49 protein-coding genes, 1 tRNA gene and 1 pseudogene (1 of these 51 only partly in view) are annotated in these 57,671 nt (G+C 68.0%); 22 read left to right on the top strand and 29 right to left on the bottom strand.

Features of this window, described 5'->3' with window-relative positions; all coding sequences use genetic code 11:
• Positions 1-152, top strand: the end of a protein-coding gene (locus OG718_RS28435) for a helix-turn-helix domain-containing protein (RefSeq protein ID WP_143641370.1). 400 nt of this gene lie to the left of the window's left edge; the window shows 152 of its 552 coding nt (coding positions 401-552); the start codon falls outside the window, past its left edge; the stop codon is at positions 150-152.
• A 130-nt stretch (positions 153-282) separates the two neighbouring features.
• Positions 283-2,046 (top strand): serine/threonine-protein kinase, encoded by a 1,764-nt coding sequence (locus OG718_RS28430; protein WP_328845521.1) that lies wholly within the window; start codon positions 283-285, stop codon positions 2,044-2,046.
• A 41-nt stretch (positions 2,047-2,087) separates the two neighbouring features.
• On the opposite strand, the gene OG718_RS28425 is transcribed toward OG718_RS28430, so the two are convergent.
• Both OG718_RS28425 and OG718_RS28420 read right to left on the bottom strand, forming a co-directional pair.
• Positions 2,088-3,545, bottom strand: a complete 1,458-nt coding sequence (locus OG718_RS28425) for a hypothetical protein (RefSeq protein WP_328845520.1) — start codon at positions 3,543-3,545, stop codon at positions 2,088-2,090.
• A 220-nt stretch (positions 3,546-3,765) separates the two neighbouring features.
• Positions 3,766-3,894 (bottom strand): DLW-39 family protein, encoded by a 129-nt coding sequence (locus OG718_RS28420; RefSeq protein ID WP_003999697.1) that lies wholly within the window; start codon positions 3,892-3,894, stop codon positions 3,766-3,768.
• A gap of 326 nt (positions 3,895-4,220) precedes the next feature.
• On the opposite strand from OG718_RS28420, the gene OG718_RS28415 reads away from it, so the two are divergent.
• Positions 4,221-4,562, top strand: a complete 342-nt coding sequence (locus OG718_RS28415) for a DUF6344 domain-containing protein (RefSeq protein WP_143641367.1) — start codon at positions 4,221-4,223, stop codon at positions 4,560-4,562.
• Positions 4,563-4,778: 216 nt separating this feature from the next.
• Here the strand turns inward: OG718_RS28415 and OG718_RS28410 are convergent.
• The 9 genes from OG718_RS28410 to dnaA all read right to left on the bottom strand — a co-directional run bounded on the left by OG718_RS28410 (position 4,779) and on the right by dnaA (position 17,773).
• Positions 4,779-4,852, bottom strand: a tRNA-Ile gene (locus OG718_RS28410).
• 212 nt (positions 4,853-5,064) lie between these two features.
• Positions 5,065-5,862: a DUF3566 domain-containing protein gene (locus OG718_RS28405; RefSeq protein WP_328845519.1), complete on the bottom strand. Its 798-nt coding sequence runs from the start codon at positions 5,860-5,862 to the stop codon at positions 5,065-5,067.
• Between the two features lie 18 nt (positions 5,863-5,880).
• Positions 5,881-8,481 (bottom strand): DNA gyrase subunit A, encoded by a 2,601-nt coding sequence (gene gyrA / locus OG718_RS28400; RefSeq protein ID WP_143641365.1) that lies wholly within the window; start codon positions 8,479-8,481, stop codon positions 5,881-5,883.
• A gap of 42 nt (positions 8,482-8,523) precedes the next feature.
• On the bottom strand, positions 8,524-10,584 hold the full coding sequence (gene gyrB, locus OG718_RS28395; protein ID WP_186001350.1) for a DNA topoisomerase (ATP-hydrolyzing) subunit B: 2,061 nt from the start codon (positions 10,582-10,584) through the stop codon (positions 8,524-8,526).
• A gap of 310 nt (positions 10,585-10,894) precedes the next feature.
• Positions 10,895-11,440: a DUF721 domain-containing protein gene (locus OG718_RS28390; protein WP_143641363.1), complete on the bottom strand. Its 546-nt coding sequence runs from the start codon at positions 11,438-11,440 to the stop codon at positions 10,895-10,897.
• Entirely contained in the window at positions 11,437-12,561 is a 1,125-nt protein-coding gene (gene recF, locus OG718_RS28385) for a DNA replication/repair protein RecF (RefSeq protein WP_143641362.1), read from the bottom strand. The genes OG718_RS28390 and recF overlap by 4 nt, the downstream gene beginning before the upstream one ends.
• A gap of 104 nt (positions 12,562-12,665) precedes the next feature.
• Positions 12,666-13,547: a phosphogluconate dehydrogenase (NAD(+)-dependent, decarboxylating) gene (gene gnd, locus OG718_RS28380; protein WP_143641361.1), complete on the bottom strand. Its 882-nt coding sequence runs from the start codon at positions 13,545-13,547 to the stop codon at positions 12,666-12,668.
• 128 nt (positions 13,548-13,675) lie between these two features.
• Positions 13,676-14,806: a DNA polymerase III subunit beta gene (dnaN, locus tag OG718_RS28375; RefSeq protein ID WP_055611472.1), complete on the bottom strand. Its 1,131-nt coding sequence runs from the start codon at positions 14,804-14,806 to the stop codon at positions 13,676-13,678.
• Between the two features lie 1,074 nt (positions 14,807-15,880).
• Entirely contained in the window at positions 15,881-17,773 is a 1,893-nt protein-coding gene (gene dnaA / locus OG718_RS28370; RefSeq protein WP_328845518.1) for a chromosomal replication initiator protein DnaA, read from the bottom strand.
• Positions 17,774-18,170: 397 nt separating this feature from the next.
• Between dnaA and rpmH the strand changes: the two genes are divergently transcribed.
• From rpmH to OG718_RS28325, 9 genes are all read left to right on the top strand, one after another.
• Positions 18,171-18,308 carry a 50S ribosomal protein L34 gene (gene rpmH, locus OG718_RS28365; RefSeq protein ID WP_006381191.1) on the top strand — a complete coding sequence of 46 codons (138 nt, stop codon included), beginning with the start codon at positions 18,171-18,173 and terminating at the stop codon, positions 18,306-18,308.
• Between the two features lie 18 nt (positions 18,309-18,326).
• Entirely contained in the window at positions 18,327-18,698 is a 372-nt protein-coding gene (gene rnpA, locus OG718_RS28360) for a ribonuclease P protein component (RefSeq protein WP_143641359.1), read from the top strand.
• Positions 18,695-19,060 carry a membrane protein insertion efficiency factor YidD gene (gene yidD / locus OG718_RS28355; RefSeq protein ID WP_055611475.1) on the top strand — a complete coding sequence of 122 codons (366 nt, stop codon included), beginning with the start codon at positions 18,695-18,697 and terminating at the stop codon, positions 19,058-19,060. Before rnpA ends, yidD begins: the two co-directional genes overlap by 4 nt.
• Positions 19,061-19,063: 3 nt before the next feature.
• Complete coding sequence (gene yidC / locus OG718_RS28350; protein WP_328845517.1) at positions 19,064-20,356, top strand: membrane protein insertase YidC; 1,293 nt, start codon at positions 19,064-19,066, stop codon at positions 20,354-20,356.
• Positions 20,357-20,371: 15 nt separating this feature from the next.
• The gene (locus OG718_RS28345) at positions 20,372-20,884 is read left to right on the top strand and encodes a Jag family protein (protein ID WP_055611477.1); all 513 of its coding nucleotides are present in this window, start codon (positions 20,372-20,374) and stop codon (positions 20,882-20,884) included.
• A gap of 138 nt (positions 20,885-21,022) precedes the next feature.
• Positions 21,023-21,739 (top strand): 16S rRNA (guanine(527)-N(7))-methyltransferase RsmG, encoded by a 717-nt coding sequence (gene rsmG, locus OG718_RS28340; protein ID WP_328845516.1) that lies wholly within the window; start codon positions 21,023-21,025, stop codon positions 21,737-21,739.
• Between the two features lie 373 nt (positions 21,740-22,112).
• A complete protein-coding gene (locus OG718_RS28335; protein ID WP_143641541.1) occupies positions 22,113-23,186 on the top strand; it encodes a ParA family protein in 1,074 nt (357 codons plus the stop codon).
• On the top strand, positions 23,183-24,286 hold the full coding sequence (locus OG718_RS28330) for a ParB/RepB/Spo0J family partition protein (protein ID WP_143641356.1): 1,104 nt from the start codon (positions 23,183-23,185) through the stop codon (positions 24,284-24,286). Before OG718_RS28335 ends, OG718_RS28330 begins: the two co-directional genes overlap by 4 nt.
• Positions 24,287-24,612: 326 nt before the next feature.
• Positions 24,613-25,230, top strand: a complete 618-nt coding sequence (locus tag OG718_RS28325) for a GNAT family N-acetyltransferase (protein WP_328845515.1) — start codon at positions 24,613-24,615, stop codon at positions 25,228-25,230.
• A gap of 124 nt (positions 25,231-25,354) precedes the next feature.
• On the opposite strand, the gene trxA is transcribed toward OG718_RS28325, so the two are convergent.
• The 7 genes and pseudogenes from trxA to OG718_RS28290 form a co-directional block, all read right to left on the bottom strand.
• Positions 25,355-25,687 (bottom strand): thioredoxin, encoded by a 333-nt coding sequence (gene trxA, locus OG718_RS28320; protein ID WP_143641354.1) that lies wholly within the window; start codon positions 25,685-25,687, stop codon positions 25,355-25,357.
• Between the two features lie 43 nt (positions 25,688-25,730).
• On the bottom strand, positions 25,731-26,702 hold the full coding sequence (gene trxB, locus OG718_RS28315) for a thioredoxin-disulfide reductase (protein ID WP_306938954.1): 972 nt from the start codon (positions 26,700-26,702) through the stop codon (positions 25,731-25,733).
• A 194-nt stretch (positions 26,703-26,896) separates the two neighbouring features.
• On the bottom strand, positions 26,897-27,835 hold the full coding sequence (locus OG718_RS28310; RefSeq protein ID WP_328845514.1) for an anti-sigma factor family protein: 939 nt from the start codon (positions 27,833-27,835) through the stop codon (positions 26,897-26,899).
• Positions 27,832-28,545, bottom strand: coding sequence for an RNA polymerase sigma factor SigM (sigM, locus tag OG718_RS28305; protein ID WP_328845513.1), 714 nt, complete (start codon positions 28,543-28,545; stop codon positions 27,832-27,834). Before sigM ends, OG718_RS28310 begins: the two co-directional genes overlap by 4 nt.
• A gap of 26 nt (positions 28,546-28,571) precedes the next feature.
• Positions 28,572-30,299: a protein kinase family protein gene (locus OG718_RS28300; protein WP_328845512.1), complete on the bottom strand. Its 1,728-nt coding sequence runs from the start codon at positions 30,297-30,299 to the stop codon at positions 28,572-28,574.
• 117 nt (positions 30,300-30,416) lie between these two features.
• Entirely contained in the window at positions 30,417-32,645 is a 2,229-nt protein-coding gene (murJ, locus tag OG718_RS28295) for a murein biosynthesis integral membrane protein MurJ (RefSeq protein ID WP_143641347.1), read from the bottom strand.
• A 46-nt stretch (positions 32,646-32,691) separates the two neighbouring features.
• Positions 32,692-35,051 (bottom strand): annotated as a pseudogene (locus OG718_RS28290) (DUF6049 family protein).
• Between the two features lie 234 nt (positions 35,052-35,285).
• Between OG718_RS28290 and OG718_RS28285 the strand changes: the two are divergent.
• On the top strand, positions 35,286-36,752 hold the full coding sequence (locus OG718_RS28285) for a CCA tRNA nucleotidyltransferase (RefSeq protein WP_328845511.1): 1,467 nt from the start codon (positions 35,286-35,288) through the stop codon (positions 36,750-36,752).
• A gap of 112 nt (positions 36,753-36,864) precedes the next feature.
• Here the strand turns inward: OG718_RS28285 and OG718_RS28280 are convergent, their stop codons facing one another.
• The 4 genes from OG718_RS28280 to OG718_RS28265 form a co-directional block, all read right to left on the bottom strand.
• Positions 36,865-37,362: an LppU/SCO3897 family protein gene (locus OG718_RS28280; protein ID WP_143641344.1), complete on the bottom strand. Its 498-nt coding sequence runs from the start codon at positions 37,360-37,362 to the stop codon at positions 36,865-36,867.
• A gap of 116 nt (positions 37,363-37,478) precedes the next feature.
• Positions 37,479-38,744 carry an MFS transporter gene (locus tag OG718_RS28275; protein WP_328845510.1) on the bottom strand — a complete coding sequence of 422 codons (1,266 nt, stop codon included), beginning with the start codon at positions 38,742-38,744 and terminating at the stop codon, positions 37,479-37,481.
• A gap of 78 nt (positions 38,745-38,822) precedes the next feature.
• Complete coding sequence (locus tag OG718_RS28270; RefSeq protein ID WP_328845509.1) at positions 38,823-39,905, bottom strand: inositol-3-phosphate synthase; 1,083 nt, start codon at positions 39,903-39,905, stop codon at positions 38,823-38,825.
• 44 nt (positions 39,906-39,949) lie between these two features.
• Entirely contained in the window at positions 39,950-40,633 is a 684-nt protein-coding gene (locus OG718_RS28265; RefSeq protein WP_143641341.1) for a PadR family transcriptional regulator, read from the bottom strand.
• A gap of 374 nt (positions 40,634-41,007) precedes the next feature.
• On the opposite strand from OG718_RS28265, the gene OG718_RS28260 reads away from it, so the two are divergent.
• On the top strand, positions 41,008-43,713 hold the full coding sequence (locus OG718_RS28260; RefSeq protein WP_328845508.1) for a transglycosylase domain-containing protein: 2,706 nt from the start codon (positions 41,008-41,010) through the stop codon (positions 43,711-43,713).
• A 119-nt stretch (positions 43,714-43,832) separates the two neighbouring features.
• Complete coding sequence (locus OG718_RS28255) at positions 43,833-45,347, top strand: glycosyltransferase family 87 protein (RefSeq protein WP_328847844.1); 1,515 nt, start codon at positions 43,833-43,835, stop codon at positions 45,345-45,347.
• Between the two features lie 91 nt (positions 45,348-45,438).
• Here OG718_RS28255 and OG718_RS28250 read toward each other — a convergent pair whose 3' ends face one another.
• The 3 genes from OG718_RS28250 to OG718_RS28240 all read right to left on the bottom strand — a co-directional run bounded on the left by OG718_RS28250 (position 45,439) and on the right by OG718_RS28240 (position 48,189).
• On the bottom strand, positions 45,439-46,470 hold the full coding sequence (locus tag OG718_RS28250) for an alanine racemase (RefSeq protein ID WP_143641339.1): 1,032 nt from the start codon (positions 46,468-46,470) through the stop codon (positions 45,439-45,441).
• A 65-nt stretch (positions 46,471-46,535) separates the two neighbouring features.
• A complete protein-coding gene (gene femX / locus OG718_RS28245) occupies positions 46,536-47,657 on the bottom strand; it encodes a peptidoglycan bridge formation glycyltransferase FemX (protein ID WP_143641338.1) in 1,122 nt (373 codons plus the stop codon).
• A gap of 211 nt (positions 47,658-47,868) precedes the next feature.
• Positions 47,869-48,189 (bottom strand): hypothetical protein, encoded by a 321-nt coding sequence (locus tag OG718_RS28240; RefSeq protein WP_055610617.1) that lies wholly within the window; start codon positions 48,187-48,189, stop codon positions 47,869-47,871.
• A 276-nt stretch (positions 48,190-48,465) separates the two neighbouring features.
• Between OG718_RS28240 and rpsF the strand changes: the two genes are divergently transcribed.
• The 4 genes from rpsF (at position 48,466) to rplI (ending at position 50,210) form a co-directional block, all read left to right on the top strand.
• Positions 48,466-48,756, top strand: a complete 291-nt coding sequence (rpsF, locus tag OG718_RS28235; protein WP_055610618.1) for a 30S ribosomal protein S6 — start codon at positions 48,466-48,468, stop codon at positions 48,754-48,756.
• An 80-nt stretch (positions 48,757-48,836) separates the two neighbouring features.
• Positions 48,837-49,451 carry a single-stranded DNA-binding protein gene (locus tag OG718_RS28230; RefSeq protein ID WP_143641337.1) on the top strand — a complete coding sequence of 205 codons (615 nt, stop codon included), beginning with the start codon at positions 48,837-48,839 and terminating at the stop codon, positions 49,449-49,451.
• A 57-nt stretch (positions 49,452-49,508) separates the two neighbouring features.
• Positions 49,509-49,745, top strand: a complete 237-nt coding sequence (rpsR, locus tag OG718_RS28225) for a 30S ribosomal protein S18 (RefSeq protein WP_003949403.1) — start codon at positions 49,509-49,511, stop codon at positions 49,743-49,745.
• Between the two features lie 18 nt (positions 49,746-49,763).
• Positions 49,764-50,210 carry a 50S ribosomal protein L9 gene (rplI, locus tag OG718_RS28220; RefSeq protein WP_055610620.1) on the top strand — a complete coding sequence of 149 codons (447 nt, stop codon included), beginning with the start codon at positions 49,764-49,766 and terminating at the stop codon, positions 50,208-50,210.
• A 221-nt stretch (positions 50,211-50,431) separates the two neighbouring features.
• Here rplI and OG718_RS28215 read toward each other — a convergent pair whose 3' ends face one another.
• Positions 50,432-51,769, bottom strand: a complete 1,338-nt coding sequence (locus OG718_RS28215) for an MATE family efflux transporter (RefSeq protein ID WP_143641336.1) — start codon at positions 51,767-51,769, stop codon at positions 50,432-50,434.
• A 459-nt stretch (positions 51,770-52,228) separates the two neighbouring features.
• Here OG718_RS28215 and dnaB point away from each other — a divergent pair, with 459 nt between their 5' ends.
• Positions 52,229-53,704, top strand: a complete 1,476-nt coding sequence (gene dnaB / locus OG718_RS28210; RefSeq protein WP_143641335.1) for a replicative DNA helicase — start codon at positions 52,229-52,231, stop codon at positions 53,702-53,704.
• 32 nt (positions 53,705-53,736) lie between these two features.
• On the opposite strand, the gene OG718_RS28205 is transcribed toward dnaB, so the two are convergent.
• Positions 53,737-54,321: a helix-turn-helix domain-containing protein gene (locus OG718_RS28205; RefSeq protein ID WP_328845507.1), complete on the bottom strand. Its 585-nt coding sequence runs from the start codon at positions 54,319-54,321 to the stop codon at positions 53,737-53,739.
• Positions 54,322-54,452: 131 nt separating this feature from the next.
• Between OG718_RS28205 and OG718_RS28200 the strand changes: the two genes are divergently transcribed.
• On the top strand, positions 54,453-55,055 hold the full coding sequence (locus tag OG718_RS28200; protein ID WP_306938942.1) for a class I SAM-dependent methyltransferase: 603 nt from the start codon (positions 54,453-54,455) through the stop codon (positions 55,053-55,055).
• Between the two features lie 74 nt (positions 55,056-55,129).
• Positions 55,130-56,515 carry a serine hydrolase domain-containing protein gene (locus tag OG718_RS28195; RefSeq protein ID WP_328845506.1) on the top strand — a complete coding sequence of 462 codons (1,386 nt, stop codon included), beginning with the start codon at positions 55,130-55,132 and terminating at the stop codon, positions 56,513-56,515.
• Between the two features lie 131 nt (positions 56,516-56,646).
• Here OG718_RS28195 and OG718_RS28190 read toward each other — a convergent pair whose 3' ends face one another.
• Both OG718_RS28190 and OG718_RS28185 read right to left on the bottom strand, forming a co-directional pair.
• The gene (locus tag OG718_RS28190) at positions 56,647-57,099 is read right to left on the bottom strand and encodes a GNAT family N-acetyltransferase (protein WP_143643331.1); all 453 of its coding nucleotides are present in this window, start codon (positions 57,097-57,099) and stop codon (positions 56,647-56,649) included.
• Between the two features lie 64 nt (positions 57,100-57,163).
• Positions 57,164-57,628: a MarR family winged helix-turn-helix transcriptional regulator gene (locus tag OG718_RS28185; protein WP_143643332.1), complete on the bottom strand. Its 465-nt coding sequence runs from the start codon at positions 57,626-57,628 to the stop codon at positions 57,164-57,166.
• Positions 57,629-57,671 lie beyond the last annotated feature (43 nt).

The raw sequence follows: 57,671 nt of genomic DNA, 5'->3' as shown, positions 1-57,671 counted from the left end.
CACTGCTGCGTTCGGTTGCTGCCGCGGGGGACATCATCGAGGCGGCCGACACTCTCGCCCCGACCCACCCGGAACTGGCAGAGTTCCTCCGGGTGTACGGAGCCGGCCGCACCTCGGACGCGGTCGCCCATTACCAGTCCCACCAGAACTGAGCACGCCGCCCGGCCGCCGAACAACCGGTAGCCGCATACCTGTTGGGCCTTCCGGTCACCGGAAACCAGGCAGCCGGGCACCTCGGAAAGGCAGCCGTACCGACCGCCGAAGGGGGAGCGACGCACGACCATGGGTGAGGTCTTCGCCGGCCGGTACGAACTGGTCGACCCGATCGGACGCGGGGGAGTCGGCGCCGTCTGGCGCGCTTGGGACCACCGGCGGCGCCGGTATGTGGCCGCCAAGGTGCTCCAGCAGAGCGACGCGCACTCGCTGCTGCGCTTCGTGCGGGAGCAGGCACTTCGGATCGACCACCCCCATGTGCTCGCGCCCGCCAGCTGGGCCGCCGACGACGACAAGGTCCTGTTCACCATGGACCTCGTCGGCGGCGGTTCGCTGGTTCACCTGATCGGGGACTACGGTCCGCTGCCGCCGGCGTTCGTCTGCACCCTGCTCGACCAGCTGCTGGCTGGGCTCGCCGCGGTGCACGCGGAGGGGGTCGTGCACCGTGACATCAAGCCGGCCAACATCCTCCTTGAGGCGACCGGAACAGCCCGTCCGCGGCTGCGGCTGTCCGACTTCGGCATCTCGATGCGGCTGGGCGAGCCCCGGCTGACGGAGACCAACTACGTGGTGGGGACGCCCGGTTACTTCGCACCCGAGCAGCTGCTCGGCGCTGAGCCCGACTTCCCCGCCGACCTCTTCGCGGTGGGCCTGGTCGCCCTCTATCTCCTGGAGGGCGCCAAGCCCGATGCCAAGGCGCTGGTCGACCACTTCACGGCCCACGGCACACCGGGCGCCCCGAAGGGGATTCCCGAGCCGCTGTGGCAGATCGTGGCCTCTCTGCTCCAACCTGACCCACAGGCGCGGTTCCGCACCGCCACGGGGGCACGCAAGGCCCTCGCCGCGGCCAGGGAGCTCCTCCCTGAGCCCGGCCCCGACGACGAGCTGATCGAGATCTTCGACCAACTCGGCCCGCTTCCGGCGGAGTTCGGCCCGCAGGGCCCTCTGACGACCACTGCCGCGTCCGAGCGCTCCCAGGCTCACGACACCGCGCCTCAGAGACAGGGCCCAAGCACCTCGACGCCGTCGCAACAGTCCGGTGCCGCGTCTCCGGGCGCTCGGACAGCCACGGAGGGCCGTGCGGCGCAATCCGGAAGCACCACTCCGTCCGGGGCCCCCGCAGGAGCCGTACCCCCACAGGCGAGTGCGCCTCCTCAGGCTCGCCCCGGTGGTGTGTCCCCGGATGCCCACACAGATACTGCCTGGCCCCAGACACGCACGGGTTCCGTCCCGCCCATGCCTCCCGCAGGCGCTGTTCCTCCCCACCCCGACACCGGTGCCGTACCGTCTCGTCCCGCGCCCGGCGACGTACCACCACCGCCCTCGACCGCCCCCGTCCCCCCGCAGTCCCCCGCGGTGTCGGACACCGGAGGCTTCCACCTGCCGCCCCCGCCTCCGCCCCGGACCAGTACCTCTCCCGTACAGCGGAACCAGCCGCAGCCCCGCTCTCAGCCACAACCCCACCCACAGGCACACGCACAGCCCGAGCAGCCCCCCACTCCCCCCACGTCGCTCGCGCTCCCGAACCCCGCGTACTCCCCGTCGTTGCCGTACGAGCCCACTCACGTGCTCTCCCCCCAGGCTCCGCACCCCTCGGCTTCTCACCCCTCGGCCACGACCCCCGTGTCGCCGCCCCAGCCGCGCGAATTCGCCTCTACTGCTTCATACACCGCTCAAGACGTTCGGGTTCCACCTCAGCCGCAGCCCGTTGCCCGGCATCGCGCCAGGCGGGCACAGCGGCGGCCTGGACCGCCCGCGATGGTGACGGTTCCGGTGCTCCTGCTCGCGCTGGCCTGTTTCGCGGTCGGGTTCTGGGCACTGACACAGATCTGAGCCGGCCGGGAACCGCCCCTGGACCACGTGGACCACGTCGACTACCAGGCTCGCGGAGGCCCGTACTCCCGCGACCGCGCGTCCGGACCCCCGGCAGACGGCACAGGCGCTGTCCCCGCTCCCGGCCCTCCGCCTCCGGGCACCCCCGACCCGGCTGCCGCCGCCCGCCTCCGTGCGACCACGGTCCACACGGCGAGCCCCAGCACCAGCACGGTCCCCGCACCGATCCCGCCCACGGCCACCGCCTTCATCGCGGTGTTCCCGTCCGGTCCCCCGTCGCCGCCGGTCGCCGCGGCGCCGTTCGATGCCGCGGCCTGGTCCCCCGCGGTCACGTCGAACACGTCGGGCGGCGCGGCGGTTCCGTCGTACACCGCCGGCGCCCCGGCCGTACCGCTCACCCGCACACGCAGGGTCAGGTCGAACGGCCCGTCGCCGAACTTGCCGGCCATCTCCGCTCCGAGGTGCACGGCCAGGTAGTACCAGCCCGCGAACCGCATTCCGCTCACCTGGTCGTCGACGTCGTACCGGTTCTCGTAGGCGACCGGGGGCAGCGGCTCCAACGTGGCCGACTTCGCCTTGCCGTCGTATCCGGTGCCCGCGTCGTCCACGAAGGCGCGCACCGGGTTGTAGAGCGACAGGTCGAGGGCGTTGCCCAGGAACCCGTCGCCGCTCGCTGGGCCCAGTTCGGCGGTGGCGTAGAACTGTTGCCCCCAGTCGACGGGAACGCGGTAGAAGAGCGTCTGCCCGGCCTGGATGTCGTCCTTCCAGACGCCCTGGCCCAGGGAACGCGCCTCGTTGAAGCTCGTACCGCCCCTACGCGTCCTGGCGAGGCCGTCGAGCGCTTGCGGGGAGGCGGAGTCCCACACCTCGGGAGCGGTCGTCGAAGCGGCCTTCTTCAGCGCGGGCTCCGACACGTACCGAAGCTCCAGCTCCCAGTCGTCCGGCGAGGACCCGGCACCGCCGATGCGCTCGAGGAGCACGGAGTACGTCCCCGCGCTCTTGCAGGTGTACGCGCCGGGGCCGGCCCTGCGCGATGCCCAGGCGGTGATCGGCCGCGGGCTCTCGGTGGGCCCGAACCGGGCGGCCCCGGCATCCCCGGAGAAGCACTTGTTGCCGTTGGGGTCCTGCAGGGACACCTTGATGCCGTCCGAGTAGACGACCTTGGTTCCTGCCTTGGGGACGGCGGTGACCGACACATAGGCGCTGGACACGGCGTCGAGCCGCAGCCGGTAGTAGAGCTTCCCCTGGTCGCGTACGGAGCTTCGGTAGCTCCTGCCGGGTGTCAGCCGTACGGCATCCGTGGCCGTCGTCGCGCCTTCGATCTGCTCGGCGCCGGCGGCGAAGCGGTAAGGAGGGGGAGTGCCGGCCGCCGTCGCCTGTCCCGCCGAGGCCATGGCCGAGAACAGCGCCGCCGCCCCGGCCAGGACCGTACGGCCGCGCCACCGTCCCGTGCGCCGCCCCATCACGCGCCACCCCTCGCCGTAGCACCGGATCGTCATTCACCGGGCGTCCGCGGACCTGTGTCGGCGCGTCCCGACGCCGTCCCGGATGCCCACGAAGCCTCGACCATCCTGCCCCTCCGGCCGCCGCGCCACCCCTCGTTCGGCCACGCAAGCGCTTCCTGTGACGTCCACGACGCTCTGTCCCGGCCCTGCCCCCGGCAACACAAAACCCCGACCGCGAGGCGGCCGGGGTCTGTACTGAGACTGTCGTCGATACTCACGAACCCGTGGGCACGGAGTCGGTCGCCTCCGTCCACAGATCCTGCTCGGCGCGATCCGCCTGGATCTGGCGGTACACGAGGAGCCCGCCGATGGCGGCCAGTGCGACCAGGAGAAGCTTCTTCACCGCGCGACCTCGTCTTTCCTTGGCGTAGGGGACTTCTGGCGCCCGACTATACACACCGGCCGATACCCAACGGTGACCTGCGTCGGCCGCCAACTCCCGCACGGCGCACAGCAGTAGAACCGGACGACAGCGCTCCCTTCGGAACGTGAGCCGTCACCACAAACTGTGACTTTTGCCGCTCTTCATCGCTTTTCTCGCTTCTTGGGTCCATACGGGTGGTGTTCATCTGAAGATCGACGCGCCACGAGCGCAGGTCCACCACTTCACGGCCGCCATACACATCATGAGGAAAGTACGCAAATCGCCCAACCCGAAAGTGAGGGGCCATGGCCAAGATCAGGGTCATGAAGCTGTGGACCGCGGTCATCACCGCCTTCATCGCACTGTGCACGACGCTCGGACTCGTCACGACGGCCGGCGCGGCCACACCGGTACAGCAGCCGGCGAACCCGCGCAACAGCACCGCGACCGTGACGCTCCCGACGACGGCCGCCTGGGCGTGGGCATACGCCCGCTCCCTGCCCCCCACCATGAAGCAACGCATCCGTGCCGAGGCCCACGGCTCCTCGCCGAGCTGCCGCCATCGCGCGCCGGCGGACACGGACGAGACCTCCGACGAGGAGGAGCCCGCGGCGGACTCCACCGCTCCCTGCACCGACCGGACGTAGGCCGGGAGCCGAGCACCGGCCGGACGTAGGCCCGAGCGCCGACGAACAGGCCCCTACGTAGACCCTCTTCACGTAATTCGGTCTCTACGTAGACCTCGTTTTACGTCCCCCCGATTACCTCTACCTCTCACACACCTCGCGTCCGGGGCGAACTTGCGTACACACCGGGCACACGACAAGACCCCCAACCAGGACTGGTTGGGGGTCTTCGCAGTGTGGGGCTAACAGGATTTGAACCTGTGGCCTCATCCTTATCAGGGATGCGCTCTAACCAACTGAGCTATAGCCCCGCCGCGCTCTGCGGTGTATGTCCCGCGCGCTGACCTCTGAAGATTAGCGCACGACGGGGTCAGTCCCAAAATCGGTATCCGAGCCCCGCTCCAGCCTGCCCGGACAGCCTCAGAGCGCATCCCCGAACAGCCTCGGAGCGCGCTCCCGAACAGCGTGAGAGCGCACCCCCGACAGGGATGCGCTCCAAGCAGGAAGCGGTTACGACAACGTTTTACTCGTCCTCGGCGAGGGTCAGCTCGATGCCGCCGACGAAGCCCGCGGAGAGGTTGTAGATGAACGCGCCGAGGGTGGCGAGCGCGGTGGCGAGAACGACGTCGATGACCGCGATGATCGACGTGAAGATGAGCACACGCGGCAGCGACAGGAAGGACTGCAGGTCGAAGCCGTTGGACTCGTTCGAGCCGGTGGCCTCGGAGATCGTGCCGCCCACCGTGGAGAAGACGCCCATGGCGTCCATGACCATCCACAGCACCGCGGCCGCGACGATCGTGCAGATGCCGAGCGCGATGGAGAGCAGGAAGCTGACCTTCATCACCGACCACGGGTCGGCCTTGGCCACCCGCAGACGCGCCTTGCGCGTGCGCGGAGTCGTACGGGCCCCGGTACGCGGCCTGCGGACAGCGCTGGTGGCCGCCTGCTGTGCCGGGTAGGCCTGCGGCGGGTGGTACGGCTGAGAGGTCTGCTGCGGCTGCCGTTCCCCCGGCAGCGGCGATCCCGGAGGCGGCGGTGCCGCGCCCACGGGAGCAGGCTGGCCCCCGGGAGGCGTGTGCCCCACCGGAGCCGCCTGGCCCGGGGCTGGTCCCGGCCCCGGAGAAGGCGCCGGGCCCGGAGGCACCGGCGAGCCTGGGGCCGCGCCCGCCGCGTACTGCGGCGTCTGCGGGCCTCTGGTGTCCGTCACAGTTCCCCCCTGGGATCCATGAGAGTCATGGGAGTCAGTCGCCTCCGTGGCGGGGCCACGGCCGCCGTCCTTTTCCGTACCGGTAGAACCGGCGCCCGTGGCTCCGCTCACGATGACTCACTCCTCGCGCTACTCGTCCGAGGACGGCTCGCCCTCGTCCGTACCGGCGACCGTTTCGACCTCGTCCGAGTCGTCGACCGCGCCGTCGACTTCCTCGGCCTCGCGACCGGCCTCGGCGTTTCGAGCGATACCGACGACGGCATCGCGCTTGCCCAGGTTGATCAGTTGGACGCCCATGGTGTCACGGCCCGTCTCCCTGACCTCGTTGACTCGCGTACGAATCACACCGCCCGACAGCGTGATGGCGAGGATCTCATCGGTCCCCTCGACCACCAGCGCGCCGACGAGCGAGCCGCGGTCCTCGACGATCTTGGCGGCCTTGATGCCCAGGCCACCGCGACCCTGGACGCGGTACTCGTCAACAGCGGTCCGCTTCGCGTACCCACCGTCTGTGGCAGTGAACACGAACGTACCGGGTCGAACAACATTCATCGAGAGCAGTCGGTCTCCCTCACGGAAGCTCATGCCCTTGACACCCGAGGTCGCACGGCCCATGGGACGCAATGCGTCATCCGTCGCCGTGAACCTGATCGATTGGGCCTTCCTGCTGATCAGAAGCAGATCGTCCTCTGCCGAAACCAGTTCGGCACCGATCAGTTCGTCGTCGGAACCGTCCTCTGTTTCACGGAGGTTGATCGCGATGACGCCGCCCGAACGCGGTGAATCGTAATCCTTCAGGGGCGTCTTCTTCACAAGTCCGCCCTTCGTGGCCAGCACCAGATAGGGCGCCGCCTCGTAGTCGCGGATCGCGAGGATCTCGGCGATCGCCTCGTCCGGCTGGAATGCCAACAGGTTGGCGACGTGCTGTCCACGCGCGTCACGTCCGGCGTCCGGGAGTTCGTACGCCTTCGCGCGGTAGACGCGGCCCTTGTTGGTGAAGAACAGCAGCCAGTGGTGCGTCGTCGACACGAAGAAGTGGTCGACGATGTCGTCTTCCTTGAGCTTCGTGCCGCGTACGCCCTTGCCGCCGCGCTTCTGGGAGCGGTAGTCGTCCGTCTTGGTGCGCTTGACGTAGCCGCCGCGCGAGATGGTGACGACGATGTCCTCTTCGGCGATCAGGTCCTCCATGGACATGTCGCCGTCGAAGGGGACCAGCTTGGACCGGCGGTCGTCGCCGAACTTCTCGACGATCGCGGCCAGTTCCTCGCTGATGATGCCGCGCTGACGCACCGGCGAGGCCAGGATCGCGTTGTACTCGCGGATCTTCGCCTGGAGTTCGTCGTGCTCGGAGACGATCTTCTGGCGCTCCAGAGCGGCCAGCCGGCGCAGCTGCATCTCGAGGATCGCGTTGGCCTGGATCTCGTCGATCTCCAGAAGGCCCATGAGGCCCTCTCGCGCGATCTCCACGGTGTCACTGCGCCGGATCAGCGCGATGACCTCGTCGATGGCGTCCAGGGCCTTCAGGAGGCCACGCAGGATGTGCGCGCGCTCCTCGGCCTTGCGCAGCCTGAAACGCGTACGGCGGACGATGACCTCGACCTGGTGCGCCACCCAGTGGCGGATGAACGCGTCGAGCGACAGCGTGCGCGGCACGCCGTCGACCAGCGCCAGCATGTTCGCGCCGAAGTTCGTCTGCAGGTCGGTGTGCTTGTAGAGGTTGTTCAGCACGACCTTGGCGACCGCGTCCCGCTTGAGGACGATGACGAGGCGCTGGCCCGTACGGGAGGACGTCTCGTCGCGGACGTCCGCGATGCCACCGACCTTGCCGTCCTTCACCAGGTCGGCGATCTTCTGCGCGAGGTTGTCGGGGTTGACCTGGTAGGGGAGTTCGGTGACCACCAGGCACTGGCGGTTCTGGATCTCCTCGACGTCGACGACCGCGCGCATCGTGATGGAGCCACGGCCCGTGCGGTACGCCTCCTCGATGCCCTTACGGCCCACCACAAGGGCGCCGCTCGGGAAATCGGGGCCCTTGATGCGCTCGATGAGGGCGTCCAGAAGCTCCTCGTGCGTGGCCTCCGGGTTCTCCAGGTACCACTGGGCTCCGGACGCGACCTCGCGCAGGTTGTGCGGCGGGATGTTGGTCGCCATGCCGACCGCGATACCCGCCGAGCCGTTGATCAGCAGGTTCGGGAAGCGCGCCGGCAGAACCGTCGGCTCCTGGTTGCGGCCGTCGTAGTTGTCCGTGAAGTCGACGGTCTCCTCGTCGATGTCACGGACCATCTCCATGGACAGCGGCTTCAGCTTGCACTCGGTGTACCGCATGGCGGCGGCCGGGTCGTTGCCGGGAGAGCCGAAGTTGCCGTTGGAGTCCACCAGCGGCATCCGCATCGACCACGGCTGCGCGAGACGGACCAGCGCGTCGTAGATCGACGAGTCACCGTGCGGGTGGTAGGTGCCCATGACGTCGCCGACGACGCGGGCGCACTTGTAGAAGCCCTTCTCGGGCCGGTAGCCGCCGTCGTACATCGCGTACAGGACGCGGCGGTGGACGGGCTTGAGACCGTCCCGTACGTCGGGCAGCGCGCGCGACACGATGACGGACATCGCGTAGTCGAGGTACGAGCGCTGCATCTCCGTCTCGAGCCCGACGGGCTCGACACGCAGGGCGATCTCGCCCTCTTCAGGGGTGATGGGACCAGTGGGCGAAAGAGGTGTCTCGTCGGTCATTGCTGGTGAAGATCCTTTCTGGTGCGGTCAGCTGAGACCGACTCAGATGTCGAGGAAGCGGACGTCCTTGGCGTTGCGCTGGATGAACGCGCGGCGTGCCTCGACGTCCTCGCCCATCAGGACCGAGAACAGGTCGTCGGCCTGGGCGGCGTCGTCGAGCGTGACCTGACCGAGGACACGGTGCTCCTGGTCCATCGTCGTGATGCGCAGTTCCTCGGCGTTCATCTCACCGAGACCCTTGAAGCGCTGGATCGAGTCTTCCCTGACCCGCTTGCCCGACTGGCGGCCGAGCTCGATCAGGGCGTCGCGCTCACGGTCCGAGTACGCGTACTCGAAGTCGTCCCGGCCCCACTTGATCTTGTAGAGCGGCGGACGCGACAGGAACACGTGGCCGGCCTCGACCAGCGGCCGCATGAAGCGGAACAGGAAGGTCAGCAGCAGCGTGTTGATGTGCTGTCCGTCGACGTCGGCATCCGCCATCAGGATGATCTTGTGATAGCGGAGCTTCGCGATGTCGAAGTCCTCGTGGACCCCGGTGCCGAACGCGGAGATCAGTGCCTGGATCTCCTGGTTCTGCAGGATCTTGTCGATCCGCGCCTTCTCGACGTTGAGGATCTTTCCTCGGATCGGGAGGATCGCCTGGTACTCCGGGTTCCGGCCGGACTTGGCCGAGCCGCCGGCGGAGTCACCCTCGACGATGAAGATCTCGCACTTGGTGGGGTCGTTCGACTGGCAGTCGCTCAGCTTGCCCGGCAGGGACGCCGTCTCCAGGAGCCCCTTGCGACGGGTGAGGTCACGGGCCTTGCGGGCCGCCACGCGCGCGGTGGCCGCCTGGATGGACTTGCGGATGATGTCCGCGGCCTCGTTCGGGTTGCGGTCCAGCCAGTCGCTGATGTGTTCGTGGACGACCTTCTGGACGAAGGTCTTCGCCTCGGTGTTGCCCAGCTTGGTCTTGGTCTGGCCCTCGAACTGCGGCTCGCCCAGCTTGATCGAGATGATCGCCGTCAGACCCTCGCGGATGTCGTCGCCCGTGAGGTTGTCGTCCTTCTCGCGCAGCAGCTTCTTGTCGCGCGCGTACCGGTTGATGAGACCGGTGAGCGCCGCACGGAAGCCCTCCTCGTGCGTACCGCCCTCGTGGGTGTGGATGGTGTTGGCGAAGGAGTACACACCCTCGCTGTATCCGCCGTTCCACTGCATCGCGACCTCGAGGGAGAGCATGCGCTCCTTGTCCTCGGCCTCGATGTCGATCACGGTGGGGTGGACGACCTCGCCCTTGCGGGAGTTGAGGTACGTCACGAAGTCGACGATGCCGCCTTCGTAGTGGTACGTGACGGTCTTGACCTCTTCGGGCTCGTCCGCCCCCGCCTCGTCGGCGCCCACCGTGGCCTTCGCCGAGTCGCGCTCATCAGTGAGTTTGATCGTCAAACCCTTGTTGAGGAACGCCATCTCCTGGAAGCGCCGCGAGAGCGTCTCGAAGGAGTAGTCCGTGGTCTCGAAGATGTCCCCGTCGGCCCAGAAGGTGACCGACGTGCCGGTCTCGTCGATGGCCTCGTGCTGGGCCAGCGGAGCCGTCGGCACGCCCAGCTTGTAGTCCTGCGTCCAGCGGTGTCCGTCGGTCCTGATCTCGACGGCCACCTTGGTGGACAGCGCGTTCACGACGGAGACGCCCACGCCGTGCAGACCGCCGGAGACCGCGTAGCCGCCGCCGCCGAACTTGCCGCCCGCGTGCAGCACGGTCAGCACTACCTCGACGGCGGGCTTTCCCTCGGAGGCGACGATGCCCACCGGGATGCCGCGGCCGTTGTCGACGACGCGGACGCCGCCGTCGGGGAGGATCGTGACCGCGATCGTGTCGGCGTGCCCGGCCAGCGCCTCGTCGACGGAGTTGTCGACCACCTCGTACACAAGGTGATGAAGACCACGCTCACCGGTCGAGCCGATGTACATGCCGGGTCGCTTGCGGACCGCGTCCAGACCCTCGAGGACGGTGATGGCGCTGGCGTCGTACGAGGCGGTGACCTCGCCGTTCGAGGTTTTGGCCTCGCCGTCGACGCCGGCGTCGGTGGACGGGATGTTCTCGTTGGGGTTGCCGGAATCGGCCACGAAGCGCCCTTTCTGGCACAGCACAAGCCAAGCTCCCGGCGGGTGGCCGGAGCGGCTGCGGCGTGTTGCGTTGGTAAGCCTTAGTCAGCGTTGCTCGGTGCGTCCCACAAGTGGGGCGGGATTAGCCTCCAGTCTACCGGTAGCGCCGACAGTGATGGGGGTTTGCCGGTACCTGAGTCCGCATGTGCCGCCCTGAACCGGTCTCCACCGACTCCCCATATGCGGACCCGGGCCCAAAGAGGCGCAGAGCGCCACTCAGCGCTTCGAGGTGTCAACCCCCCGCTACGAACGGCATACCGTCCGGTCTGGCTCACCCGTAGGTGTCACCGGGGCCTGTGCTGCCAGGCGCGCGCAAGGGGCCGAAACGCTGGACGGGACCCCCGGGGCCGAGCACCTTGATCAGCCTCACCGTGCCGTGCCCGAGGTCCTCGTTCAGGCGTGCGACCAGCTGCGGAGCGAGCAGCCGCAGGTTGGTCGCCCAGGCGGTCGAGTCGCACCGCACGATCAGCACGCGCTCGTCCTCGTCGTACTTCTCCGGTACGCAGTGGTTGGCCAGGTCGTCGCCGACGATCTGCGGCCAGCGGCCCATGACACCGCCGACGGCGGCCGGGGTCTCCCAGCCGCGCTCGGTGATGAGCCGGTTGATGGCGGAGCCGAGCGCCATCGGGTCCCGCCCGTCTGCATGCGCGCCCGAGCGCAGACCGCCGCGCCGCGCCTGCTTCTTCTGCCGCGCCGCGTCCCCACGCGCGCGTGCCTGTTCCTTCGCGGCGCGCAGGGCCACGCGCGCGAGGTCGACGCCGGAGGGTTCGGGGGCCTTCGCCGGCTCGGGCTTCGGCTCCGGTGCGTTCTCGCTCATACGCGCTCCACCGTGCCCCCGGACACGTTGAACCGCGTCCCCGTCAGTACGCCCGGTACGTCGTCGTCGACCGCGGCCGTCACCAGCACCTGTTCGCCCGGGGCGACCAGCTCGGCGAGGCGTTCGCGGCGACGGGTGTCCAGCTCGGCGAACACGTCGTCGAGGACCAGCACCGGCTCGTTGCCCTCGGCCCGCAACAGGTCGTACGAGGCCAGGCGCAGCGCCAGCGCGTACGACCAGGACTCGCCGTGAGACGCGTATCCCTTCGCGGGCAGCTCGCCAAGTTTGAGCAGTAGTTCGTCCCGATGCGGTCCGACCAGGGTGACGCCCCGCTCGATCTCCGGCTTGCGCGTCTCCACCATCGCCGCCATCAGCTGCTCGTACAGCTCCTCGCGCGCGTGGCCGGTGATTTCGGGCGAGGAGGGCTTGTACTCCAGTGCCACGGGACCGCCGCCCGGCGCCAGCTGCTCGTACGCCTTGTCCGCCAGCGGCTGGATCGCGGCGACCAGGTCGAGACGCTGGGCGAGCAGCTCGGCGCCCACGCGCGCGAGGTGCTGGTCCCAGACGTCGAGCGTGGACAGGTCCATCGTGCGGCCGCCGTGGCGCCGGGCGAGCGCGGCCGACTTCAGGAGCGTGTTGCGCTGCCTCAGGACGCGGTCGTAGTCCGAGCGCACGCCCGCCATGCGCGGGGAGCGCGCGGTGATCAGCTCGTCGAGGAAGCGCCGGCGCTCGCCCGGATCGCCCTTGACCAGCGCGAGGTCCTCGGGCGCGAACAGCACGGTCCGTACGATGCCGAGGACATCACGCGGTCTGACCTGCGAGGACCTGTTGATGCGGGCGCGGTTGGCCTTGCCGGGGTTCAGCTCCAGCTCGACGAGCTGCTGACGCTCGCCCTGCCGGACGTTGGCCCGGATGATCGCCCGGTCGGCGCCCATCCGCACAAGGGGCGCGTCGGACGAGACGCGGTGGCTGCCGAGGGTGGCGAGATAGCCGACCGCCTCGACGAGATTGGTCTTGCCCTGTCCGTTGGGCCCCACGAACGCGGTGACGCCCGGGTCGAGAGGCACCTCGACCCGGGCGTACGAGCGGAAGTCGGCCAGCGACAGATGCGTGACGTGCATGGTCGTTCGCCGACCTCCCCCAGGGCTGTGGATCCGCGGTGCGGACCTGTGGACTACTTCTTCCGGCTACCCGACCGATTCACTTCGACTTCACTTCGGCGGGTTCACTTCTTCTCGACCGCGTGGCCGCCGAACTGGTTCCGCAGCGCCGCGACCATCTTCATCTGCGGGGAGTCGTCCTGCCGGGACGCGAACCGCGCGAACAGCGACGCGGTGATCGCGGGCAGCGGCACCGCGTGGTCGATGGCGGCTTCCACGGTCCACCGGCCCTCGCCGGAGTCCTGTGCGTAGCCGCGCAGCTTCTCCAGGTGCTCGTCCTCGTCCAGCGCGTTGACCGCGAGGTCGAGCAGCCAGGAGCGGATGACGGTGCCCTCCTGCCAGGAGCGGAAGACCTCGCGCACGTCGGTGACCGAGTCGACCTTCTCCAGGAGCTCCCAGCCCTCGGCGTAGGCCTGCATCATCGCGTACTCGATGCCGTTGTGGACCATCTTCGAGAAGTGGCCCGCGCCCACCTTGCCCGCGTGGACGGCGCCGATGCCGGCGTCCCCCTCGGGCTTGAGGGCGTCGAAGACCGGCTGGACCTTGGCGATGTTCTCGGCGTCGCCGCCGTACATCAGCGCATAGCCGTTCTGCAGGCCCCAGACGCCGCCCGAGACGCCGCAGTCGACGAAGCCGATGCCCTTGGCCGCCAGTTCCTCGGCGTGCTTCTCGTCGTCCGTCCAGCGCGAGTTGCCGCCGTCCACGACGACGTCACCGGGCTCCAGGAGCTCGGCGAGCTCGTCGACCGTCGACTGGGTCGCCGCACCGGCCGGAACCATCACCCACACCACACGCGGACCCTTGAGCTTGCCCACAAGCTCTCCGAGGCTGTGGACATCGGCGACGTCCGGATTGCGGTCGTATCCGATGACGGTGTGGCCTGCGCGGCGAATGCGCTCGCGCATGTTGCCGCCCATCTTGCCGAGGCCGACGAGACCGAGCTCCATCAGGTTGTTCCTTCACTAGCGATGTGGCAGGAGAGCACTTTCGTACCTGCGTCCGAGCCTAAACCCGGACGCTCCTGCACACCTGTGGGCATAGCCGCTCAGACGTATGCCCCCACCTGCGGCCTTCGTCAGCCGCTGAGGCGCACCGGCATGATCAGGTACTTGTACGCCTCGTCCGCCTCCGCGTCCAAGGCGGGCTTGCCGCTCAGGAGCGCCGGCTTGGTGGACGTCGTGAAGGAGAGCTGCGCCACCGGGGAGTCGATGGCGCTCAGGCCGTCGAGCAGGAAGGTGGGGTTGAAGGCGATCGAGACGTCGTCGCCCTCCAGCTGGGCGTCGACCCTTTCCACAGCCTGTGCGTCGTCGCTGGAACCGGCCTCCAGGATCAGCACGCCCTGCTCGAAGGAGAGCCGCACGGGGGTGTTCCGCTCGGCGACCAGGGCCACTCGCTTGACGGCCTCCACGAAGGGGGCGGTCTCGATCACGGCGATGGAGTTGAACTCCGTCGGGAACAGCGAGCGGTACTTCGGGAGGTCGCCCTCCAGCAGACGCGTGGTCGTCCGCCGTCCCGCGCCCTCGAAACCGATCAGACCCTCGCCGGCACCGGAGCCGGACAGCGCCAGGATGACGCTGTCGCCGCTTGTGAGGGCCTTGGCGGTGTCCAGGAGCGTCTTGGCGGGCACCAGGGCCACCGCGGACGCCTCGGGGTTCTCCGGCTTCCACAGGAACTCACGGACCGCGAAGCGGTAGCGGTCGGTGGACGCCAGCGTGACCGTGTCGCCCTCGATCTCGATGCGCACACCGGTGAGGACGGGCAGCGTGTCGTCACGGCCCGCGGCGATGGCCACCTGGGCCGCGGCGGAGGCGAAGACCTCACCGGGGACGGTGCCGGTCGCCGACGGCATCTGCGGCAGCGCCGGGTACTCCTCCACAGGCAGTGTGTGCAGCGTGAAGCGCGAGGAGCCGCAGACCACGGTCGCCCGTACACCGTCTGTGGAAATCTCCACCGGCCGGTTGGGGAGCGCACGGCAGATGTCGGCGAGCAGGCGGCCGGAGACGAGCACCGTGCCTTCCTCGTCGATCTCGGCGTCCACCGAGACCCGTGCCGAGACCTCGTAGTCGAAGCTGGAGAGGCTCAGCGCGCCTTCCTCGGCCTTCAGCAGAAGGCCGGCGAGCACAGGCGCCGGCGGACGGGCCGGGAGGCTGCGTGCCGCCCAGGCCACTGCCTCCGCGAGTACGTCGCGTTCCACCCGGATCTTCACCGTTGCCGCCTCCGTCTGTTGCCGGCGCTCTCGCCCTGCTGCCTCGTCGTCTGACTCGGTGTCTCTCAGCCCGGTCATGGGAAGGACACCGGGGAACAGTCTGACGCACCGCACTGACAGTCGGTGCCCCTCGGGGTCAAGTCGTTCCGAGCGGCAGCTGAGGCGCCGACCGCGAGTTGTGCACAGCCCCCACTTCGAATCGATTCCCAGACTCTCTCTAGTTGGGAGTAGTAGTAGGGGCTGTGGATACCGTGGATAACCTCGTATTCGCAGGTCAGGGTCGGTTTTTTGTCCACTGGCCCTGTGGGCGGAGGCGGTGGAAAACAGGCGTCTTCTGTGGACGGGGAAAAGTTCTGCACACCCGATGCACAGGCGGGGGCCACTTCTCCCCAGCGCCGTCCCCAGGTTTACCCACGTTCCCCACAGCCCAACCCGGCACCTTCGTGTGACGCCTTTCACTCGACACGGTGAGGAGGCGCGTCGCGTTGCCGAACAGTGGACAGCGGTGTGGAGAAGCCGGGGATCACTGGGGACAACCTCCCCCAGCCTGTGGGCCGCCGGTGGACAACTTTCTGCACACCCTGTGGATCCTTTCGTCGTCCACAGCCTGTGGAGATCGTTCGTCCACGAATCCACAACCGGCTGACCTGGTCTGATGCTCTTTCAGCAGCGCACCCTGTGGACACGATCTGGACAACTTCCCAGTCCCCAGGATGTGGACGCGAGAAAGTCCCCAAATCTGTGGAGGGCGGCCGTAACCGGGGTGCTTATTCGAACAGCGGATGGTCTTCGGGTGTCGGCCGAGCGACTCCGGGCGCGGCCGGGAGGGGCGTACGAGGGCGGTTGAGGGCCTCCCGGAGGCAGAACGAGGGTCCTTCAGGAGGCGTGTGAGAGCGGCGGAAGCCGCCTTCGGAGGCGTGCCGGAGACGACATCGAGGCGTGCCGGATCTCCTTCGGCGCGTGGAGGAACGACGTCTGACGCCTGCCGGAACGCCTTCAAAGGGGTTCCGGAACGACGAAGGCGCCCTCGGGAACGTCTCCCGGGGCGCCCTCAGCGACGTACCGCCGCTGCTGTCAGCCGTTCTTGATGCGGTTCGTGAGCTCGGTGACCTGGTTGTAGATGGAGCGGCGTTCGGCCATCAGCGCGCGGATCTTGCGGTCGGCGTGCATCACGGTCGTGTGGTCGCGGCCGCCGAACTGGGCGCCGATCTTCGGCAGGGAGAGGTCGGTGAGCTCGCGGCACAGGTACATGGCGATCTGGCGTGCGGTGACCAGCACGCGGCTGCGCGAGGAGCCGCACAGGTCGTCCACCGTGAGGCCGAAGTAGTCGGCGGTCGCCGCCATGATGGCCGTCGCGGTGATCTCCGGCGCCGAGTCCTCGCCGCCCGGGATCAGGTCCTTGAGGACGATCTCCGTCAGGCCGAGGTCCACGGGCTGCCGGTTGAGCGACGCGAAGGCCGTCACCCGGATCAGCGCGCCCTCCAGCTCACGGATGTTCCGTGAGATCCGGGACGCGATGAACTCCAGGACCTCCGGCGGGGCGTTGAGCTGCTCCTGCACCGCCTTCTTACGAAGGATGGCGATACGGGTCTCCAGCTCGGGCGGCTGGACGTCGGTGATCAGACCCCACTCGAAACGGTTCCGCAGCCGGTCCTCCAGAGTCACCAGCTGCTTGGGCGGCCGGTCACTGGAGAGCACGATCTGCTTGTTCGCGTTGTGGAGCGTGTTGAAGGTGTGGAAGAACTCCTCCTGCGTCGACTCCTTGTCCGCCAGGAACTGGATGTCGTCGACGAGCAGGATGTCCATCTCGCGGTACCGCTTGCGGAAGCTGTCGCCCTTGCCGTCGCGGATCGAGTTGATGAACTCGTTGGTGAACTCCTCGGAGCTCACGTACCGCACGCGCGTGCCCGGGTAGAGGCTGCGCGCGTAGTGCCCGATCGCGTGCAGCAGGTGCGTCTTGCCGAGTCCCGACTCCCCGTAGATGAAGAGCGGGTTGTAGGCCTTGGCGGGTGCCTCGGCGACGGCGACCGCGGCGGCGTGCGCGAAACGGTTCGAGGCGCCGATGACGAACGTGTCGAAGAGGTACTTCGGGTTGAGACGCGCGGTGGGCTCGCCGGGACCCGTCGCGGGAGCCGGCTGCGCGGCCAGCGGGCCCGGGGCACCACTGGAGGCGGGCAGCGAGGAGCCGACGGGGCCGCCCCGGTGGACATGCCCGGTCCCGGACTGCGACGGCGGCTCCGGCCGGCGGTCGCGGCGGTCCGGACGCTGGTCGTAGTCGGATCGCGGCTGGTCGTACCCGGGCCGCTGCTGCTCGTAGTCGGACCGCTGCTGTTCGTAGGGAGAGCGGTCCGGTGGCTGCTGTCGGTAGTCCTGGGGGGGAGAGGCGTACGGGTCCCGGTCCGGGAAGCCGAGCCGCTGCTGCTGCCAGCCGTAGTCGTCCTGCGAGGGCCGCGGCCAGGCGCCGGGATCGGGGCGCTGGTAGTCGGGGTACGCGGGACGGGCGGTCGGGAGCTGGTCCCCGCGGGGCGGTTGCTGGTCGGGGCGGCCCTGCGGGTGGTCGTCCATGTGGTCGTTCGCACGGTGGCGGCCGTATCCCCGGTATCCGTCACGGTCCTGCGCGGAGGGGCGCTCGGGCTCCTCGTAGCGCTGCTGCGACTGGGCGGGCGGCGCCGGCGGGGCGGGGGTCTCGCCGACGGAGTCGTCGACGGTGATCGCGATACGGATCGGGCGGCCGCACTCGCGGCTCAGGGTCTCGCTGACGATCGGCGCCAGGCGCCCTTCCAGGACACCCTTCGCAAACTCGTTGGGGACCGCGAGCAGCGCGGTGTCCGCTACGAGCGCCAGCGGCTGGCAGCGCTTGATCCAGTGCTCGTCCTTCGTCTCGACACCCTGCCCACGCCCCTCACCGAGAAGTTGCTCCAATACTCGTGGCCACACTGCGGCAAGATCGGCAGGTACGTCAGCCACAGGGCACGCTCTCTCACGGGTCCCACGAACGTGTGATTCCTGGGACGGATTGGGTTGGAACTGAGGGTGGGGCGGGCGGCACGAATCAGATGGAGCAGGGAGAAGGGAACGAACCGGAGTCCAGCCACGGTAGTCAGGGCGACCCATGCGGTTCAAGTTGTTGTCCCCAGGCTGTGGATAGTGTCTCCCGGGCAGCGCTGGTTTGACCGGATGGCGTAGCCGCGCGTACCGTAACCAGGTCGAGTTGTCGATGGCTGCTGCCGCCTGCCTCCGATGGGCACAGATCGCGAAGAGTGATCGGGAAGCGGTGCACTCGGGCGTAAGCGAGCTACTCGTGGGCGCACGGTGACAGCCAAGACGGCACCCCGAAACTACCGATTTCTTCTGGAGCCCCCGAGTGAGCAAGCGCACCTTCCAGCCGAACAACCGTCGTCGCGCCAAGACCCACGGCTTCCGCCTGCGGATGCGCACCCGCGCCGGCCGAGCGATTCTCGCGAACCGTCGTGGCAAGGGTCGCGCCAGCCTGTCCGCCTGATCACCAACAGGTCATGACGTGCTGCCTACCGAGCATCGGCTGAGGCGGCGCGAGGACTTCGCGACCGCGGTACGCCGAGGACGCCGGGCCGGACGCCCGCTTCTCGTCGTTCATCTACGTAGCGGTGCAACCGACCCGCACGCGCCTGGGGAGAGCGCTCCCCCGGCGCGTGCGGGTTTCGTTGTCAGCAAAGCAGTGGGCGGGGCCGTCGTACGCAACAAGGTGAAGCGCCGGCTTCGCCATCTGATGCGTGACCGAGTGGCCCTGCTGACCCCCGGTAGCCTGGTAGTCGTACGAGCGCTGCCCGGTGCGGGTGACGCCGACCATGCACAGCTGGCCCGAGACCTGGACGCCGCCCTGGAGCGGCTACTGGGAGGGGGCGCGCGATGAAGTACCCGCTGCTGGCTCTCATCAAGCTGTACCAGTGGACCATCAGCCCGTTGCTCGGGCCGGTGTGCAAGTACTACCCGTCGTGTTCCCACTACGGGTACCAAGCCATCGACCGTCACGGTGCGATCAAGGGAACGGCACTCACCGCCTGGCGCATCCTGCGGTGCAATCCGTGGTCGCTGGGCGGTGTGGACCATGTCCCGCCGCGCAAGCGTCCGCGGTGGCACGAAATGCTGCGTAACGCCTGGCGTGCACGCAAGGGCGGGACCTCCGCCGCCGAACCGGCCACCGAGGGGCACGGTATGTCCAACCATCCCTCGAGCCCGGCCGCCGAGACCCCGTCCCATGCTCAAGGAGCCTGATTAGTGGACACGATTGCCAGTATTTTCAGCTTCATCACGACACCCGTTTCCTGGGTCATCGTCCAGTTCCATTCGGTGTACGGCGCCATCTTCGGCCCCGACACGGGCTGGGCCTGGGGCTTGTCCATCGTGTCCCTGGTGATCCTGATCCGTATCTGCCTGATCCCGCTCTTCGTGAAGCAGATCAAGGCGACCCGGGCGATGCAGACGCTCCAGCCCGAGATGAAGAAGATCCAGGAGCGCTACAAGAACGACAAGCAGCGCCAGTCCGAAGAGATGATGAAGCTGTACAAGGAGACGGGTACCAACCCGCTCTCCTCGTGCCTTCCCATCCTGGCGCAGTCCCCGTTCTTCTTCGCCCTGTACCACGTGCTGAACAGCATCGCGTCGAACGACACCATCGGCGTGATCAACGACCGGCTGCTGGAGAGTGCGCAGAAGGCGCACATCTTCGGGGCTCCGCTGGCCGCGAAGTTCACGGACGCCGACGCCAAGGTCCAGGCACTGGGCTCCACGATCACCGACGTGCGCGTCGTCACGGCGATCATGATCGTCCTGATGTCGTTCTCGCAGTTCTACACGCAGCGCCAGCTGATGACGAAGAACGTCGACACGACGGTGAAGACGCCGTTCATGCAGCAGCAGAAGATGCTGATGTACGTCTTCCCGATCATGTTCGCCGTCTTCGGTATCAACTTCCCCGTCGGTGTCCTCGTCTACTGGCTGACCACCAACGTGTGGACCATGGGCCAGCAGATGTACGTCATCCACAACAACCCGACGCCGGGTTCCAAGGCTCAGGCCTCCTACCTGGAGCGCCTGCACAAGCGCGTCACGCACCACGGCAAGACGCGCGGCCGCGGTGAGAAGGCGATCGTCAAGGCCATCGTGGCCAAGGGCCGCGATCGCAACGATTTCGAGCGCAAGTTCATCAACGGCCTGAGCAAGGCGGGCCTGGCGGCCCAGGCCGACGGCACCGTGGTGAAGAGCGAGGCCTCGACCGTGGTCGAGACCGAGGACGGCACCCCGGCGACGGGCGGCGCCGCTCCCAGGCGTCAGCAGCCCAAGCGGCAGAGCAAGTCCCAGCGTCAGTCGGGCGCTGCCCAGGGCGGCGGTTCCAAGGCGGCGGACGAGTCCGCGCCGAAGACCTCGCTCAGCAAGTCCGACGAACCGCAGGATGCCAAGCCCGGCCCCAAGCCGGCGGGCGGCAAGTCCGCGTCCGGTGGTACCCGCAGCAAGGCCCAGTCCGGACAGCGCAAGGGCCCGCAGCGGCCCAAGTTCCCGTCCAAGAAGTAAGAAGGAGTCCATCCCGTGACGGAAGGCACCACCTCCGCTGCCCCTGAGGGTGGCGACACCCTGACCCGCCTGGAGCAGGAGGGCGAGATCGCGGCCGACTACCTCGAGGGTCTGCTGGACATCGCCGATCTCGACGGCGACATCGACATGGATGTCGAGGCCGATCGCGCGGCAGTCTCGATCATCAGCGACTCCAGCGGCCGCGACCTGCAGAAGCTGGTCGGCCGCGACGGTGAGGTGCTGGAGGCACTCCAGGAGCTCACACGGCTGGCCGTGCACCGGGAGACCGGGGACCGTAGCCGGCTGATGCTGGACATCGCGGGTTACCGCGCCAAGAAGCGTGAGGAACTCTCCGAGCTCGGCGCGAAGGCCGCGGCCGAGGTCAGGAGTTCCGGTGAGCCCGTGAAGATGAAGGCGATGACCCCCTTCGAGCGCAAGGTGGTGCACGACGCGGTCAAGGCCGCGGGCCTGCGCAGTGAGTCCGAGGGCGAGGAGCCGCAGCGCTTCGTCGTCGTGCTCCCCGCCTGATCCAGCACGTCGTTCTCCGGCCCCGTCTGTGTTCGCAGGCGGGGCCGAACTTTGTCAGCCTGATAGTCCCCGATGGTTCCTGATAGTCCTGGTAGTCAGCGCGCAGTGCGCTCAAGCGGTACGGAAGGACGGTTCCCCGTGACGGAGGCAGCGGAGCTTCCCCCTACGCCCGAGCAGGCCCGGGCGGTATTCGGCGATCGCTTCGCAGACGCGGTTCGTTACGCGGAGCTGCTGGCGGACGCTGGAGTGCAGCGGGGTCTGATCGGCCCCCGTGAAGTGCCCCGCCTCTGGGAACGGCACCTGCTGAACTGTGCGGTGCTCTCGGAGGTCGTTCCCGAAAACGTGACGGTGTGCGATGTCGGTTCCGGTGCCGGACTGCCCGGTATCCCGCTCGCCCTCGTCCGCCCGGACCTGAAGATCACGCTCCTTGAGCCCTTGCTGCGGCGGACGAACTTCCTCACCGAGGTTGTCGAGCTGCTCGGTCTCGACCACGTCACCGTGGTGCGTGGGCGCGCTGAGGAGGTCCTTGGCAAGCTGCCTCCGGTCCACGTGGTGACAGCGCGGGCCGTGGCACCGCTGGACCGCCTCGCGGCCTGGGGTGTGCCGCTGCTGCGTCCGTACGGCGAGATGCTCCTCCTCAAAGGCGACACCGCGGAGGAAGAGGTCAGGAACGCAGGGGCCGCCCTGAGCAAGCTGGGCGCCGTGGACATCTCCGTGCTTCACGTCGGTGAAGGCGTGGTTGACCCTCTCGCCACGGTGGTGCGCGTCGAGGTCGGGGAGAGCCCCGGGGGTGTGCGTTTCGCGGCCAAGCGGGCGAAGGCGGCACGGACAGGACGGACCCGGAGGCGTCGTTGACCGACTCCCGAGAGAGTGACTCATTCGGGATGTGTGTTGTCGGGTCGGAGACTCGTTGACTGATCCGTCCTGACGACGAGACGTACTCCACACAAGCTGCCAAACCTACGCATGCCGGAGTGTCGCGCCGTCGCGGTCGTGCTAGCTGTGCATCGTGTTTCACGTGAAACGTCGCTCACTGCTGCACGGCATCATCAGTCGCGGCCGCGCTGCGGCCGAACCTCGCGACCGAAATCCTCTTGGATCCCTGGGATCCTTCGGAAAAAGACCCTCTCCTGGCGGCCATGCGTCCCCCAGGAAGGGCACGGAGTTGTCCACAGAGGTGGATTTCTCCACAGAACCAAGGGCCTCGCTGGTTCACGACCCCGAAGACATGGGAGGCTCTGTTCATTGCGAGCCTGAAGTCGAGGAGAGTGAATCCTTGCGGTCCGACGCCAACATCGCGGGACCGATGACCGATCCGGTCCCCGGTCCCCGTACCGAGTCGATGGGGGAGGATGTTTCACGTGAAACACCGCCCCCGATGGACGACACTCCCATCGGTCGTGCTGCCCAACTGGCGGTGGAAGCTCTCGGCCGTGCCGGCGAGGGCCTGCCACGGCCTGACCAAACCCGCGTGATGGTGGTCGCCAACCAGAAGGGCGGGGTGGGCAAGACCACGACCACGGTCAACCTTGCCGCTTCGCTCGCTCTGCATGGTGGGCGCGTCCTGGTGGTCGACCTCGATCCTCAGGGCAATGCCTCCACCGCGCTGGGCATCGACCATCACGCCGAAGTTCCTTCCATCTACGACGTGCTGATCGACAGCAAGCCACTCTCCGAGGTTGTTCAGCCAGTACCTGATGTCGAGGGTCTCTTCTGTGCACCTGCCACGATCGATCTCGCCGGTGCGGAGATCGAGCTGGTGTCCTTGGTGGCACGAGAGAGCCGGCTGGAGCGGGCGATCCAGGCGTACGAGCAGCCGCTGGACTACATCCTCATCGACTGCCCGCCCTCGCTGGGCCTCCTGACGGTCAACGCTCTTGTAGCGGGTGCCGAGGTGCTCATCCCGATTCAGTGCGAGTACTACGCGCTGGAGGGCCTGGGCCAGCTGCTGCGCAACGTCGATCTGGTCAGGGGGCACCTCAACCCCAACCTGCATGTATCGACGATCCTGCTCACCATGTACGACGGCCGGACGCGCCTCGCGTCCCAGGTCGCCGACGAGGTGCGCAGCCACTTCGGTGACGAGGTGCTGCGGACGAGCATTCCGCGCTCGGTCCGTATTTCCGAGGCCCCCAGCTACGGTCAGACAGTGCTGACCTACGACCCGGGGTCGAGCGGTGCCCTCTCCTACCTTGAGGCGGCACGAGAGATCGCGCTGCGCGGAGTCGGAGTGGCGTACGACGCGCAGCATGCCCACATGGGCGCACACAACGAACAGAACATGGTGGAGGGGATCCAGTGAGCGAGCGACGGAGGGGGTTGGGCCGTGGTCTCGGCGCACTGATCCCGGCTGCACCGACAGGAGAGAAGGCGGCACCATCCGCGCTGGGCGGTGCGTCCACATCGCCGGGAGCCGTACCCGTGCTCACCGCAGAGCGCGGGGTGGCGGCGGCCAAGGTGGCCGCACTTCCGTCGGCCCATGTTTCACATGAAACAGAGGAGCCGTCGGCGAGCGTATTCGGGGAGGCTCCGTCGGCGCCCGTCGGCGCATACTTCGCCGAGCTTCCTCTCGACTCCATCACCCCGAACCCGCGCCAGCCCCGCGAGGTCTTCGACGAGGACGCTCTCGCGGAACTCGTCACCTCCATCAAGGAGGTCGGCCTTCTCCAGCCGGTCGTCGTACGGCAGATGGGCCCGGCGCGCTACGAGCTCATCATGGGCGAGCGGCGCTGGCGGGCCTGCCGTGAGGCAGGGCTCGACGCCATCCCGGCGATCGTGCGGGCCACAGACGACGAGAAGCTTCTCCTGGACGCACTCCTGGAGAACCTGCACCGTGCTCAGCTGAACCCGCTGGAAGAGGCTGCTGCCTACGATCAGCTGCTCAAGGACTTCAACTGCACGCACGACCAGCTGGCCGACCGGATCGGCCGGTCGCGGCCTCAGGTCTCCAACACCCTGCGTCTGCTGAAGCTGTCGCCGTCGGTTCAGCGCCGCGTGGCCGCCGGAGTGCTCTCCGCCGGACATGCGCGAGCCCTGCTCTCCGTCGACGACTCGGAGGAGCAGGACCGATTGGCTCACCGGATCGTGGCCGAGGGTCTCTCGGTGCGAGCGGTCGAGGAGATCGTCACCCTCATGGGCTCGCGGCCGCAGTCGGCCGCACGCTCCAAGGGGCCGCGGGCCGGCACGCGGCTCTCTCCGGCACTGAGTGACCTTGCGACCCGTCTCTCGGACCGCTTCGAGACTCGGGTGAAGGTCGACCTCGGTCAGAAGAAGGGCAAGATCACCGTCGAGTTCGCCTCGATGGACGATCTTGAGCGGATCCTTGGCTCTCTCGCCCCGGGCGAGGGACCGGTTCTGCAGAAGAGCCTCCTGGACGACGACTCCGAGGAGACGGAAGCCTGAGGCCTGGGTCGGCCGGTCGACTTCGACCGGCCGACAGCGGAGCGGGCCGTGTCCGGTGTGTACCGGAACACGGCCCGCTCTTTGCTTTCAGGCGGTATCGATGGAATCGCATCGTGGATACGATGCGTTCGGGTATGGCGCATTCACCTGGCAGCACCTTTTGTGGGGAGGCGAGGGGCCATGCGAAAGGTGAGCCGGACCGGACTGGTGAGCGCGGGCTTGGGGCTCGGTGCAGTCGGCGGGTTCGTCGGCAGCCTGCTCAGGGAACGGAGCGCTCTGACAGCCGCTCGCGACGCTGCGGGCGAGGAAAGTGAGGAACTGCCTTCATGGGGCGCTGGCTCGCACCGCTCACGCTGGACAACCTTCAGGACCTTCCCAAGCGCTGTCGCGCGTGTGTCTTCTGGGAGTTGGACCCAGTCAGCGGTCAGGCCGCGGTAAAGGCAGGAACACCCGAGCTGGAGAAAGAGGCGTGGATCTCCGCCGTCCTGCTCGAATGGGGATCCTGCGGCCGGGTCGTGTACGTGGATGACGTACCGGCCGGCTTCGTGCTCTATGCGCCGCCCGCTTATGTGCCGCGCGCGACGGCCTTCCCCACGAGCCCGGTCTCCCCTGACGCTGTCCAGCTGATGACGGCCTTCATCATGCCGGGCTTTCAGGGGCAGGGACTTGGCCGTGTGATGGTGCAGACAGTCGCCAAGGATCTGCTCAGGCGGGGCTTCAAGGCGATCGAGGCATTCGGGGACGCCCGCTGGAAGGAGCCGGCCTGCGTCCTGCCTGCCGACCATCTCCTGGCCGTGGGATTCAAGACGGTCCGGCCGCACCCGACGTACCCGCGACTGCGCCTGGAGCTGCGTACGACGCTCTCCTGGAAGGAAGACGTGGAGTTGGCGCTCGACCGGTTGCTGGGGGCGGTACAGAAGGAGCCGGTGCTGCGTCCGCTGTAGGGCGCTCGTGTCTGTTGGATAGGTGCCTGGCCGTCGGCCCTACATGCGGATGGGCCAACCCGTCCGGGTTGGCCCATCCGTGTTTCACGTGAAACATCGCCGCCGCTGCGGGCGGCTTGCCCAACTACTCGGCGATGAAGTCCTCGAGGTCCCGCACGATCGCGGCCTTCGGCTTGGCACCGACGATCGTCTTGGCGACCTCGCCACCCTGGTACACGTTCAGCGTCGGGATGGACATGACGCCGTACTTGGCGGCCGTACCCGGGTTCTCGTCGATGTTGAGCTTGACGACCTCGATCTTGTCGCCGTACTCGGCGGCGATCGCCTCGAGGGACGGAGCGATCTGGCGGCACGGTCCGCACCAGGCGGCCCAGAAGTCCACCAGGACGGGCTTGTCGCTCTTGAGAACGTCCTGCTCGAAGGAATCGTCGGTCACGTGCTTGAGGGTGCCGGCCACGGCGGGCTCCTTAACTGGTTGGTGCGGTGGGGCGGGATGGGGGTCAGACAGCGGTCTTCTCGGGTTCCGCCGCGGCCTCGCCGTCTGCGAGGGCGGAGAGGAAGCGCTCGGCATCGAGGGCGGCGGAGCAGCCGGTGCCGGCCGCGGTGATCGCCTGGCGGTAGGTGTGGTCGACGACGTCGCCGGCGCCGAAGACACCCGTCAGGTTCGTCTGGGTCGAGGGTGCCTCGACCTTGAGGTAGCCCTCCCCGTCCAGGTCGAGCTGGCCCTTGAAGAGCTCGGTGCGCGGGTCGTGGCCGATCGCGATGAACAGGCCGGTGACGGGCAGCTCGGACGTCTCGCCGGTCTTCAGGTTCCGCAGCTTCAGACCGGAGAGCTTCTGGTCGCCCTGGATCTCGGCGACCTCGCTGTCCCAGACGAACTTGATCTTCGGGTCGGCGAAGGCCCGCTCCTGCATCGCCTTGGAGGCGCGCAGGGTGTCGCGCCGGTGGACGATCGTCACGGACTTGGCGAACCGGGAGAGGAAGGTTGCTTCCTCCATGGCGGTGTCGCCGCCGCCGATCACGGCGATGTCCTGGTCCTTGAAGAAGAAGCCGTCACAGGTCGCGCACCAGGAGACGCCTCGTCCGGAGAGAGCGTCCTCCCTGGGCAGACCCAGCTTGCGGTGCTGCGAGCCCGTGGCGACGATGATCGCCTTCGCCCGGTGCACGGTCCCCGCCGTGTCCGTGGCGGTCTTGATCTCACCGCTGAGGTCGACCGCGACGATGTCGTCCGGTACCAGCTCGGCACCGAAGCGCTCGGACTGCGCACGCATGTTGTCCATGAGTTCGGGGCCCATGATGCCGTCCTGGAAGCCGGGGAAGTTCTCCACCTCAGTGGTGGTCATCAGCGCACCGCCCGCGGTGACGGCGCCCTCGAACACCAGCGGCTTAAGCGACGCGCGCGCAGTGTAGAGCGCCGCCGTGTAGCCGGCGGGCCCGGAGCCGATGATGATCACGTTACGGACGTCGCTCACGGCTTGATTCCTCGTCTCTGGAGACTTCTTCGTACGACCGGTGGGAGCTTCTCTCAGAACTCTCACCCCACCCAACGGATCCTAAGGGGCGCGCATTCCCACTGTGTCCGGGCACACGAAGACGCGTCACCGCGCGGGGACGCCAAGAATGACGCAGAGGTGCTCAGGACGGTCCGCGGCGGAGCCGGGCTTGCTCAGCTCCGCGCGTAGGAGTGCTTCAGCAGAACCTTGCCTGCGGAGATCGACGGCTTGTCCACACAGGCGGAGTCCACGACGTAGGCGGTGACGCGTGTGGCGTTGGAGGCGTCGGGCAGCACCACGAGATACGCATCCGTGCCCTCGTAGGAACCTTCCTTGAAGGCGAGCGGATCCGCGTCGCGACCGATTCCCTGTGTGATGCACCCGGGAACCGAGACCGAGGGCGTGTTCAGGATGTGCGGTTCTTCAGTGGACTGGGTGCCGTACGGATTGGAGGTGCGAGGCCCGCCGTCCTTCTTCTTCTCGGCCTTGCCGAGAAGATCCGCGACCTGGCCCTTGAGTGTGCCCTCAGCGAAGGTATTCGCGGAGTCGCTCTGCTCGGGGGACGTCGACGGAGAGTCATTGTCCGAGGCGTTGTTGCCCAGCGACTGGAACAGCAGTCCGCCGAGTCCCAGTGCGGCGGCCGTGAACATGGCGCTCAGGACCGCAGTCCTCCGGCGTGCACGGCGCGGTCGGTTCGCGCGGCCCGGGCCGGTGGCGGCGCGGGGGCGTCCCGCGGGACGGTCTGTCGCAGTCGATGTTTCACGTGAAACATGCCTGCCGTCGTCGCCCTCGTCGGACAGGGGACGCGAAGCACCGACGGACGCGAGGGCGCCTGTGGCGTCGTCTTCGGGAACCGTGGCATTCAGCAGGGCCTCAGCGGCGAGAGCGGCGTCGATGCGTCCCGCGACATCGTCGGGCATGCGGAGCGGACCCGGGAGCGTGCCAAGCAGGCCTCGGATCTCCTCCAGCGAGTCGTACACGTCGGCGCAGAGCGTGCAGTCGTCCAGATGCTGACGCACGTCCGCCGTACGGGAGGGAGGGAGCAGACCTTCGGTGAGGTCGGAGATCTCCTCGACGTCCGGGTGCCCGGCCGTGTCGGTCGTGGATGTCACGCTCGCCCACCTCCGCCCTTCACAGCAGCTGAATCGCTTGGTCCATCGGGTTCTCCCGCTGCGGGTGGGACGGATGCCCCCTGCGTGCGGTTCCGTCCCTCACCCGACTTCTTGCTCGCTCTGTCGCTCTCGCTGTCCGTACGCAGGTGTTTGAGCAGCGGGAGAAGTCTGGCTCTGCCACGCGCACAGCGGCTCTTGACCGTGCCGGTCGGCACATCGAGCAGGCTGGCTGCCTCCGCCACGGGGTAGCCCTGCATGTCCACCAGGACGAGGGCTGCCCGCTGGTCGGGAGGCAGAGTGCCGAGTGCCTCCAACAGTTCACGGTGCAGATCGTTGCGCTCGGCCGGAGCGGAGGCCGACTCGTGCGGCTCCAGGAGTTGTTCGAGTCGTTCCGTGTCGTCCACGGGGGACGTCTTCCTGGAAGCCGCCTTGCGTGCGCGGTCCAGGCAGGCGTTCACCGTGATCCGGTGCAGCCACGTTGTGACGGCCGACTGGCCTCGGAAGGTGTGGGCGGCCCGGTAGGCGGAGACGAGTGCGTCCTGGACGGCGTCAGCGGCCTCCTCGCGGTCGCCCAGCGTCCGCAGCGCCACCGCCCAGAGCCGATCACGGTGACGCCGCACGATCTCGCCGAAGGCATCGGGATCGCCCTCGACATGACGGGCGAGGAGGCCCTGATCGCTCACTTCGCTGAACCCGGCGCCGTCCGCCATCGAACCCCCTCCCCCTCGGTGAGTGCTCAGCCGGTGAACTTCACGTCGGTGACGGCCTGCTTGTACCCGGCGTCGCTGAACTGGTCACCGGGTGCGTACGGCAGCGCAGTGAACCACACCAGCACGTACTGGGTCTTCACCTTCTTGTCGGCCTTCACCTTCGCGGTGGTCCCGCTCGTGGTCAGGGTCCCGATCTTCTGCATGGAGCTCAGCGAGGTCGAGGAGCTCATGGAATCCGTCGCGTACAGCGAAACCGTTGTGTGGTTACCACCGAACCGGAGACCTATCGAGGCGGCCGAGATCTCCTGCTTCGAGCCGAGGTCGTAGACGATGCCAACGCCGGGCTTGTAAGCCGGGTTCATCTCCGGACCGTCCAGGAAGCTCTTGCTCCGCCAGTACGTCGAGCTGTTGCCGTCGTAGGTATTGGCCACGTCCCCCGCCGCCTGGGCCGCACCCTTCGCGATGTACTCCTCGGCGCCCTCGATGGTGATCGGCTTGACCGGCTTCACGTTGTCGCCGCTCTTGTCATTGCCGTCCGTCGTCTTGGTGTTGCCCGTGTCGTCGGACTTCCCGCGGTCCATGAGCGCGTCCGCGAGCTGCCAGCTGCCGAGGCCGAGCGCGGCGATCAGAAGGGCGGACACCGCCCACTTGAGGGCCTTGCCGGTACGGGTCTGCAGCGGAGGCAGGGGAGTCGGTACCGGCTGGGTGGCCCCCGGGTGGGACGAGGGGCGACCGTAGTTGCCCTGCTGATACGTCGTGCGCTGGTAGTCCGGCGGCGCTGTGAACGCGGGCTCCGGCGGCCGGATGCGAGGCATCTCGCCGACCGCCTTCACCAGCTCCTCCGGCGTGGTGCAGGGAGGCTCCTGGCGGGAAGCGGTCGCGCCGTCGTTGACGAGCGCGCGCATCGCGAGCTCCGAAAGGCCCCGGTGCACGCCTGCGCGCACCTGGTCGGGGGCGATGAGGCCCACGCCCTTGGGCAGCCCGGAGAGGCCGTAGGCGTCGTTCTCGTACGGCCAGCGCTGGGTGAGCGTGGCGTACAGGAGCGCGCCGATCGCCTCCGTGTCGGTGCGCTGAGGGGTGTCGGAGCTGATCCCGCGCAGTGCCGCGTTCACGGCGAGACCGCGGATGCGCCACTGCCCGGACGAGGTGCGCAGCACGGCGCCAGGGGTCAGCTTCAGATGCGCCAGCCCCTCACGGTGCGCGGCGGCCATCGCCTGGGAGACCTGGCTGACCATCTGGTACGCCTCGTGCACCTCCAGCGGGCCGGCGGCCAGGAGCGCTGTCAGCTCCGTGGCATCCGGCAGCCACTCGTGCACCACATAGACGAGGTCGTTCTCCTCGACCGCGTCCAGGACCTGGACGAACCGAGGATCGCCCAAGAGGGCGGAGGAACGGGCCGCCGCCAGGACGGAGCGCGCTCGTGGATGGTCGGCGGGCAGCAAATGCACACCGACGGCGCGGCGGAGTTTTTCGTCCACCGCACGCCAACTGCTGAAACCGTCCAGACGGGTGACGCACTCTTCCAGTCGGTAGCGTCTGGCGAGTTTGTGACCGCTGTGCAGATCGGGCGGCGAGGTCCTGCCAGGGCTCTCGTTCCCCCCGCTCCCCTGTTCCTCTTCGCTCTCCGAACTGTCCGTGTCCCGCTCCCGGTTCTGGGCCACCCCGTCGGCCGTGGACTGGTCCGCCTTCGCGGTCAGCGGCTCATCGCCGCTGTTGTCTGCCACGTCGACGGCAGCCGTGCTCCGTTCCGCCACCGTCGTTCCTGCCTCCCCATCCATTACGCGCTGTCCGACGCCAAAGCCAATTGTGCCCACAGTCCACCCCTATGCACGACACGCGGTCGCGCACGATGGTTGTGCGCCTACCCCGCCTCAGCGCCCAAGGCGCCCGCGGACCATGCCGACCATTCCATTCAGCTCCTCGATGCGCATCCGCCGCGCCGCGACGTAGAAGACACCGAGCAGTACGACACCACCGCCGAGCAGGGAGGCGAACGAGCCGCTGACGCCCTGTCCCAGTGTGTGGCCGATTCCGTAGCAGGCCGCACCACTGAGCAGCGCGGCCGGCACCGACGCGATACCGAGCCGTGCGTACGTGCGCAGGACCCGGCCACCGTCCAGGTCGCCTCCCAGCCGCTTGCGCAGCCGGCTCCACGCGACCCCGACGCCGATCGCGTAGGCCAGACCGTACGACGCGGCCATGCCCGCCACCGCCCAGCGCGGGGGGAGCAGGAAGAAGCAGAGCGCCGAGGCACCGGCGTTGACGGCGGCCACGATGACCGTGTTGTAGAAGGGGGTCCGGGTGTCCTCGTACGCGTAGAAGGCGCGCAGCACGACGTACTGCACGGAGTACGGGATGAGCCCCAGGCCGAAGGCCATCAGCATGTAGCCCATGTTCGTAGCTTCGCTGGTCCCGGAGGCGCCGAACATCAGCGTGCACATCGGGATGCCGAGTGCGACGAAGCCGAAGGAGATGGGCACGATTGCGACGGCGGTCGTGCGCAGGCCCTGGGAGATGTCGTCGCGGACCGCGCCGCTGTCGCCTTCATGGGCCGAACGTGAGAGCCGCGGCAACAGGGCGGCCATCAGGGAGACCGTGATGATGGCCTGCGGGAGGCCCCAGATGAGCTGGGCGTTGGCGTAGGCCGCGAAGCCGGTGCCGTCGACCGGTGAGTCCTTGCCCGCCGCGGTGGACAGCTGGGTCACGACGATCGCGCCGGCCTGGTTGGCGAGGACGAAGAGAACGGTCCACTTGGCGAGCATCGCGGCCTTGCCCAGACCGTGGCCCTTCCAGTCGAAGCGCAACCGCAGCCGGAAGCCGGTCTCCCGGAGGTACGGGATCATCGCGAGGGCTTGGACGACAAGGCCGAGCAGGACACCGATGCCGAGCAGCCGCTCGCCCTCCGGCGGGATGGTCGCGGCTTCCATGCCGGAGTTCTCCGCGGTGCCGTACACCCAGATGAACAGCCCGAGCGTCACGATGATGACGACGTTGTTGAGGACCGGAGTCCACATCATCGCGCCGAACTTTCCGCGCGCGTTCAGGATCTGGCCCATCACCACGTGGATGCCCATGAAGAAGATCGTGGGCAGGAAGTAGCGGGCGAAGGTGACGGCGACGTCGTTGGCCGCCGCGTCTCTGGCAACTGGCGTCGACAGCACGCGGACCAAGAACGGCGCGGCGAGCACCGCGAGCGCGGTGAGCGCGCCGAGAACCACGACGACGAGGGTCAGCAGCCGGTTGGCGAATGCCTCACCACCGTCCTCGTCATCCTTCATGGCGCGGACCAGCTGCGGTACGAAGACGGAGTTGAGGCCACCGCCGACGGTCAGGATGTAGATCATCGTCGGCAGCTGGTAGGCGACCTGGAAGGTGTCGCCGAGGAGGCCGACGCCCAGCGCCGCGACGATCAGCGCGGAGCGGATGAAGCCGGTGAGGCGGGACACCATGGTGCCCGCCGCCATGACCGCACTGGACTTCAGCAGGCCGGACGCACGGCCACCGGACTTCTTCGCGGCCGCCGGCGCAGGTGCGGGCGGGGGTGTCGAAGGCGGCTCCACAGCCGGAGCGGGTTCCGGCGTCGGAGAGGGCACGCTGGGCGGACCCCCCGCGGGCGGGTATGCGCCACCGTGCTGCTGGTCCCGGAAGAGATGCGCGAAGGCGTCCGGCTCGTGGCGCTGCTCGCCGGCCTGGGTCACCAGGTCGTCGACACCCACGAACTGGGTCGTACGGGGGTCGTCGCCGTACGGCAGGTACTGGGTGGGTCCCTCGGGCTCGGGGGCCGGGGTCTGGGCCCACACACGTGGGTCGGGGGCGTACGGGGATTGGGGCGGCTGAGCGTAGAGCGGGGGCTGCGGCTGGTAGGTGCCGGGTGGCGGCGGGGGATGCGCAGCGCGGTCGTAGAGGGCCTCGGCGACGGGGTCCTGGGCGGCGAGATCCTGCGCCCTGTAGGGATCCTGGGCGTAGGCGTCCTGGAGGTACACGTCGGGTGCGGGCTGAGGAGGCACCTCGCCGGGCTCCGGCGGGCCCTGCGGCGGGTCGTCGGGGTGGCCGGAGCCGCCCGCGCCCTGACCGCGGTCACCGTCGTACGGCGCGTTCATGGTTACCCCACCTCATCGTCCCCGGGCCCACCGGCCGCGACATCGCTCAACGGTCCACTCTCTCACCCGTGCCGGACGGGTCCGTGATTTCCGGTGCGGTGTCCGGTGAAGGTCACTCGGGTGCTCCGGCACGTGTGCCCTCGACTCGGCTTCGGATGCTTCGGGAGCGTTCTGCTCCTCGCCGTCCGCTTGGACGTTCTCGGGTTCCTGCGTGGCCTGGCGGGCGGCCGCGCGCTTGCGCTGCGTGTACATCCGGAACCCGGCGAGCACGAGCAGCAGGACACCACCGGCGATGACCAGCATCACCGTGGCGGTGATCTCGGTGACCTTCACGTCGAAGGGGACTTCGGGCCCGTACGGCCGGCCGTCCTCCGTGAACAGTTGGGCGACGACCCTCGCCCGGCCGTTGGCGTGGGCGTTGGTGGTGAACTTCACCGACTGGCTGTGTCCGCCCGAGACCGTGACCGGCTGTTCGTCGTAGGCGCCGTCACCGATGCTGAGGCGGCTCGGCTGGGTCGAGGTCAGGCGCAGCGTCAGGTGGTCGACGCCCTGGACGAGGTTGTTCTGCACCGTAACGGGGATCGTGGCGCTGCGGCCCGACAGCTTCGCCTCGGACTTCTTGATCAGTGCGACGCTTTCGGTGAGCTTGATGAGGTATGCCTCCACACCGTCGCGGTAGAGCGTCGCATCGGTGCTGCGGCCGCGCCAGGACGTGGACATCGACCGGTCCATGGCCCGTCCGAAGGGGGTGACCACGCGGGACTTGTCCGCCAGGATCACCTGGAAGCTGTCGAGCTTGTCCTGCGTGCGCTCGATCTGCTCGAAGGCCGTCTGCGGCAGCCCCTGCTTGCGAAGCGAGGAGGGGTACGCCGCCGCCGACGGAACCCGAGTGGTGGCGCCCGCGTCCGGCTTGGTCTTGGTGGCCGCGGACAGATCCGCCGACTGCGACCAGTTTCCGTCCTGGAGAGCCGTCAGCGCTTGCGCCATCGTCTGGGCCTGGCTGGAGGTCGGCATGCGCTGCGGGGCGACCACGACGCTGCGCTGCTTGTCCGGGACCTGGAGCGAGAACATCAGGCTCTGGGCGAGGAACTTCTGCACGGCGAGCGTGGAGTTGCCCGCCACCGTCATGTCGCCCTGGAAGGCCGTCGACAGACGGGCGTCCGCGACCACCGCGGTGATGCCGCCGCCGATCGGACGCGCCGCGGAAGGCGTGTACGGCAGGCTTCCGGCTTCCTTGAGGCTGTCGCTGCGGGAGATCACCGTGTCGGCCCCGGCCGAGGTGGCGACCTTGACGATCGAGGGGTCGATCGCGCCGTTCGCGGGCCAGGCGTACTCCGTGCTGGGCGTCACGTGGAGGATCGACTCCACGGTCGTCGCGGCCACGGTGGTGGCGTCCTTGAGATGGCTGAGCGACCCGGTGGCGGTCTTTCCGTTGTGAGCCAGCGATGCCAGATCCGGGTCGGCGAAGGGAAGAGCGACGACTTCCTCGTTCTCGACCGTGTTCTCCAGTTCGGAGAGCCACTGCTTGGCCACAGCCTGGTTCGTGCCCGCCGTGGTCGTCGTGCTGGAGCCGTTCACCTGGACGCGGTAGCTGCGGGTCATCGCGTCGACGGACGCCAGCAGATCCGGGTCGACGACCCATGTGACGTCGAGGTTCTTGCCGAGCGCGAGGAGCTGTTGCAGGCGCCCGCCCGGGGCGATCTCCGCGGCCAGGTCGTCGTCCTTGAAGACGGGGGTCTGCTGCTCGTTCGACCCCGTCTCGGCCGTCATGTGCGAGGTGGAGATGAGCGGCCAGAGGTATGTGGTCCGGGTCTTCCTGTCCGCCGCGTCGGGCTGCCACGGCAGGAAGGTCCGCTCGATGCCGAGGATCTGGTCGTACGCCGCGGCGGCGGTCCGGCCGGTGAGTGTGACACCGAGCTGGTAGACGCCGTCGGAGCTGAGGGGCAGCTTGTCGACGGGGACGGAGATGCTGAAGGTCTGCGGGACACCCGGCGCCAGCTTGGAGAACTTCGCGACGTACTTGCCGCCGACGTCCGTACCCGCGTACGGGTTGCTCCGTGCGGCGTCGTCGATCGCCGAGCGGCCGTTCATTGTCGGGCCCACCCGGAGGCCGACGCGCGCGTCAGTGATCGTCTGCTTGCCCTTGTTGACGATCCTGCCGGAGACGGTGAGCGTGTCCCCGTCGGAGGGCACGCGAGGGCTGAGCGTGTCCAGAGAGACATCGACCGTACGGGAACCGGAGACCTCCGCTGCGGCACTGCGCTCGGCCGCGTACGCGGACGGCGCTACGGGCAGCTGGCAGAGGCCGGCCAGCAGGGGAGCCGCGGCCAGCAGCGCCCCGGTGCGCCGCAGCCAGCGGCGGGCAGGTGAGGGACTCGTCCCCTGGAAGTCTGCCGCCTCGGCCACGCGCTCGCCCGTCCCTCGTCGTCGTCAGTGGTCGTCGGAATGTGCGTCCACGCATGGTAACGATGCGCGCTGAGGGTAAGTGCCGCGGTCCGGTCCACAAGATCGGAGACGAGACCATGCTGTCCCACTATGTCCGCCTATCAGTGGCGAGGTCTCCGCAGGGGCGGGGGAAGGTGTCGGTGCACGTTTAATGGAGGCGCCCGCGGGGGTCCGGGCCACGTACCCTTTTCTGTTGTGCCGAACGCCAACGAAGACAATCCCAGTGCCCTGAATCAGGTGCAGAGCCGCGCGGTGAGCGAACTGCTGCGGGTGTCCCCCGTCGCCGATGAGCTCGCCCGCCGTTTCCAGGAGGCCGGGTTCTCCCTCGCCCTGGTCGGCGGCTCGGTCCGGGACGCCCTCCTCGGCCGGCTCGGCAACGACCTGGACTTCACGACCGACGCCCGGCCCGAGGACGTATTGAAGATCATGCGGCCCTGGGCGGACGCCGTGTGGGAGGTCGGGATCGCCTTCGGCACGGTCGGCGGACAGAAGGACGCCCGCGTCGGAGACGTCAACCAGAGCTTCCAGATCGAGGTGACGACCTACCGTTCGGAGGCGTACGACCGGACCTCGCGCAAGCCCGAGGTCTCGTACGGCGACTCCATCGAGGAAGACCTGGTGCGCCGTGACTTCACGGTGAACGCGATGGCCGTGGTGCTCCCCGAGAAGGAGTTCATCGATCCGCACGGCGGGCTGGACGATCTTGCCGCCCATGTTCTGCGGACTCCGAGCACACCCGAGGCCTCCTTCTCCGACGACCCGCTGCGGATGATGCGGGCCGCTCGGTTCGCGGCGCAGCTTGACTTCGGGGTGGCGCCGGACGTCGTCGCGGCGATGAAGGCCATGGCCGAACGGATTGAGATCGTCTCCGCCGAGCGCGTGCGTGACGAGCTCAACAAGCTGGTCCTGTCCGCCCACCCGCGGAAGGGGCTGACGCTGCTCGTCGACACCGGGCTCGCCGACCGGGTACTGCCCGAACTGCCCGCTCTGCGCCTGGAGAGGGATGAGCACCATCGGCACAAGGACGTCTACGACCACACGCTGATCGTTCTGGAGCAGGCGATGGCGCTGGAGGAGAACGGTCCCGACCTCACCCTGCGCCTGGCCGCCCTGCTGCATGACATCGGCAAGCCGCGGACGCGTCGCTTCGAGACGGACGGACGGGTCTCCTTCCACCACCACGAGGTGGTGGGCGCCAAGATGACCAAGAAGCGGATGACCGACCTCAAGTACTCCAATGAGCTCGTGAAGGACGTCTCGCGTCTGGTCGAGCTGCACCTGCGCTTCCACGGCTACGGAACCGGGGAGTGGACGGACTCCGCGGTGCGCCGGTACGTGCGTGATGCGGGCCCGCTCCTGGACCGTCTCCACAAGCTGACCCGCTCGGACTGCACGACACGCAACAAGCGCAAGGCCGCCGCGCTTTCTCGTGCGTACGACGGTCTGGAGGAACGCATCGGTCAGCTTCAGGAGCAGGAGGAGCTGGACTCGATCCGGCCCGACCTCGACGGCAACCAGATTATGGAGATCCTGGGCGTCGCGCCCGGCCCGGTCATCGGGCAGGCCTACAAGTTCCTGCTGGAACTGCGTCTGGAGAACGGTCCGATGGAGTACGACGCGGCGGTGTCGGCGCTCAAGGAGTGGTGGGCCGCACAGAACTGAGGGCGCTGGGCGGAGTCATGTTTCACGTGAAACATGACTCGCTTTCCTGGAGCCGGACATGCCGAGGGGCGGTGTTTCACGTGAAACACCGCCCCTCGCGTCCGCACTGTTCTTACTTGTTGTCTGCCAGGCAGAGCACGAAGGAGTCGGACCCTTCCTTCCAGGAGAGAGCGGCAGTGGTGCCCTGGACGGACTGGCAAGCGAGCTGCGCCAGGCTGGAGCCGTCCTTCTTCGCCAGAACCTTGTGCGTGGCCTTCGAGTCGCCGCAGTCGAGCTTCTCGACCGTGGCGTTGGAATCGGAGCCCGTGTTGCGCAGGCAGTCGCCGGCCTGAAGCTTTGTGGCGTCGTCGCCACCGAAGAAGTAGGTGCCGGCGGCTATGGAGAGCACGGCCACGGGGATGATGAACCGCAGGTACTTCTTGAAGCCACTACGCGCCGGAGCAGCCGGCGGAACCGGCGCGCCCTGGTTGAAGTACGGGGGCTGCTGGGTGTCTCCGGGCTGCGGCTGGCCGTACGGGTTCCCGCTCGGGGGCTGCCCGTAGGGGTTCTGGCCCTGGGGCGGCTGCCCCTGCGCGAACGGGTTCTGGCCTTGAGGCGGCGGAGTGGTCACTTTGGGGGTCCCCCTAGGACGTAGGAGCGCGTGGCGCGAAATAAGACGCACGTAAGCTACCGGCCGCCACTGACAACTCTGTAGCCCGCTGTGGCTCTGTGTCATTTATGTGACACTCACTGCCGTGCAAAGCGGGCCATAGTGGCAGCAACTGCCCCGTAGATAACGGCCACCGTGACCACGAGCGCGACCGAGCGGCCGTCAGGAGGCAGCATCAGCGCGGCCACCGCGGCGGCGCCGACGAAGGCCACGTTGAACAGAACGTCGTAGACGGCGAAGATCCGGCCACGGAAGCCGTCGTCTACGGACGACTGGACCACGGTGTCCGTGGCGATCTTCGCGCCCTGAGTCGTCAGGCCGAGGACGAAGGCGGCGACCAGTATGGGGACTTCGGCGAACGGCAGGCCGAGCGCCGGCTCCAGGACCGCGGCGGATCCGGCACAGGCGATGATCCAGCCGCTGGGCCCGAGCCGGCCGACCGCCGCAGGGGTCAGCACAGCCGCGGCGAAGAAGCCCGCTCCGGAGATCCCCACGGCCAGGCCCAGGAGGGCGAGCCCGTCGTCGTCCGAGCCCGACGACCAGGCGTACCGGCAGAGCATCAGCACCATGACCGTCAGGGCGCCGTAGCAGAACCGCATCAGTGTCATCGCGGCCAGGGCCCGGGCGGCCTCCCGTCGTGCGGGCTCGGCCAGATGACGTACCCCTGACGTCAGGCCGTGTGCCGTGCCGACCAGTGCCGCCTTCAACCGTGGATGCACCAACTCCCGGTCGGGGCCCAGAAGTTCCGGTGCCAGGCGCAGCGAGGCGAGCGCGGAACACACGTAGAGGGCTGCTCCGACGAGGACGACCGCCGCATCGGAGTCCGAGGCGACCAGCCGGACGACGAAGGCGAGACCGCCGCCGACCGTCGCGGCGAGCGTTCCGGCCGTGGGCGACAGGGAGTTGGCCATCACCAGGCGCTCGGAGTCGACGACGCGGGGCAGTGCGGCGGACAGGCCCGCCAGGACGAACCGGTTGACCGCGGTCACGCACAGGGCGGAAACGTAGAAGAGCCAGTCCGGCACACCGCTCAGCATGAGGACGGCCGTCAGGGCGGCCAGCGCCGCCCGCAGCAGGTTCCCGTACAGGAAGACCTGGCGGCGTCGCCAGCGGTCCAGCAGGACGCCGGCGAAGGGGCCCACGAGGGAGTACGGGAGCAGCAGGACCGCCATGGCCGAGGCGATCGCCGCCGCCGAGGTCTGCTTCTCCGGTGAGAAGACGACATACGTGGCGAGCGCGACCTGATAGACGCCGTCAGCACCCTGCGACAACAGCCGGACGGCGAGCAGACGCCGGAAGTTCCCGAAGCGCAGGAGGACGCGCAGGTCACGCACGACAGCCATGGGGCACAGCCTCACATACGAGGAGGGTCCCCGGGCTTGCGACCCGGGGACCCTCAACAGAGCGGCACATCAAGCGTTTTAGCGCTCGACCTCGCCCTTGATGAACTTCTCGACGTTGTCGTAGGCCTCGTCGTCGAAGTACTGGACCGGCGGCGACTTCATGAAGTAGCTCGACGCGGAGAGGATCGGGCCGCCGATGCCACGGTCCTTGGCGATCTTCGCGGCACGCAGGGCGTCGATGATGACACCCGCGGAGTTCGGGGAGTCCCAGACCTCGAGCTTGTACTCCAGGTTCAGCGGGACGTCACCGAAGGCACGGCCCTCGAGGCGGACGTACGCCCACTTGCGGTCGTCGAGCCAGGCCACGTAGTCCGAGGGACCGATGTGGACGTTCTTCGCGCCCATGTCGCGGTCGGGGATCTGCGAGGTGACGGCCTGCGTCTTCGAGATCTTCTTGGACTCGAGGCGGTCGCGCTCCAGCATGTTCTTGAAGTCCATGTTGCCGCCGACGTTGAGCTGCATGGTGCGCTCGAGTCGGACACCGCGGTCCTCGAACAGCTTCGCCATCACACGGTGCGTGATGGTGGCGCCGACCTGCGACTTGATGTCGTCGCCGACGATCGGGACGCCCGCCTCGGTGAACTTGTCCGCCCACTCCTTGGTGCCGGCGATGAAGACCGGAAGAGCGTTGACGAAGGCGACCTTGGCGTCGATGGCGGCCTGGGCGTAGAACTTCGCCGCGTCCTCGGAACCGACGGGCAGGTAGCAGACGAGAACGTCGACCTGCTTGTCCTTGAGGATCTGGACGACGTCGACCGGGGCCTCGGCGGACTCCTCGATGGTCTCGCGGTAGTACTTGCCGAGACCGTCGTACGTGTGACCGCGCTGGACCGTGACGCCCTTGTTCGGGACGTCGCAGATCTTGATGGTGTTGTTCTCGCTGGCGCCGATGGCGTCCGAGAGGTCGAGGCCGACCTTCTTCGCGTCGACGTCGAAGGCGGCGACGAACTCGACGTCACCCACGTGGTAGTCGCCGAACTGGACGTGCATCAGGCCGGGCACCTTGGACGCCGGATCGGCATCCTTGTAGTACTCGACGCCCTGTACCAGCGAGGCGGCGCAGTTGCCCACGCCGACGATGGCTACGCGAACCGAACCCATTCCGGTTGCTCCCTGTGTGTACTCGGTGAAGCCCTGAGAGGACTTCACGTGGCAGTGTCATCGGACGGATCCGGCCCGGGAGTGTCCCCGGGCCGGGGCAGGCCGCCCGACTCCCCAGATGTGCTGTCCTGCTGAGCGGAGCCGTCCGATCCGGGACGCTGCTGGTCCCGTCCGGCCCGCTCGCTCTCGATGAGCTCGTTCAGCCAGCGCACTTCGCGCTCCACGGACTCCATTCCGTGGCGCTGGAGCTCAAGGGTGTAGTCGTCGAGTCGCTCCCGGGTGCGCGCCAGAGAGGCACGCATCTTCTCCAGGCGCTCCTCGAGACGGCTGCGGCGCCCTTCGAGGACCCGCATCCGTACGTCCCGTGACGTCTGGCCGAAGAAGGCGAAGCGAGCGGCGAAGTGCTCGTCCTCGTACGCGTCGGGACCCGTCTGTGAGAGCAGGTCCTCGAAATGCTCCTTACCTTCAGCCGTCAACCGATAGACGATCTTGGCGCGACGCCCTGAGAGTGGCGCCGCGAGCGCGTCCTCGGTGGTGTTCCCCGGCTCCTCGATCAACCAGCCGCTGGCGACCAGCGTCTTGAGGCAGGGGTAGAGCGTCCCGTAGCTGAACGCACGGAACACCCCCAGTGACGTATTGAGGCGTTTGCGCAGCTCATAGCCGTGCATCGGGGACTCGCGGAGCAGGCCGAGGACGGCGAACTCAAGGATCCCGGAACGCCGGCTCATCGTCGCCTCCTCTCTGCCGCGGTCTTGCCGTGACGGTCTTTATGCCGAGCTGATGTATCGACTCGATACATCAGAACGATAGATCGGTCCGCCGCATGCGACAAGAGGGGGCATCGTGAACGGGGTCACATCACCGATTCGTAGGAAGCAAGTTGCCTGATTTGGGGTGAACTTCGGTACTAGGCAGGTTTTGACGGTGCGTAGTCTGTGCGCCATGCAAACCACCGGGAACCGAGTGACGCATGGGGACGTCCTCGTCCTCGGTGCAGTACGGATGAATGTAAGAACGACCGCATCCGTACTTCGGGGGGACCGGAAACCAGCCGCCGTTTCCAGGCGCGCTCAGGTGCGCCTGCCCGAGGAGTAATCGTTCGATGAGCGAGCACCGTCGCAAACCGCCGCAGCCGCAAGGCGGCGGACGTGCCGCGGCCCGACGCGGCCAGACCGGGTCGTCCTCCGGCCGCCGTGCGGCGCCGCGGAGCGCCACCGGGTCTCCTTCCGACTCCTATGACTCGGGAGGTGAGGAGCGCCCGTTCGGTAGCCGTGCAGAGGCCCGGCGGGCGGCACAGAGAAGCAGCCCCAGCGGTGGCAGGCGCAGAGCCGCCGACGGGGCGGGGCACGGCGGCCACGGTGGTGGCGGCCGGCGTGGTGGTCCCGGCGGGCCGAACGGCCCTGGGCGGGGCAGAGGGCGCGGGCCCGATCCCTACAAGAAGCGGATCATCGACTATCCGCGCGCGGGCAAGTACGGATGGGCACGTTGGGTGCCCTCGTGGAAGCTCGTGACGGGTACGTTCATCGGCTTCTGCGGCAGTCTGATGGCCGTGGCGGGCATCGCGTACGCCATGGTGGGAGTGCCGGACGTCGCTGCGGCCGCGAAGGCGCAGAACAACGTCTACTACTGGGCCAACAACAAGCCGATGGTGTCCACGGGCGGTGAGACCAACCGCCAGAACATCAAGTACGAGCAGATCCCCAAGGCGATGCGGTACGCCGTCATGTCGGCCGAGAACAAGAAGTTCGAGACCGACAAGGGCATCGACCCCGTGGGTATCGGCCGCGCGCTCTTCAACATGGCCAAGGGCGGCGAGACGCAGGGCGGCTCGACCATCACCCAGCAGTACGTGAAGAACGCGATGCTGAACGACCAGTCGCAGACGATGTCCCGAAAGTTCAAGGAACTGCTCGTCTCCATCAAGGTGGGCCGAGAGGAGCCCAAGGAAGAGGTCATGGCGGGGTACCTGAACACCGCCTATTACGGCCGTAGCTCCTATGGACTCCAGGCAGCCGCTCGTTCCTACTTCGGCAAGGACGCGACCGACCTGGACGCGAGTGAGTGCGCCCTCCTCGCCGCGGTTCTGAAGGGCGCCACGTACTACGACCCCGCGGGAGCGACGGCGATCGACCCGGGGGCCACACAAGAGGCCAACACCAGGCGGGCCACGGAACGCTGGAGCTGGATCCTGACCGAAATGGTCAAGGACGGGCACCTGTCGGCCACCGAGCGGGCCAAGTACACGGAGCTCCCCAAGCTCCAGAACCCGCGGTCCAGCTCCGAGCTGGGCGGTCAGATCGGCTATCTCGTCGATCTCGCCAAGGGCTACGTCATCAACAACACGGATATCACCGAGGAGCAGCTCCGGCAGGGCGGCTACGAGATCCACACGACCTTCGACAAGACGAAGGTCAACGAGCTCGAGAAGGCCGTGAAGAAGGTCCGCAAGGAGAACCTCGACGCGAAGCGCCGCCCGAAGACCGACACGCACGTCCAGTTCGGCGGGGCTTCCGTGGATCCGAAGGACGGTGCCATCGTCGCCATCTACGGCGGTGAGTCGGCGACCAAGCACTTCACCAACAACGCCGACGAGACTGGTGCCGCGGTCGGTTCGACGTTCAAGCCGTTCGTCCTGGCGGCCGCCATGCAGGACGGCAAGCGCGACCCCGACCTCGGGGAGTCCCAGGCACAGGACGAACGCACCAAGGTCTCGCCGGACAGCTTCTACAGCGGCAAGAACAAACTCAAGATCGAGACCTACGACGGCAGTATCTGGAAGAACGACAAGGGCAAGGAGTGGCTGCAGACCAACGACGACGACGCGTCGTACGGCACTCCGCCGAACTACCGGATCGACCTGCGTGAAGCCATGAGGGTGTCGGCGAACTCCGCCTTCGTGCAGCTCGGCATGGATGTCGGTCTGGACAAGGTGAAGAAGGCGGCGGAGAACGCCGGCCTCAGGCCGAACAGTCTGACGGGCACCACCTTCCCGTCCTTCTCCATCGGTATCTCGGACCCCAGCGCGATTCGCATGGCCGGTTCGTACGCGACGTTCGCGACCAGCGGGAAGCAGAACGACCCGTTCTCGGTCCGGGAGGTCGAGCACGAAGGGGGCATCGTGTGGAAGCACAAGTCCGCGCCCAAGGATGCCTTCACCAAGCCGGTCGCTGACAACGTCACCGACGTCCTGAAGACCGTCGTCGAGGACGGAACCGGTACCTCGGCCCAACTCGACGGTCGCGAGGTGGCAGGCAAGACCGGTACGACGGACGGCAACAAGTCCGCCTGGTTCGTCGGGTACACCCCGCAGTTGTCGACCGCGGTCAGCATGTACCGCATGGACGACGACGAGACCAAGAAGAGTCGTCCGTTCCTGGAGATGTACGGCACGGGTGGCCAGAAGACCATTCACGGTGCCTCGTTCCCGGCCGAGGTCTGGCACGACTACATGGAGCAGGCGCTCAAGGGTGAGCCGTCCGAGGACTTCCCGGAGGCCGAGCCCATCGGTGTGGTCGTCAACGACCTTCCGACCCCGAGCGTGACCCCCTCGCCCACCGAGTCCGAAGAGGAGCAGCCCGAGCCCAGTGCGGAGCCCAGCGAGACGGAGACCTCTCCTTCGCCCTCCACGAGTGAGACCTGTGGCCCCTTCGGCAACTTCCCGTGCGAGGACACCGGCGGAACAGAAACGGGCGGAAACGAGACCGGCGGTACGGACGGAGGAGTGTCGTCTTCACCCACGGAATCCGAGGATCCAGGCAACACCAGAGGTAATGGCAATGGTGGCCTCTTCGGAGGATCAACCGGATAGCTGCCTCCACGGGGTGTTTCACGTGAAACATCCGCAGTGAGGTGTTTCACGTGAAACGAGGGCCGTCGCACCGAGTCGGTGCGACGGCCCTCGGCGTATTCCTAGGCGCGTACGGCAGGATGTGCGGCATGCCCAGTGCAGAAACGACGCGCGCGAGCGTGCACGAGCCAGATCTGGTCCGGCCGACCAAGGAGGACCCGGTCGCCGCGACCGGCAGTGAACTGTTCGGTGGTCCTCTCGGGCGGCGCGCGCTGCTCGGGACGTCCTGGTGGACTCCGGTGCGGGTCATCGCGCTCGTCGCGATCGGCATGTTCGCCCTCGGCATGGTGCAGAAGCTGCCCTGCTACGACGGCGCCTGGTTCTTCGGGGCCAGCTCGCAGTACACGCATGCCTGCTACTCGGACATCCCGCACCTCTACCAGGGGCGGGGCTTCGCCGACGGGCTGGTGCCGTACTTCGACAAGCTCGAAGGCGACATGGAGTACCTCGAATACCCGGTGCTGACCGGCGTGTTCATGGAGGTCGCCTCGTGGCTGACGCCGGGCAGCGGCAGCATCCAGGACCAGGAGCAGGTCTACTGGATGGTCAACGCCGGGATGCTGATGGCGTGCACGGCCGTCATCGCCGTCTGCGTGACCCGCACCCACCGGCGGCGCCCCTGGGACGGCCTGCTGGTCGCTCTGGCGCCTGCTTTCGCGCTGACCGCCACCATCAACTGGGACCTGCTGGCTGTCGCTCTGACGGCCGCCGCGATGCTGATGTGGGCACGGAGCCGTCCCCTTGCCTTCGGAGTCCTGCTGGGGCTCGCCACGGCCGCCAAGCTCTATCCCGCGCTGCTGCTCGGGCCACTGCTCGTACTGTGCTGGCGCGCGGGCAGATGGCGGGAGTTCGGTGCGGCGCTGCTCGGTGCCGCCGGCTCCTGGCTGGTCGTGAACCTTCCGGTGATGCTGCTTGCGCCCGAGGGCTGGTCGAAGTTCTACACGTTCAGCCAGGAACGTGGCGTCGACTTCGGCTCCTTCTGGCTGATCCTGTCCCAGCGAATGGAAACCCCGCTCGACACCGACACGGTCAACACGTTCGCCACGGTGCTGATGCTGATCTCCTGTGTGGGTGTCGCGGCTCTCGCGCTGACCGCTCCGCGCCGGCCGCGCTTCGCCCAGCTGGCGTTCCTGATCGTCGCGGCCTTCATCCTCACCAACAAGGTCTACTCGCCGCAGTACGTGCTGTGGCTGGTGCCCCTCGCCGTGCTGGCCCGGCCGAAGTGGCGGGACTTCCTGATCTGGCAGGCGTGCGAGGTGGCGTACTTCCTCGGCATCTGGATGTACCTCGCGTACACGACCAGTGGAGACGCCCACAAGGGACTGCCGCAAGAGGGGTACCAACTGGCCATCGCCGTACACCTGTTGGGGACGTTGTATCTGTGCGCGGTGATCGTGCGCGACATCCTCATGCCGGAGCGGGACGTGGTGCGCCGCTCCGGTGACGACGACCCGTCCGGCGGGGTGCTGGACGGTGCGCAGGACGTCTTCGTCCTGGGAGCCGCGGCCCACCCGCCTCGGCACGCGGCGCACTTCGACGGGCCGTACGTGGAGTGGGGCGCCGAGGACGAACCGACGAAGCGGCGTTCGCCCTGAGCGAACAGGGCGTGGGCGAGTCACGTAAAAGGCCGTACACGGAGTCCGTGTACGGCCTTTCGTCTGTGCGCGGGGTTGGTGTCCCCCGCTCTCAGCGCTCGACGATGCGGTCGAACTGCGTGGTGGTGTGCCGCAGATGGGCCACCAGCTCCTCGCCGACCTTCGGCTCCGGGGCGTCGGAGGGCACGAAGAGGATCGAGACCTGCATGTGCGGGGGCTCCGCGAACCAGCGCTGCTTGGCGCCCCAGACGAACGGTGAGAGGTTCCGGTTGACCGTGGCGAGGCCGGCCCTGGCGACGCCCTTGGCGCGCGGCATGACGCCGTGCAGGGCTTTCGGAGCCTCCAAGCCCACCCCGTGCGACGTACCGCCCGCCACGACCACCAGCCAGCCGTCCGAGGCGACCTTCTGCTGGCGGTAGCCGAAACGGTCGCCCTTGGAGACCGGCGTGACGTCCAGGACGGCTCCGCGGTACTCGGTGGCGTCGTGGTCTCCCAGCCACAGCCGCGTGCCGATGCGGGCACGGAAGCGGGTCTGCGGGAACTGCTGCTGCAGCCGTGCGAGCTCCGCGGCCTTGAGGTGGCTGACGAACATGGTGTGCAGCGGCAGCCGGGCCGCGCGCAGCCGGTCCATCCAGCCGATGACCTCCTCGACGGCGTCCGAGCCGTCGGTGCGGTCCAGGGGCAGGTGGATCGCGAAGCCCTCAAGGCGCACGTTCTCTATGGCGGCGTGGAGCTGGGGCAGATCCTGCTCGCTCACGCCGTGCCGCTTCATGGAGGACATGACCTCGATGACGACACGGGCGCCCACGAGGCCGTAGACCCCGTCGATCGACGACACGGAGCGGATGACCCGGTCGGGCAGGGGCACGGGCTCCTCGCCCCGCCTGAACGGCGTCAGCACGAGCAGGTCGCCGCCGAACCAGTCCTTGATCCGCGCGGCCTCGTACGTCGTGCCCACGGCCAGGATGTCGGAGCCCAGGCGGGTGGCCTCGTCCGCGAGCCGCTCGTGGCCGAAGCCGTAGCCGTTGCCCTTGCAGACCGGGACGAGCCCCGGGAACTGCTCGGACACGTGCTTGTGGTGCGCCCGCCAGCGTGCGGTGTCGACGTAGAGCGTGAGCGCCATGGCCGGACCTGGAACCTTTCTCGTGGCAGCGGTGTATCAGAGGTATGAAGGCGAATTCTGGTACGTCAGCGGCGCGACATGTAGATGTCGAGCGCCTTGTGGAGCAATTTGTTGAGCGGGAAGTCCCACTCACCGAGGTATTCGGCGGCCTGCCCTCCGGTACCCACCTTGAACTGGATGAGGCCGAAGAGGTGGTCGGTCTCGTCCAGCGAGTCGGAGATGCCGCGCAGGTCGTAGACGGTGGCGCCGAGCGCGTAGGCGTCGCGCAGCATCCGCCACTGCATCGCGTTCGAGGGCCGGACCTCACGCCCGATGTTGTCGGAGGCGCCGTAGGAGTACCAGACGTGCCCGCCGACGACCAGCATCGTCGCGGCGGAGAGGTTCACACCCTCGTGCCGGGCGAAGTACAGCCGCATGCGGTTGGGGTCCTCGGTGTTGAGAGCCGTCCACATGCGCTGGAAGTACGAGAGCGGTCGAGGCCGGAAGTGGTCGCGCAGGGCCGTGATCTCGTAGAGGCGCTGCCACTCCTCCAGGTCCTGGTAGCCGCCCTGGACGACCTCGACGCCGGCCTTCTCGGCCTTCTTGATGTTGCGCCGCCAGAGCTGGTTGAAGCCCTTGTGGACGTCCTCCAGCGACCGGTTGGCCAGTGGCACCTGGTAGACGTAGCGGGGCTGTACGTCGCCGAAGCCCGCTCCGCCGTCCTCGCCCTGCTGCCAGCCCATGCGCCGCAGCTTGTCGGCTACCTCGAAGGCGCGCGGCTCGATGAAGTCGGCCTCGATGTCACGCAGGCGCTTCACGTCCGGGTCCTGGATGCCCTTCTTGATCGACGCGGCCTCCCAGCGCCGGATGATCACCGGTGGGCCCATCTTCACCGAGAAGGCGCCCTGCTGCTTGAGGTGCGCGAGCATCGGATCCAGCCAGTCGGTCAGATTCGGCGCGAACCAGTTGATGACCGGGCCCTCGGGAAGATAGGCGAGGTAGCGCTTGATCTTGGGCAGCTGGCGGTACAGCACGAGACCCGCACCGACCATCTCGCCGGACCTGTTGTCGAACCATCCGAGGCTCTCGGAGCGCCACTCGGCCTTGACGTCTGCCCAGGCCGGGACCTGCATGTGGCTAGCCGCGGGCAGGCTCTGGATGTACGCCAGATGCTGCTCTCGGCTGATGGTCCTCAGGGTCAGGCTCATTCGGGGCGCTCCTCGGGCTGGTGTGTCCCCATGGGTACAGGGGCTCCGGCTCTCGCGGCGAAGCCTACTGCGCCCTGCGAGCGCCTCGTCTGGCCGTATGGCACCTGGGCCCCGACCAATACGTGGCCGGGGCACCCGGAGGTGTTGTCCGGCCGTGGGGCCGGGGGTTGGGAGACCGAGGGTCGGCGGCTCCCGAGGGCCGGGGTGCCGGTCAGCCGATGACGCCGCCGAAGAGGCCGCCGTGCGCCATGCCGAGGAAGAAGCCGACGCCGGAGGCACCGAGACCCAGGATCAGCCCGAAGCGCTCCCGGGTCGTCACGGAGACGAACTGTCCGGCCGCCCCGGTCAGGATGCCCACCAGTCCCGTCCACGAGCTGAGCAGATGGAGGCTGTGGAACATCGCGGTGACGAAGGCCGTCACTCCGAGGACCAGCGTCACGGCGAGCAGGGTGTCCTGGAGCGGATGGGGCTTGTGGTCGGTGGCGAACAGGGAACCGACGGTCTTGGAGTTGGGTCGCAATGCCTGTGCCATGTGGCACCTCCTGCGGAAGGCGGCGCATCGTAGCGCCATACACACCCGATGTGTACAGATTGACGGTCCTGGGCCCCGGATTTCAACCGCAAGCCGGTGTGCAGGTAGTCTGTACCGTCTGCACCGGTGTCTGCCCAGGCCACGACACGATCCTCCGCTCAGTTCGCTGATCGGTGGGCCCGATTGTCAGTGGCGGCCGATACCGTTGCGTACGCATCACAACCCTCCTGCCACGGAACGACCGTGGCCGTTGAGTCCAAAGGAGGTGGGTTCCACATGCGTCACTACGAAATGATGGTCATCCTCGACCCCGATCTCGAGGAGCGCGCTGTCGCCCCCCTGATCGAAAACTTCCTCTCCGTCGTCCGTGAGGGCAACGGAAAGGTCGAGAAGGTCGACACCTGGGGCCGTCGTCGTCTCTCGTACGAGATCAAGAAGAAGCCCGAGGGCATCTACTCGGTCATCGACCTGCAGGCCGAGCCTGCGGTCGTCAAGGAGCTCGACCGCCAGATGAACCTGAACGAGTCGGTCCTCCGGACCAAGGTCCTCCGTCCCGAGACCCACTGAGCTCTCCAGCTCAGCTGATCTCGGACAACGAGTAGCAGCACCAAAAGCAGCCAGCAGCAAACCCGCCGAGAGGTTCCCCCATGGCAGGCGAGACCGTCATCACGGTCGTCGGCAATCTTGTCGACGACCCCGAGCTGCGCTTCACCCCGTCCGGTGCGGCGGTCGCGAAGTTCCGTGTCGCGTCCACCCCCCGCACCTTCGACCGTCAGACGAATGAGTGGAAGGACGGCGAAAGCCTGTTCCTGACCTGCTCGGTCTGGCGTCAGGCGGCGGAGAACGTCGCCGAGTCGCTCCAGCGAGGCATGCGCGTCGTCGTGCAGGGCCGGCTGAAGCAGCGGTCCTACGAGGACCGTGAGGGCGTCAAGCGCACGGTCTACGAGCTGGACGTCGAGGAAGTCGGCGCCAGCCTGAAGAACGCCACGGCCAAGGTCACCAAGACCACCGGTCGAGGCGGCCAGGGCGGTTACAGCGGCGGCGGCGGTGGCGGCGGCCAGCAGGGCGGCGGCTGGGGCGGAGGCTCCGGCGGCGGTCAGCCGCAGGGCGGCGGCGCTCCTGCCGACGACCCCTGGGCGACCAGTGCTCCTGCAGGCGGCGGCCAGCAGAGCGGCGGCGGTGGCGGTGGCGGCTGGGGCGGAAGCTCTGGCGGCGCTGCCGGCGGCTCCGGCGGCGGCTACTCGGACGAGCCCCCCTTCTAGCCCCCGGGCTGAAGGTGGGCCGTACCCACACTTCTTGATCACACAGGAGAAACACACATGGCGAAGCCGCCTGTGCGCAAGCCTAAGAAGAAGGTCTGCGCATTCTGCAAGGACAAGGTCACGTACGTGGACTACAAGGACACGAACATGCTGCGGAAGTTCATTTCCGACCGCGGCAAGATCCGTGCCCGCCGCGTGACCGGCAACTGCACGCAGCACCAGCGTGACGTCGCCACGGCTGTGAAGAACAGCCGTGAGATGGCGCTGCTGCCCTACACCTCCACCGCGCGATAAGGGAAGGGTGACCGAAACATGAAGATCATCCTCACCCACGAGGTCTCCGGCCTCGGTGCCGCGGGCGACGTCGTCGACGTCAAGGACGGCTACGCTCGCAACTACCTGATCCCGCGGAACTTCGCGATTCGCTGGACCAAGGGTGGCGAGAAGGACGTCGAGCAGATCCGTCGTGCTCGCAAGATCCACGAGATCCAGACCATCGAGCAGGCCAACGAGATCAAGGCCCGCCTCGAAGGTGTGAAGGTCCGCCTGGCCGTTCGCTCCGGCGACGCCGGTCGTCTCTTCGGTTCCGTCACCCCGGCAGACGTCGCCTCGGCGATCAAGGCTTCCGGTGGCCCCGACGTCGACAAGCGCCGCATCGAGCTGGGCTCGCCGATCAAGACGCTGGGCGCTCACGAGACGTCCGTGCGTCTGCACCCCGAGGTTGCCGCCAAGGTCAACATCGAGGTCGTCGCCGCGTAAGCGGTGCGCTAGCAGTACATGTGAGGGCCGCACCCCAAGGGTGCGGCCCTCACTGTTTGCCTGGGCCTCCGGGAACGGAACGCCTCCGGCGGGACTCACAGGCGGCTGGTGTTTCACGTGAAACAGAGTGAATCCGTCGTCGGGGAACGGCGCAGAATGCTCGTTGTTTCACGTGAAACCGAGCGACCTCACGCACCTCCCCGACGCCGGAGCGGGCTTGCTCAGCGCGTGGCGCCTGTGACGATCCAGCGACCCGAGCGTGTGCGCAGCCACAGGGTCAGCATCCGCACGGTCATCATGAGGGTCATCGCTCCCCAGACCGCGGTCAGCCCGCCGCCGAATACGGGCACGAGCAGTGCCACCGGAGCGAAGACGGCCAGGGTGAGAATCATGGCCCATGCGAGATACGGGCCGTCCCCGGCTCCCATCAGCACGCCGTCCAGGACGAAGACGATCCCGCAGATCGGCTGGGAGAGCGCCACCATGAGCAAGGCGGGCAGTGCGGTGTCGTGGACGACCGAGTCGCTTGTGAAGAGCGGCAGGAACAGGGGGCGGCTCAGGATCACCAGCCCGCCGAGCACAACGCCGACGGCGATGCCCCACTCCACCATGCGACGGCAGGCCTCACGGGCTCCCTGGGCGTCTCCCGCGCCGAGATAGCGGCCGATGATGGCCTGACCCGCGATGGCGATGGCGTCGAGGGCGAAGGCGAGCAGGCTCCACAGCGACAGGATGATCTGGTGCGCGGCGACATCGGCGTCCCCGAGGCGAGCGGCGACGGCGGTGGCGATCATCAGGATCGCGCGCAACGAGAGGGTGCGGACCAGCAGCGGTGCGCCGGCCTGGGCGCAGGCACGTATCCCAGCGGCGTCCGGTCGTAGGGATGCCCCGTGCTTCCGCGCTCCGCGGACCACCACGAGGAGGTACACAGCAGCCATGCCGTACTGGGCGATGACGGTTCCCCAGGCGGAGCCGGCTATGCCGAGGTCCGCGCCGTAGACGAGGCCCACGTTGAGGGCGCCATTGGCGACAAAGCCCGCGATGGCGACGTAGAGGGGTGTCCTTGTGTCCTGCAGGCCGCGGAGGACGCCGGTGGCGGCCAGGACGACGAGCATCGCGGGGATGCCGATGGCCGAGATGCGCAGATAGGTGGTGGCGTAAGGGGCGGCGGTGTCCGAGGCGCCGAAGAGCTCCACCAGGGCGGGTGCGGTGGGCAGGACGACGGCGATGACGGCGGCTCCGAGCAGGAGGGCCAGCCAGATGCCGTCCATGCCCTGGCGGATCGCGGCCTGGAGGTCGCCCGCCCCGACCCGTCGGGCGACGGCGGCCGTGGTGGCGTACGCAAGGAAGACGAAAATGCTCACGGCTGTGAGGAGGAGGGCCGAGGCGATGCCGAGGCCGGCGAGTTGCGCGGTGCCGAGATGTCCGACGATCGCGGTGTCGACCATGAGGAAGAGAGGCTCGGCTATGAGTGCGCCGAAGGCCGGAACGGCCAGCGCGACGATCTCTCGGTCGTGCCGACGCCGGGCGGCCTTGGGTGCCGCGGGAGCCTGTGTCATGCGCATCAATCTAATCTTCCACAGGTAAGAGATGCAAGTGTAATGTGACCCTTACTGGCAATCTCGTGAGATGCGCTGCCTCGCGCCTTTGACGTCGATCTTGATCCGACCGGGAAAGTTTTTCTTCTGCACAGCCGGTGGACGGGATATATGCAGGTCAGGGTGGGTGTGGAAATGAAGCTGAGTGCTTGTTCACAGGCCTGTCCACCGGGTCGTGCACAGGTTTCGCCGGGTTCTCCACAGCATCGGGGCCGTCGTCCACATGGCCTGTGGATAACCAGATTGGCTGACGGTGCCCGCGGGCCTACCGTGGTGCGGCGCACGCTCGCTCCTCCGTCCTCGGAAACCTCACAAAACCGACGCGTCAGAACCGGAGTTGGGCATCTCATTTGTCAGTGTCGTGCCGTAGGAATGAAGAGCACGGCGAGGTCCGCTCGGCGGACGGGAGGAGGTGGCCCGGTGAGTATTTCCGAGCCCTTGGACGATCCGTGGGCCGACAGCGGTCCCAGTGATCGTCTGCCCGCCTCCCGTCAGCGCCGCGACGGTGGCCGGGGCAGAGACGACCAGCACGACCGCGGTCCGGACAACGGAGCCTGGGACGGCGGAGGTTCGGCCTTCGAGCGGGTGCCGCCGCAGGATCTGGATGCCGAGCAGTCCGTTCTCGGCGGCATGCTGCTCTCGAAGGACGCCATTGCCGACGTCGTCGAGGTGCTCAAGGGCCACGACTTCTACCGGCCGGCGCACGAGACCATCTACGGCTCGATCCTCGACCTCTACGCGAAGGGCGAGCCGGCCGACCCGATCACGGTCGCCGCCGAGCTCACCAAGCGCGGTGAGATCACCAAGGTCGGCGGCGCCTCGTATCTGCACACGCTGGTCCAGACTGTCCCGACGGCGGCGAACGCCGAGTACTACGCGGAGATCGTCCACGAACGGGCCGTGCTGCGCCGCCTGGTCGAGGCCGGCACACGCATCACGCAGATGGGGTACGCGGCCGACGGCGACGTGGACGAGATCGTCAACAGCGCCCAGGCCGAGATCTACGCGGTCACCGAGCAGCGCACCACCGAGGACTATCTGCCCCTCGGCGACATCATGGAGGGCGCGCTCGACGAGATCGAGGCGATCGGTTCACGGTCGGGGGAGATGACCGGTGTACCGACGGGCTTCACCGACCTGGACCAGCTCACCAACGGTCTGCACCCGGGCCAGATGATCATCATCGCCGCCCGTCCCGCCATGGGTAAGTCGACGCTGGCACTGGATTTCGCACGGACCTGCTCGATCAAACACAACATGCCGAGCGTGATCTTCTCGCTCGAAATGGGCCGCAACGAGATCGCGATGCGTCTGCTGTCCGCCGAGGCGCGCGTGGCCCTGCACCACATGCGTTCCGGGACGATGACCGACGAGGACTGGACCCGGCTCGCGCGCCGGATGCCGGATGTCTCGGCCGCTCCGCTCTACATCGACGACTCTCCGAACCTGTCGATGATGGAGATCCGCGCCAAGTGCCGTCGCCTCAAGCAGCGCGCCGATCTGAAGCTCGTGGTCATCGACTACCTGCAGCTGATGCAGTCGGGCGGCAAGCGGTCCGAGAGCCGACAGCAGGAAGTCTCCGACATGTCGCGAAACCTCAAGCTGCTGGCCAAGGAGCTGGAGCTGCCGGTGATCGCGCTGTCGCAGCTGAACCGTGGCCCCGAGCAGCGCACGGACAAGAAGCCCATGGTCTCCGACCTGCGTGAATCCGGGTCGATCGAGCAGGACGCGGACATGGTGATCCTGCTGCACCGCGAGGACGCGTACGAGAAGGAGTCGCCGCGCGCCGGCGAGGCGGACATCATCGTGGGCAAGCACCGAAACGGCCCGACGGCCACGATCACGGTTGCCTTCCAGGGTCACTACTCGCGCTTCGTGGACATGGCACAGACCTGATCGCCGTCCGGACAACCACGAGGGCGCAGCGGTCAGTCGCGTCGGTACCGGGCCCTTATGTGGAAGCGTTCGCCCTGGGGACCCAGGATGCTCAGGAACTCCACCGGCCGCTCGTCGGCGTTGCCGAACCAGTGCGGCAGGTGGGTGTCGAATTCGGCGACCTCGCCCGTGGTGAGGACGAGGTCCTGGTCGGCGAGTACGAGGCGCAGTCGTCCGCTGAGGACGTACAGCCAGTGGTAGCCCTCGTGTGAGCGGGGATCGGGTTCGCGGTCGGTCGGGCCGGCCGGGAGGATCTGTTTGAACGCCTGCAGACCGCCGGGTTTGCGGGTCAGCGGGATGACGGTCATGCCGTTGCGCGTGAACGGCTGCGGGTATACCCGGGGGTCGAGGCGGGCCGGGGCGCCGACGAGTTCGTCGAGCGGCATCTGATAGGCCTTGGCCAGGGGCAACAGCAGTTCCAGGCCCGGCTTGCGGTGCCCGGACTCCAGCCGGGACAGGGTGCTGACCGGAATACCGGTGGTCTCCGACAGGGCGGTCAGGGTGGCCCCACTGCGGCGCCGCAATTCGCGCAGCCGTGGCCCGACCGCAGCCAGCACGGTGCCGAACTCGTCGCTCATACGTTCACTGTGCCCACGCTTTGCAGTTATCGCAAAGAACTTTGCCGGTTCGCCATGAGTGGGGACAGGTTGGTGCCAGGCCATGAGCGACCGGCGCCATGGCATCCGACCCACGACGCGAGGCACGGACAATGGACGCACAGTTCTGGGACGAGATGTATCGCAGCCGCGACCAGGTCTTCAGCGGCGACCCCAACGGAGTGCTCGTCACCGAAGTCACCGACCTGCCGTCGGGACGGGCACTCGACGTCGGATGCGGCGAAGGAGGCGACGCCCTCTGGCTGGCCCGACACGGCTGGCAGGTCACCGCGGTCGACATCTCGGCGACCGCTTTGCAGCGCGCCGCCGCCACAGCCGCGGACATGAAGGGCCGTGTGGCGTGGACACGGGCCGACCTGAACATCACGCCGCCCCCGGCCGACGCCTTCGATCTGGTGTCCGTCCAGTACTTCCCGCTCTCACTCCAGCCGGATCACACCACGCTGCGCGGCCTGCTGAACGCCGTCGCACCCGGCGGCACCCTGCTCTTCGCCAGCCACGACCTCGCCGACCTGCCCCCACGCCCCGAGCAGGGCTTCGACCCTGGCGACTATTACCAGCCCGACGACATCGCCAAGCTCCTCGACCGCGACTGGACTGTCCTGATCAACGAAACCCGCCCACGAACCGCTCCCGCACCTGCCGGGACCCACCACACCCACGACACCGTCCTGCGTGCGCAGCGCCTGCCCTGATTCGTGGGCCGCGAGATCCCGCGTCGGTCTCAAATGCGCTCGACGTGGGACGTCGGGGCAGGTGGACTTGGGCCATGACGACACCTGTGGACGAACTGCTACCCACCACGCGCCGGGCCCTGCTGCACCGAATCGCCACCGCTCAGGCCGAGGGGCGGGCGCCGTCTCTGGTGGCGGCGGTCGTCCGGGGTGGAGAGACGGTCTGGCACGGCTCCCGCACCTCGGTGGACGGGCACGGGCCGGACGAGAACGTGCAGTACCGGATCGGTTCGATCACCAAGACGTTCACCGCCGTCCTGGTGCTGCGACTGCGTGACGAAGGCGTCCTGGACCTGGGGGATCCGCTGGAGAAGCATCTTCCCGGTACCGGCGCGGGGGAGGCGACGATCGCCGAACTCCTCGCGCACACAAGCGGATTGGCAGCCGAATCGCCCTCCCCCTGGTGGGAGCGCACCCCCGGATCGTTGCGCCCCGAACTCGCCGACGTGCTGGGCGAACAGCCGCACCGGCATCCCGTCGGACGGCGGTTCCACTACTCGAACCCCGGCTATACGTTGCTGGGCGCGCTGGTGGAGGAGCTGAGGGGCGTCCCATGGGAGGAGGCCCTACGGAACGAGGTGCTCGAACCGCTGGGACTGCACCGCACGGGCGTGGAGCCTCAAGCACCGCACGCGGGCGGCTGGGCCGTGCATCCCTGGGCGGACGTGATGCTGCCGGAACCCGTGGAGAACCTGGGTCGCATGGCACCGGCGGGTCAACTCTGGTCGACCACGGGCGACTTGGCGCGCTTCGCGGTCTTCCTGACCAAGGGCGACGACCGGGTGCTGAGCGCCGAGTCCGTTCGGGAGATGCGTACGCCCGCCGCGCCGGCCGAAGCCGAAGAGGTGGCGGCCGGCAGCGCGTACGGCCTCGGTATGCAGGTCCAGTACCGGGACGGCCGGATGCTTGTGGGGCACTCCGGTTCCCTCCCCGGCTTCCTCGCCGGCCTCTTGGTCAGCGTCGAGGACGACCTGGCCGCCGTCGTGCTCGCCAACTGCACCTCCGGCCCGCCGGTGTTCACGGTCGCCGCCGATCTCGTACGTATCGTCGCCGAGGCCGAGCCCCCGATCCCCGAGCCGTGGCGGCCGCTGCCCGAGGTCGACCGGTCCGTACTGGAGTTGGCGGGACCCTGGTACTGGGGAACGCACGCCTTCGCACTGCGCCTCACGGCCGAAGGAGGTGTCTCGCTCGGGCCGCTGTCGGGCAACGGCCGGCGTTCGCGTTTCCGGGCCGACGGAGACGGGACCTGGACGGGACTCGACGGCTACTACGCGGGCGAGGTCCTGAGGGCCGTACAGCGCCCCGACGGATCGGTGGACCACCTGGACCTCGGGTCGTTCGTGTTCACGCGGCAGCCGTACGAGGAGGGGGCTTCAGTGCCGGGTGGTGTGGACCGTGAGGGGTGGCGCGGGATCGGTTAGTCGTTCGTCGATGGGTGAGTTGCATGGGCAGGGGCGTGATGTTTCACGTGAAACAGGGCGCCCCTTGCCGCGCACAGGGTGCCCCTCGCCGCACTCGGACCCGTGCACCGACTCGGCGGCCGGGATTCGCCTCAGAGCTGCAGCTTGAACCCGACATGGGAAGCCGTGAAGCCGAGCCGTTCGTAGAACCGGTGGGCGTCGGTGCGGATGACGTCGGAGGTCAGCTGCACCAACTGGCAGCCCTCGCTCCGGGAACGGTCGATCGCCCACTCGATGAAGCGGGTGCCCAGGCCGCTGCCGCGCTCGTCGGCATGGACGCGTACGCCTTCGATGATCGAGCGGGTCGCACCTTTGCGGGACAGCCCCGGAATGATCGTGAGTTGGAGCGTGCCGACGACTCGGCCTTCGCGCACGGCGACGACCAGGTGCTGGTTCGGATCGTCGCTCAGGCGCTCCAGGGCGGCCAGATAGGGACTCAGGTCGTCCGGTGACTCGCGCTGCGCTCCCAGAGGGTCGTCGGCGAGCATCGCGACGATGGCAGGGACGTCGTCCGGGACAGCCGGTCGTATCTCAAGATCTCCCATGGCAGCACCCTACGCAGACGTGCCTCGGGGCAGGCGATCCCTGCGTGTGGGGCAACTGCCCTCGCTACGCAGGCGTCGGCACGCTTGCCGACTCCACGACGCGGACCAGCGGAGCCAGTTCGGGAACCTTGGCGGCTGCGTCGAGCGCCTCGCGCAGGGCGGCGTCATTGGTGGGCCGGGCCTCGTCGAGGAGCTTGAGGCCCGCCGCGCTGACATTCGTGTAGATGCCACGGCGATCGGTCGGGCACAGGTAGCGCGAGAGCAGCCCGCGGTCCTCGAGGCGGGTCACCAGTCGCGTGGTGGCGCTCTGGCTGAGGACGACCGCGTCGGCGACCTGCTTCATCTGGAGATGGCCGCCGTCTCCGTCGTGCTGACGGCTGAGGACGTCGAGGAGCGAGTACTCGCGCACGCTCAGGTCGTGCTTGGTCTGCAGGGCCCGTTCGATGTGCGCCTCGATCCTCCCGTGCAGCAGGGAGAGGGCGCACCAGCCCTGGGCGAGGGCGGTGAGCGCGGGGTCCGTCGCTGTCATGGCGTTCTCCTCCGTACCGGAGCGGCTGACACCAGGATAGAGC

The organism is Streptomyces sp. NBC_00258, assembly GCF_036182465.1.
Lineage (GTDB): Bacteria > Actinomycetota > Actinomycetes > Streptomycetales > Streptomycetaceae > Streptomyces.
The sequence above is the reverse complement of the archived record's forward strand: the minus strand, read 5'-3'. Positions and strand labels throughout refer to the sequence as shown.

Bases quoted from the DNA above. Each gene is read 5' to 3' on its own strand.
- gyrA (WP_143641365.1), bottom strand. From the start codon at position 8,481: ATGACCGACGAGACACCTCTTTCGCCCACTGGTCCCATCACCCCTGAA.
- sigM (WP_328845513.1), bottom strand. From the start codon at position 28,545: ATGGCGGACGGCGCCGGGTTCAGCGAAGTGAGCGATCAGGGCCTCCTC.
- OG718_RS28390 (WP_143641363.1), bottom strand. From the start codon at position 11,440: ATGAGCGAGAACGCACCGGAGCCGAAGCCCGAGCCGGCGAAGGCCCCC.
- OG718_RS28425 (WP_328845520.1), bottom strand. From the start codon at position 3,545: ATGACGATCCGGTGCTACGGCGAGGGGTGGCGCGTGATGGGGCGGCGC.
- OG718_RS28240 (WP_055610617.1), bottom strand. From the start codon at position 48,189: ATGGCACAGGCATTGCGACCCAACTCCAAGACCGTCGGTTCCCTGTTC.
- rpsR (WP_003949403.1), top strand. From the start codon at position 49,509: ATGGCGAAGCCGCCTGTGCGCAAGCCTAAGAAGAAGGTCTGCGCATTC.
- OG718_RS28255 (WP_328847844.1), top strand. From the start codon at position 43,833: ATGTGCGGCATGCCCAGTGCAGAAACGACGCGCGCGAGCGTGCACGAG.
- recF (WP_143641362.1), bottom strand. From the start codon at position 12,561: ATGCACGTCACGCATCTGTCGCTGGCCGACTTCCGCTCGTACGCCCGG.
- rpsF (WP_055610618.1), top strand. From the start codon at position 48,466: ATGCGTCACTACGAAATGATGGTCATCCTCGACCCCGATCTCGAGGAG.
- yidD (WP_055611475.1), top strand. From the start codon at position 18,695: ATGAAGTACCCGCTGCTGGCTCTCATCAAGCTGTACCAGTGGACCATC.
- OG718_RS28250 (WP_143641339.1), bottom strand. From the start codon at position 46,470: ATGGCGCTCACGCTCTACGTCGACACCGCACGCTGGCGGGCGCACCAC.
- OG718_RS28230 (WP_143641337.1), top strand. From the start codon at position 48,837: ATGGCAGGCGAGACCGTCATCACGGTCGTCGGCAATCTTGTCGACGAC.
- gnd (WP_143641361.1), bottom strand. From the start codon at position 13,547: ATGGAGCTCGGTCTCGTCGGCCTCGGCAAGATGGGCGGCAACATGCGC.
- OG718_RS28325 (WP_328845515.1), top strand. From the start codon at position 24,613: ATGGGGCGCTGGCTCGCACCGCTCACGCTGGACAACCTTCAGGACCTT.
- OG718_RS28260 (WP_328845508.1), top strand. From the start codon at position 41,008: ATGAGCGAGCACCGTCGCAAACCGCCGCAGCCGCAAGGCGGCGGACGT.
- OG718_RS28335 (WP_143641541.1), top strand. From the start codon at position 22,113: ATGGGAGGCTCTGTTCATTGCGAGCCTGAAGTCGAGGAGAGTGAATCC.
- femX (WP_143641338.1), bottom strand. From the start codon at position 47,657: ATGAGCCTGACCCTGAGGACCATCAGCCGAGAGCAGCATCTGGCGTAC.
- murJ (WP_143641347.1), bottom strand. From the start codon at position 32,645: ATGAACGCGCCGTACGACGGTGACCGCGGTCAGGGCGCGGGCGGCTCC.
- OG718_RS28185 (WP_143643332.1), bottom strand. From the start codon at position 57,628: ATGACAGCGACGGACCCCGCGCTCACCGCCCTCGCCCAGGGCTGGTGC.
- OG718_RS28275 (WP_328845510.1), bottom strand. From the start codon at position 38,744: ATGGCTGTCGTGCGTGACCTGCGCGTCCTCCTGCGCTTCGGGAACTTC.
- OG718_RS28190 (WP_143643331.1), bottom strand. From the start codon at position 57,099: ATGGGAGATCTTGAGATACGACCGGCTGTCCCGGACGACGTCCCTGCC.
- OG718_RS28205 (WP_328845507.1), bottom strand. From the start codon at position 54,321: ATGAGCGACGAGTTCGGCACCGTGCTGGCTGCGGTCGGGCCACGGCTG.
- OG718_RS28415 (WP_143641367.1), top strand. From the start codon at position 4,221: ATGGCCAAGATCAGGGTCATGAAGCTGTGGACCGCGGTCATCACCGCC.
- OG718_RS28265 (WP_143641341.1), bottom strand. From the start codon at position 40,633: ATGAGCCGGCGTTCCGGGATCCTTGAGTTCGCCGTCCTCGGCCTGCTC.
- OG718_RS28430 (WP_328845521.1), top strand. From the start codon at position 283: ATGGGTGAGGTCTTCGCCGGCCGGTACGAACTGGTCGACCCGATCGGA.
- rplI (WP_055610620.1), top strand. From the start codon at position 49,764: ATGAAGATCATCCTCACCCACGAGGTCTCCGGCCTCGGTGCCGCGGGC.
- OG718_RS28270 (WP_328845509.1), bottom strand. From the start codon at position 39,905: ATGGGTTCGGTTCGCGTAGCCATCGTCGGCGTGGGCAACTGCGCCGCC.
- OG718_RS28215 (WP_143641336.1), bottom strand. From the start codon at position 51,769: ATGACACAGGCTCCCGCGGCACCCAAGGCCGCCCGGCGTCGGCACGAC.
- OG718_RS28195 (WP_328845506.1), top strand. From the start codon at position 55,130: ATGACGACACCTGTGGACGAACTGCTACCCACCACGCGCCGGGCCCTG.
- OG718_RS28200 (WP_306938942.1), top strand. From the start codon at position 54,453: ATGGACGCACAGTTCTGGGACGAGATGTATCGCAGCCGCGACCAGGTC.